Annotated in this window: 52 protein-coding genes, 3 tRNA genes and 1 other RNA gene (1 of these 56 running past the window's edge); 44 read left to right on the top strand and 12 right to left on the bottom strand. The window is 44.5% G+C overall.

Annotated elements, in window-relative coordinates:
- The 5 genes from tkt to mscS all read left to right on the top strand — a co-directional run.
- Window positions 1-1,009, top strand: partial view of a transketolase gene (gene tkt / locus BCU75_RS14685; RefSeq protein WP_102474299.1) — the 3' portion only. Its footprint begins 986 nt before the window's first position; the window shows 1,009 of its 1,995 coding nt (coding positions 987-1,995); its start codon lies beyond the left edge, outside the window; it ends in the stop codon at window positions 1,007-1,009.
- A 215-nt stretch (window positions 1,010-1,224) separates the two neighbouring features.
- Window positions 1,225-2,274, top strand: coding sequence for an erythrose-4-phosphate dehydrogenase (gene epd, locus BCU75_RS14680; protein ID WP_076678833.1), 1,050 nt, complete (start codon window positions 1,225-1,227; stop codon window positions 2,272-2,274).
- A gap of 166 nt (window positions 2,275-2,440) precedes the next feature.
- Window positions 2,441-3,604: a phosphoglycerate kinase gene (locus BCU75_RS14675; protein ID WP_004735491.1), complete on the top strand. Its 1,164-nt coding sequence runs from the start codon at window positions 2,441-2,443 to the stop codon at window positions 3,602-3,604.
- Window positions 3,605-3,759: 155 nt separating this feature from the next.
- Window positions 3,760-4,836 carry a class II fructose-bisphosphate aldolase gene (gene fbaA / locus BCU75_RS14670; RefSeq protein ID WP_004735492.1) on the top strand — a complete coding sequence of 359 codons (1,077 nt, stop codon included), beginning with the start codon at window positions 3,760-3,762 and terminating at the stop codon, window positions 4,834-4,836.
- Window positions 4,837-5,214: 378 nt separating this feature from the next.
- Window positions 5,215-6,081: a small-conductance mechanosensitive channel MscS gene (gene mscS / locus BCU75_RS14665; protein WP_076678813.1), complete on the top strand. Its 867-nt coding sequence runs from the start codon at window positions 5,215-5,217 to the stop codon at window positions 6,079-6,081.
- A 112-nt stretch (window positions 6,082-6,193) separates the two neighbouring features.
- Here the strand turns inward: mscS and BCU75_RS14660 are convergent, their stop codons facing one another.
- The gene (locus BCU75_RS14660; RefSeq protein WP_102474298.1) at window positions 6,194-6,823 is read right to left on the bottom strand and encodes a LysE/ArgO family amino acid transporter; all 630 of its coding nucleotides are present in this window, start codon (window positions 6,821-6,823) and stop codon (window positions 6,194-6,196) included.
- Window positions 6,824-6,965: 142 nt separating this feature from the next.
- On the opposite strand from BCU75_RS14660, the gene BCU75_RS14655 reads away from it, so the two are divergent.
- Window positions 6,966-7,862 (top strand): LysR family transcriptional regulator ArgP, encoded by an 897-nt coding sequence (locus tag BCU75_RS14655; protein ID WP_102466635.1) that lies wholly within the window; start codon window positions 6,966-6,968, stop codon window positions 7,860-7,862.
- A 110-nt stretch (window positions 7,863-7,972) separates the two neighbouring features.
- Window positions 7,973-8,686 carry an oxidative stress defense protein gene (locus BCU75_RS14650; RefSeq protein WP_076678810.1) on the top strand — a complete coding sequence of 238 codons (714 nt, stop codon included), beginning with the start codon at window positions 7,973-7,975 and terminating at the stop codon, window positions 8,684-8,686.
- Window positions 8,687-8,806: 120 nt separating this feature from the next.
- Here BCU75_RS14650 and serA read toward each other — a convergent pair whose 3' ends face one another.
- The 5 genes from serA to zapA all read right to left on the bottom strand — a co-directional run bounded on the left by serA (window position 8,807) and on the right by zapA (window position 12,188).
- Window positions 8,807-10,036, bottom strand: a complete 1,230-nt coding sequence (gene serA / locus BCU75_RS14645) for a phosphoglycerate dehydrogenase (RefSeq protein WP_017077788.1) — start codon at window positions 10,034-10,036, stop codon at window positions 8,807-8,809.
- Window positions 10,037-10,298: 262 nt separating this feature from the next.
- Window positions 10,299-10,955, bottom strand: coding sequence for a ribose-5-phosphate isomerase RpiA (rpiA, locus tag BCU75_RS14640; RefSeq protein ID WP_054547459.1), 657 nt, complete (start codon window positions 10,953-10,955; stop codon window positions 10,299-10,301).
- Window positions 10,956-11,079: 124 nt separating this feature from the next.
- Complete coding sequence (locus BCU75_RS14635) at window positions 11,080-11,679, bottom strand: 5-formyltetrahydrofolate cyclo-ligase (protein WP_102474297.1); 600 nt, start codon at window positions 11,677-11,679, stop codon at window positions 11,080-11,082.
- A 6-nt stretch (window positions 11,680-11,685) separates the two neighbouring features.
- Window positions 11,686-11,868: non-coding RNA, 6S RNA (ssrS, locus tag BCU75_RS14630), on the bottom strand.
- A gap of 11 nt (window positions 11,869-11,879) precedes the next feature.
- Window positions 11,880-12,188 (bottom strand): cell division protein ZapA, encoded by a 309-nt coding sequence (zapA, locus tag BCU75_RS14625; protein WP_004735366.1) that lies wholly within the window; start codon window positions 12,186-12,188, stop codon window positions 11,880-11,882.
- Between the two features lie 307 nt (window positions 12,189-12,495).
- Between zapA and BCU75_RS14620 the strand changes: the two genes are divergently transcribed.
- Genes BCU75_RS14620 through BCU75_RS14610 form a run of 3 tightly spaced genes read left to right on the top strand, consistent with a single transcriptional unit; the run spans window position 12,496 to window position 15,510 of the window.
- Window positions 12,496-13,071: a YecA family protein gene (locus tag BCU75_RS14620; RefSeq protein WP_017075399.1), complete on the top strand. Its 576-nt coding sequence runs from the start codon at window positions 12,496-12,498 to the stop codon at window positions 13,069-13,071.
- Between the two features lie 24 nt (window positions 13,072-13,095).
- Entirely contained in the window at window positions 13,096-14,274 is a 1,179-nt protein-coding gene (gene ubiH, locus BCU75_RS14615; protein ID WP_102474296.1) for a 2-octaprenyl-6-methoxyphenyl hydroxylase, read from the top strand.
- 12 nt (window positions 14,275-14,286) lie between these two features.
- Window positions 14,287-15,510: an FAD-dependent 2-octaprenylphenol hydroxylase gene (locus BCU75_RS14610; RefSeq protein WP_102474295.1), complete on the top strand. Its 1,224-nt coding sequence runs from the start codon at window positions 14,287-14,289 to the stop codon at window positions 15,508-15,510.
- A gap of 135 nt (window positions 15,511-15,645) precedes the next feature.
- Here BCU75_RS14610 and BCU75_RS14605 read toward each other — a convergent pair whose 3' ends face one another.
- The 3 genes from BCU75_RS14605 to ygfZ all read right to left on the bottom strand — a co-directional run bounded on the left by BCU75_RS14605 (window position 15,646) and on the right by ygfZ (window position 17,851).
- Complete coding sequence (locus BCU75_RS14605; protein ID WP_076678804.1) at window positions 15,646-15,852, bottom strand: DUF1107 domain-containing protein; 207 nt, start codon at window positions 15,850-15,852, stop codon at window positions 15,646-15,648.
- A gap of 561 nt (window positions 15,853-16,413) precedes the next feature.
- Window positions 16,414-16,875, bottom strand: a complete 462-nt coding sequence (locus tag BCU75_RS14600; RefSeq protein ID WP_102474294.1) for an aminoacyl-tRNA deacylase — start codon at window positions 16,873-16,875, stop codon at window positions 16,414-16,416.
- Between the two features lie 4 nt (window positions 16,876-16,879).
- Window positions 16,880-17,851 (bottom strand): tRNA-modifying protein YgfZ, encoded by a 972-nt coding sequence (gene ygfZ, locus BCU75_RS14595; RefSeq protein ID WP_102474293.1) that lies wholly within the window; start codon window positions 17,849-17,851, stop codon window positions 16,880-16,882.
- A 166-nt stretch (window positions 17,852-18,017) separates the two neighbouring features.
- On the opposite strand from ygfZ, the gene BCU75_RS14590 reads away from it, so the two are divergent.
- Together BCU75_RS14590 and BCU75_RS24770 are read left to right on the top strand one after the other, a co-directional pair.
- Window positions 18,018-18,278 (top strand): succinate dehydrogenase assembly factor 2, encoded by a 261-nt coding sequence (locus tag BCU75_RS14590; RefSeq protein WP_004735374.1) that lies wholly within the window; start codon window positions 18,018-18,020, stop codon window positions 18,276-18,278.
- The gene (locus BCU75_RS24770) at window positions 18,226-18,666 is read left to right on the top strand and encodes a protein YgfX (protein WP_339385708.1); all 441 of its coding nucleotides are present in this window, start codon (window positions 18,226-18,228) and stop codon (window positions 18,664-18,666) included. Before BCU75_RS14590 ends, BCU75_RS24770 begins: the two co-directional genes overlap by 53 nt.
- A gap of 73 nt (window positions 18,667-18,739) precedes the next feature.
- Here BCU75_RS24770 and nadB read toward each other — a convergent pair whose 3' ends face one another.
- Window positions 18,740-20,356: an L-aspartate oxidase gene (nadB, locus tag BCU75_RS14580; protein ID WP_102474291.1), complete on the bottom strand. Its 1,617-nt coding sequence runs from the start codon at window positions 20,354-20,356 to the stop codon at window positions 18,740-18,742.
- A gap of 387 nt (window positions 20,357-20,743) precedes the next feature.
- Between nadB and rpoE the strand changes: the two genes are divergently transcribed.
- The 11 genes from rpoE (at window position 20,744) to acpS (ending at window position 30,032) form a co-directional block, all read left to right on the top strand.
- Window positions 20,744-21,322, top strand: coding sequence for an RNA polymerase sigma factor RpoE (gene rpoE / locus BCU75_RS14575; RefSeq protein ID WP_102474290.1), 579 nt, complete (start codon window positions 20,744-20,746; stop codon window positions 21,320-21,322).
- 26 nt (window positions 21,323-21,348) lie between these two features.
- Window positions 21,349-21,972, top strand: coding sequence for a sigma-E factor negative regulatory protein (locus BCU75_RS14570; protein WP_076678801.1), 624 nt, complete (start codon window positions 21,349-21,351; stop codon window positions 21,970-21,972).
- A complete protein-coding gene (gene rseB, locus BCU75_RS14565) occupies window positions 21,969-22,931 on the top strand; it encodes a sigma-E factor regulatory protein RseB (RefSeq protein ID WP_076678800.1) in 963 nt (320 codons plus the stop codon). Before BCU75_RS14570 ends, rseB begins: the two co-directional genes overlap by 4 nt.
- Complete coding sequence (locus tag BCU75_RS14560) at window positions 22,928-23,398, top strand: SoxR reducing system RseC family protein (RefSeq protein ID WP_017084321.1); 471 nt, start codon at window positions 22,928-22,930, stop codon at window positions 23,396-23,398. The genes rseB and BCU75_RS14560 overlap by 4 nt, the downstream gene beginning before the upstream one ends.
- Window positions 23,399-23,535: 137 nt before the next feature.
- Window positions 23,536-25,329 (top strand): translation elongation factor 4, encoded by a 1,794-nt coding sequence (gene lepA / locus BCU75_RS14555; protein WP_076678799.1) that lies wholly within the window; start codon window positions 23,536-23,538, stop codon window positions 25,327-25,329.
- A gap of 97 nt (window positions 25,330-25,426) precedes the next feature.
- Window positions 25,427-26,323, top strand: coding sequence for a signal peptidase I (gene lepB, locus BCU75_RS14550; protein ID WP_065110781.1), 897 nt, complete (start codon window positions 25,427-25,429; stop codon window positions 26,321-26,323).
- 26 nt (window positions 26,324-26,349) lie between these two features.
- Window positions 26,350-27,027 carry a ribonuclease III gene (rnc, locus tag BCU75_RS14545; RefSeq protein ID WP_004735383.1) on the top strand — a complete coding sequence of 226 codons (678 nt, stop codon included), beginning with the start codon at window positions 26,350-26,352 and terminating at the stop codon, window positions 27,025-27,027.
- A complete protein-coding gene (gene era / locus BCU75_RS14540) occupies window positions 27,020-27,991 on the top strand; it encodes a GTPase Era (RefSeq protein WP_004735384.1) in 972 nt (323 codons plus the stop codon). Before rnc ends, era begins: the two co-directional genes overlap by 8 nt.
- 102 nt (window positions 27,992-28,093) lie before the next feature.
- Entirely contained in the window at window positions 28,094-28,822 is a 729-nt protein-coding gene (recO, locus tag BCU75_RS14535) for a DNA repair protein RecO (RefSeq protein WP_102474289.1), read from the top strand.
- Complete coding sequence (pdxJ, locus tag BCU75_RS14530) at window positions 28,819-29,556, top strand: pyridoxine 5'-phosphate synthase (RefSeq protein ID WP_009847651.1); 738 nt, start codon at window positions 28,819-28,821, stop codon at window positions 29,554-29,556. The genes recO and pdxJ overlap by 4 nt, the downstream gene beginning before the upstream one ends.
- 95 nt (window positions 29,557-29,651) lie before the next feature.
- A complete protein-coding gene (gene acpS / locus BCU75_RS14525) occupies window positions 29,652-30,032 on the top strand; it encodes a holo-ACP synthase (RefSeq protein ID WP_102474288.1) in 381 nt (126 codons plus the stop codon).
- Window positions 30,033-30,316: 284 nt separating this feature from the next.
- Here acpS and barA read toward each other — a convergent pair whose 3' ends face one another.
- A complete protein-coding gene (gene barA, locus BCU75_RS14520) occupies window positions 30,317-33,130 on the bottom strand; it encodes a two-component sensor histidine kinase BarA (RefSeq protein ID WP_102474287.1) in 2,814 nt (937 codons plus the stop codon).
- A gap of 165 nt (window positions 33,131-33,295) precedes the next feature.
- Here barA and rlmD point away from each other — a divergent pair, with 165 nt between their 5' ends.
- From rlmD to rpoS, 13 genes are all read left to right on the top strand, one after another.
- Complete coding sequence (gene rlmD / locus BCU75_RS14510) at window positions 33,296-34,615, top strand: 23S rRNA (uracil(1939)-C(5))-methyltransferase RlmD (protein WP_102474286.1); 1,320 nt, start codon at window positions 33,296-33,298, stop codon at window positions 34,613-34,615.
- 136 nt (window positions 34,616-34,751) lie between these two features.
- Complete coding sequence (gene relA / locus BCU75_RS14505) at window positions 34,752-36,977, top strand: GTP diphosphokinase (RefSeq protein ID WP_029223233.1); 2,226 nt, start codon at window positions 34,752-34,754, stop codon at window positions 36,975-36,977.
- A gap of 262 nt (window positions 36,978-37,239) precedes the next feature.
- Entirely contained in the window at window positions 37,240-38,055 is an 816-nt protein-coding gene (mazG, locus tag BCU75_RS14500) for a nucleoside triphosphate pyrophosphohydrolase (protein ID WP_102474285.1), read from the top strand.
- Between the two features lie 132 nt (window positions 38,056-38,187).
- Window positions 38,188-39,828, top strand: coding sequence for a CTP synthase (locus tag BCU75_RS14495; protein ID WP_017095250.1), 1,641 nt, complete (start codon window positions 38,188-38,190; stop codon window positions 39,826-39,828).
- Window positions 39,829-39,909: 81 nt separating this feature from the next.
- On the top strand, window positions 39,910-41,208 hold the full coding sequence (eno, locus tag BCU75_RS14490) for a phosphopyruvate hydratase (RefSeq protein WP_004735393.1): 1,299 nt from the start codon (window positions 39,910-39,912) through the stop codon (window positions 41,206-41,208).
- Between the two features lie 411 nt (window positions 41,209-41,619).
- Window positions 41,620-41,901 (top strand): cell division protein FtsB, encoded by a 282-nt coding sequence (ftsB, locus tag BCU75_RS14485; protein ID WP_004735394.1) that lies wholly within the window; start codon window positions 41,620-41,622, stop codon window positions 41,899-41,901.
- Window positions 41,901-42,602: a 2-C-methyl-D-erythritol 4-phosphate cytidylyltransferase gene (gene ispD / locus BCU75_RS14480; protein ID WP_102474284.1), complete on the top strand. Its 702-nt coding sequence runs from the start codon at window positions 41,901-41,903 to the stop codon at window positions 42,600-42,602. The genes ftsB and ispD overlap by 1 nt, the downstream gene beginning before the upstream one ends.
- 2 nt (window positions 42,603-42,604) lie before the next feature.
- Window positions 42,605-43,084: a 2-C-methyl-D-erythritol 2,4-cyclodiphosphate synthase gene (gene ispF / locus BCU75_RS14475; protein WP_004735397.1), complete on the top strand. Its 480-nt coding sequence runs from the start codon at window positions 42,605-42,607 to the stop codon at window positions 43,082-43,084.
- A gap of 22 nt (window positions 43,085-43,106) precedes the next feature.
- Window positions 43,107-44,153 (top strand): tRNA pseudouridine(13) synthase TruD, encoded by a 1,047-nt coding sequence (gene truD / locus BCU75_RS14470; protein ID WP_029405000.1) that lies wholly within the window; start codon window positions 43,107-43,109, stop codon window positions 44,151-44,153.
- Between the two features lie 76 nt (window positions 44,154-44,229).
- The gene (gene surE / locus BCU75_RS14465) at window positions 44,230-44,973 is read left to right on the top strand and encodes a 5'/3'-nucleotidase SurE (protein ID WP_102474283.1); all 744 of its coding nucleotides are present in this window, start codon (window positions 44,230-44,232) and stop codon (window positions 44,971-44,973) included.
- Complete coding sequence (locus BCU75_RS14460) at window positions 44,974-45,600, top strand: protein-L-isoaspartate(D-aspartate) O-methyltransferase (protein ID WP_017059029.1); 627 nt, start codon at window positions 44,974-44,976, stop codon at window positions 45,598-45,600.
- Between the two features lie 34 nt (window positions 45,601-45,634).
- Window positions 45,635-46,549 carry a murein hydrolase activator NlpD gene (nlpD, locus tag BCU75_RS14455; protein WP_102474282.1) on the top strand — a complete coding sequence of 305 codons (915 nt, stop codon included), beginning with the start codon at window positions 45,635-45,637 and terminating at the stop codon, window positions 46,547-46,549.
- Window positions 46,550-46,647: 98 nt separating this feature from the next.
- Window positions 46,648-47,628: an RNA polymerase sigma factor RpoS gene (rpoS, locus tag BCU75_RS14450; RefSeq protein ID WP_102474281.1), complete on the top strand. Its 981-nt coding sequence runs from the start codon at window positions 46,648-46,650 to the stop codon at window positions 47,626-47,628.
- Between the two features lie 146 nt (window positions 47,629-47,774).
- On the opposite strand, the gene mutS is transcribed toward rpoS, so the two are convergent.
- Window positions 47,775-50,336, bottom strand: a complete 2,562-nt coding sequence (gene mutS, locus BCU75_RS14445) for a DNA mismatch repair protein MutS (RefSeq protein ID WP_102474280.1) — start codon at window positions 50,334-50,336, stop codon at window positions 47,775-47,777.
- A gap of 124 nt (window positions 50,337-50,460) precedes the next feature.
- On the opposite strand from mutS, the gene pncC reads away from it, so the two are divergent.
- The 8 genes from pncC to BCU75_RS14405 all read left to right on the top strand — a co-directional run bounded on the left by pncC (window position 50,461) and on the right by BCU75_RS14405 (window position 57,568).
- Window positions 50,461-50,955, top strand: a complete 495-nt coding sequence (gene pncC, locus BCU75_RS14440; RefSeq protein ID WP_076678786.1) for a nicotinamide-nucleotide amidase — start codon at window positions 50,461-50,463, stop codon at window positions 50,953-50,955.
- Between the two features lie 139 nt (window positions 50,956-51,094).
- On the top strand, window positions 51,095-52,135 hold the full coding sequence (gene recA / locus BCU75_RS14435; RefSeq protein ID WP_004735435.1) for a recombinase RecA: 1,041 nt from the start codon (window positions 51,095-51,097) through the stop codon (window positions 52,133-52,135).
- A gap of 324 nt (window positions 52,136-52,459) precedes the next feature.
- Complete coding sequence (gene alaS / locus BCU75_RS14430) at window positions 52,460-55,042, top strand: alanine--tRNA ligase (RefSeq protein WP_102474279.1); 2,583 nt, start codon at window positions 52,460-52,462, stop codon at window positions 55,040-55,042.
- A 220-nt stretch (window positions 55,043-55,262) separates the two neighbouring features.
- On the top strand, window positions 55,263-56,444 hold the full coding sequence (locus BCU75_RS14425) for an aspartate kinase (RefSeq protein WP_102474278.1): 1,182 nt from the start codon (window positions 55,263-55,265) through the stop codon (window positions 56,442-56,444).
- A gap of 92 nt (window positions 56,445-56,536) precedes the next feature.
- Complete coding sequence (gene csrA, locus BCU75_RS14420; RefSeq protein WP_004415691.1) at window positions 56,537-56,734, top strand: carbon storage regulator CsrA; 198 nt, start codon at window positions 56,537-56,539, stop codon at window positions 56,732-56,734.
- 481 nt (window positions 56,735-57,215) lie between these two features.
- Window positions 57,216-57,308 (top strand) — tRNA-Ser (locus BCU75_RS14415).
- A 46-nt stretch (window positions 57,309-57,354) separates the two neighbouring features.
- A tRNA-Arg gene (locus BCU75_RS14410) sits at window positions 57,355-57,431 on the top strand.
- A gap of 44 nt (window positions 57,432-57,475) precedes the next feature.
- A tRNA-Ser gene (locus tag BCU75_RS14405) sits at window positions 57,476-57,568 on the top strand.
- Window positions 57,569-57,671: the final 103 nt, after the last annotated feature.

Raw genomic sequence — 57,671 nt, 5'->3', positions numbered from 1 at the left:
CGGCGAGCTTCCAGCTGAGTGGGAAGAGAAAGCAAACGCAATCATTGCTGATCTTCAAGCTAACCCAGCAAACATCGCATCACGTAAAGCCTCTCAAAATGCGCTAGAAGCGTTCGGTGCTATGCTGCCTGAATTCATGGGCGGCTCTGCTGACCTTGCGCCTTCTAACCTAACTATGTGGTCTGGTTCTAAGTCGCTTGAAGCAAATGACTTCTCTGGTAACTACATCCACTACGGTGTACGTGAGTTCGGTATGACGGCTATCATGAACGGTATCGCTCTGCACGGTGGTTTCGTACCATACGGCGCAACGTTCCTAATGTTCATGGAATACGCACGTAACGCAATGCGTATGGCTGCTCTGATGAAAATTCAGAATATCCAAGTTTACACGCATGACTCTATCGGTCTTGGCGAAGATGGCCCTACTCACCAACCGGTTGAGCAGATCGCTTCTCTACGTCTGACTCCAAACATGAGCACATGGCGTCCATGTGATCAAGTTGAGTCTGCAGTTGCTTGGAAACTGGCAATCGAACGTAAAGATGGTCCTTCTGCGCTTATCTTCTCTCGCCAAAACCTAGCGCAACAACCACGTGACGCTGAGCAAGTGGCTAACATCGCTAAGGGTGGCTACATCCTGAAAGATTGTGAAGGCAAGCCTGAGCTTATCCTTATCGCGACGGGTTCTGAAGTTGAGCTAGCGGTTAGCGCTGCTGCTGAACTAACAGCTGAAGGCAAAAAAGTACGCGTAGTCTCTATGCCTGCAACTGACGCTTTCGATAAGCAAGACGCGCAGTACCGTGAGTCTGTACTTCCAGCTGACGTCACAGCACGTATCGCAGTAGAAGCTGGCATCGCTGATTTCTGGTACAAGTACGTTGGCTTCGGTGGCAAGATCATCGGTATGACAACGTTCGGCGAATCTGCACCAGCAGGCGAGCTATTCAAGATGTTCGGTTTCACTACTGAAAACGTAGTAAACACAGCAAAAGAGCTTCTTGCTTAATCATTGATTGTTAGCCTTGTGCGAACAATGAAATGAATGAAAAAACCGAGCTTTAAGCTCGGTTTTTTTGTATCTGGGGGTTGTTATCACTTAGACTAAGGCTTACAAGCAACAGATCAATCTGTCATAAGTAAGCTGAGTTATTCAAGTAATGCCTTTTAGGTAGGATTCAGTTATCATCTGTTGCACGAAATTTTGGTTAGATGTACGGAACTATGCTAAAAGTCGCGATAAATGGATTTGGACGAATAGGGCGCAATGTATTGCGCGCTGTCTATGAAAGTGGCAAAAGCCAACAAATCAAAGTAGTAGCGGTCAATGAGCTTGCTCAGCCTGACGCTATGGCTCACCTATTGCAGTACGACACCAGTCACGGCCGCTTCGGCAAGAAAATCTCAAACGATCAAGAGCACATCTATGTTCATCATGGCATTGGTGCTGAAGATAAAGGAGAGTTTGATACCATTCGTATCTTACACCTGGCTGATATTGAACTGTTGCCTTGGCGTGACCTTGAAGTCGATATTGTTCTCGATTGTACCGGTGTCTACGGTTGCCGAGATGACGGCCTAGCACACATCGCAGCTGGAGCTAAAAAGGTGCTGTTCTCGCATCCTGGTGCTAATGACCTTGATAACACCATTATCTATGGTGTGAATCACGAGACTATCGAAGCCGATCATCGAATCGTTTCCAATGGTTCATGTACCACCAACTGTATTGTCCCTATCATTAAGGTGCTTGATGATGCCTTTGGTATTGAGTCTGGTACCATCACAACCATTCACTCTTCAATGAATGATCAGCAAGTTATTGATGCATACCATAGCGATTTGCGTCGTACTCGAGCTGCAAGCCAATCTATCATTCCTGTCGATACCAAACTGCATAAAGGTATTGAAAGAATCTTCCCGAAATTTTCTAACAAATTTGAAGCTATATCTGTGCGTGTGCCGACGGTAAACGTCACTGCGATGGATTTAAGTGTCACAATTAATGCAAATGTGAAAGTTAATGACGTAAATCAAACCATTGTTAATGCATCCCAGTGTACATTACACAATATAGTTGACTATACTGAAGCGCCGCTCGTTTCCATCGACTTTAATCACGATCCCCATAGCGCAATCGTTGATGGTTCACAAACTCGAGTGAGCAATGGCACCTTAGTGAAAATGCTAGTGTGGTGTGACAATGAATGGGGCTTTGCGAACCGGATGCTGGATACGGTTCTTGCAATGCAAGCTTCTGAAGGCAAGAAGTAAGACCTAGAAGCAAATGTGCGGATTATTTATTTTCTAGCTTGAAATAAATACTAAGTGTCCACATATTATGAGTAACTAAAGAATTACCAGTTGAATAATTTATAGGCTTAGCAAGGTTGCTGAGTTTCCAAAACTTTATTTTTATTTAAATTTGAGAGGACAAATCATGTCTGTGATCAAGATGACTGACCTGGAACTTGCAGGTAAACGCGTATTCATCCGTGCTGACCTAAACGTACCAGTAAAAGACGGTAAAGTAACTTCAGATGCACGTATCCTTGCATCTCTACCAACTATTAAACTTTGCCTAGAAGCTGGCGCAAAAGTTATGGTTACTTCTCACCTTGGTCGTCCTACTGAAGGCGAATACAACGAAGAATTCTCTCTAGCTCCTGTAGTTAACTACCTAAATGACGCACTAGACTGCGACGTTAAACTAGCGAAAGATTACGTAAATGGTCTTGAGCTAAACGCTGGTGAACTAACTGTTCTTGAAAACGTTCGCTTTAACAAAGGCGAGAAGAAGAACGAAGAAGCACTTTCTAAGCAGTACGCTGCACTATGTGACATCTTCGTAATGGATGCATTCGGTACGGCTCACCGTGCTCAAGCGTCTACACACGGTGTTGGCACTTACGCTCCTGTAGCGTGTGCTGGTCCTCTTCTAGCTGCTGAGCTTGAAGCTCTTGGTAAAGCAATGGACAACCCAGCTCGCCCACTAGTGGCTATCGTTGGTGGTTCTAAAGTTTCTACTAAGCTAACGGTTCTAGAATCTCTTTCTAAAATCGCTGACCAACTTGTTGTTGGTGGTGGTATCGCGAACACGTTCATCGCTGCTGAAGGCCACAACGTAGGTAAGTCTCTATACGAAGCTGACCTAGTTGAAACGGCTAAGAAGCTAATGAAAGAGTGTGCTATCCCAGTAGCAACTGACGTTGCATGTGCTAAAGCATTCGACGAAAACGCAGAAGCTGAAATCAAGCACGTTTCTGAAGTTCAAGACGACGACATGATCTTCGACCTTGGCCCAGATTCAACTGCAGCTCTAGCTGAAATCATCGGTAACGCAAAAACTATCCTTTGGAACGGCCCTGTAGGCGTATTCGAATTCAAAAACTTCGAAGCGGGTACTGCGGGTATTTCTAAAGCAATCGCTGATTCTGAAGGTTTCTCAGTAGCAGGCGGTGGTGACACACTAGCAGCTATCGACAAGTTCGGTATCAAAGCAGATGTTTCTTACATCTCTACTGGCGGCGGCGCTTTCCTTGAGTTTGTTGAAGGTAAAGTACTTCCTGCAGTAGCAATGCTTGAAGAGCGTGCTAAAGCGTAATTGATTTAGAAAGGCGAGATGTGAATCTCGCCTTTTAACGTTTGCTGCATATCACACTTTTTTGCTAGAATGGCATAAGTTGTGAGCAAACGATTGCAAATTTTTAAACTTAAGTTTTTTAATCTTAAAACGATAGAATAAATAGGACTATTTCCATGTCTAAGATCTTCGATTTTGTAAAACCTGGTGTGATTTCTGGCGATGACGTACAGAAAGTATTTGAAGTAGCAAAAGCAAACAAATTTGCTCTTCCTGCAGTAAACGTAATCAACACTGATACTATCAACGCTGTTCTTGAAGCTGCTGCTAAAGCTAAAGCTCCAGTTGTTGTTCAGTTCTCTAACGGTGGCGCAGGTTTCTTCGCTGGTAAAGGCGTTAAACTTGAAGGTCAAGGCGCACAAATTCTTGGCGCTGTAGCTGGTGCAAAATACGTTCACGCAGTAGCAGAATCTTACGGTGTTCCAGTTATTCTTCATACTGACCACGCTGCTAAGAAACTTCTTCCATGGATCGACGGTCTACTAGACGCTGGTGAAGAGTTCTTCGCACAAACTGGTAAGCCACTATTCTCTTCTCACATGCTAGACCTTTCTGAAGAGTCTCTAGAAGAGAACATCGAAACATGTGCAGCTTACTTAGCTCGCATGGCTAAACTAAACATGACAATCGAGATTGAACTTGGTTGTACTGGTGGTGAAGAAGACGGCGTTGATAACTCTGATATGGACGCATCTGAGCTTTACACTTCTCCTGAAGATGTTGCATACGCATACGAGAAACTAAACGCTGTTAGCCCACGTTTCACTATCGCAGCTTCTTTCGGTAACGTACACGGTGTTTACCAAGCTGGTAACGTTGTACTTACTCCAACTATCCTGCGTGACTCTCAAGCATACTGTGCTGAGAAGTTTGGCATTGCAGCTGACGCTCTTAACTTTGTATTCCACGGTGGTTCTGGTTCTTCTGAAGCAGAAATCCAAGAGTCTATCGGTTACGGCGTTATCAAAATGAACATCGATACTGATACTCAGTGGGCTTCATGGGATGGCGTTCGTACTTACGAAGCTGAGAACCGTGATTTCCTACAAGGTCAAATCGGTAACCCAACTGGCGAAGCTGCTCCAAACAAGAAGTTCTATGATCCACGCGTATGGCTACGTGCTGGTCAGTCTTCAATGGTTACTCGTCTTGAGAAAGCATTCGCTGACCTTAACGCTGTAGACGTACTGTAATTCTTTGAATTAAGTACTCTTTAAGTTTTAAAAACCCGCTCATTGAGCGGGTTTTTTTATGTCTGATAAAAACTTGTACTAAATATGTAAAAAACCTAGCGTGCGGTGAATAAATTTCGTAGTCTTTTAGTTATCGGTATTTGTGTTTATTGGTAAGTTTTATTAATTCAAAAGCTTACATAAATATGACTTTGCAATCTGTCAAAGATAGGATATCGTGCCGAAAAATTGAACTTGGTTCAGTTTATAAAAAAGGACTTGGCTTTAATTTACTTTCGACACAACGACTTAACATGAGTTGTACGGTTTATTTTGTTGTTGGGTAAGTTTGGCTTAAGGCAGTTTAGCTCATAGCATATTATATAGAGGATGCACATTATGGCTGATAGTTCGACAGCGCTTGAGACTCCAATTGTGGATGGTTTGTCTCACGCAGAGCAGTGGTTAACAAATAACTCAGATCTGTTTATTCAATACGGTGTAAACATTATCTCAGCACTGATAATTCTATTTATTGGTAACCTTATTGTTAAAGCAGTAGCGAATAGCGTGTCTAAGGTTCTTCAGAAGAAGAAAATGGACCGAGCAGTTGTGGAATTCGTCCATGGTTTAGTTCGTTACTTGTTGTTTGTTATTGTTTTAATTGCTGCACTTGGTCGTTTAGGCGTTCAAACTGCATCTGTAGTCGCTGTTATTGGTGCGGCTGGTTTGGCTGTTGGTCTTGCACTACAAGGCTCACTATCTAACTTTGCTGCGGGTGTACTTATCGTTGCATTCCGTCCATTCAAGTCTGGTGACTACGTGGAAATTGGTGGTGTAGCGGGTTCAGTAGATTCAATTCAGATCTTCCAAACCGTTCTAACAACACCAGACAATAAAATGGTTGTAGTACCGAACGGCAGCGTTATTGGTAGCCCAATTACTAACTACTCTCGTCATGATACGCGTCGTATTGATCTAATGATTGGTGTTTCTTACAACGCCGATCTTCAAAAGACAAAAGCGCTACTGACTAAGATCTGTGAATCTGATGAGCGTGTACTGAAAGAGCCTGGTGTTCAAGTTGGTGTTCACACGCTAGCGGATTCTTCAGTTAACTTTGTCGTTCGTCCATGGGTTAATACTGCTGACTATTGGAATGTTTACTTCGACCTGATGCAAGCAATCAAAGAAGGCTTGGACAATGAAGGTATCGAAATCCCATTCCCGCAAATGGATGTACACATGAATAAAGTAGAAGCTTAGTTTCTAGTTAGTTTTTATAGCGATAAGCTTTTATAAGAAAGGCGGATAACTTAGGTTATCCGCCTTTTTTTTTGGATGAGTAACGTTTGTTTGAAGACTAAAAAGAACAGATTTACCCGTACTGCTCAACGAGTCCGTTGGTAAGCACAGCAGCAATAGCAAACATCATGGTCGCGACTGCGATATCGATGCCCATTTTAACCTTCGGTTTAGATAGCGTTGGGCCTAATTTTGCTGCGCCTAATGACAAAGAGTAAAACCACACGAATGAAGCTAAGACAGTCCCTATAGCAAAAGCAATTCTGTCGTTACCTTCAAACTGCCCGCCAATGGATCCAAGAATCACCACGGTATCTAAATAAAGATGCGGGTTTAATACTGTTACTGCTAATGCCCCCAAAATAACGGTGCGCTTACCTCGAGCCAATACCTCACCCTTTGATTCATCACTGGTACGCGTTCTGAACGCACTGCGCAATGACAACAAACCATAAACGGTTAAAAAGGCGATACCACCCAGTGTCACTGAGGTTAGCAGTAATTCATTTTGCGATAGGATCGCTCCGCCACCAAAGATACCCAATGAGATGAACAAGGTATCGAGTAGGCTACAAATCGTCGCTGTGGTTAGGTGGTGATTGCGTTTTATCCCTTGATTCAAGACGTACGCATTTTGAGCGCCAATAGGGATGATCATGCTCGCCCCTAGACCAAAACCTTGTAATAAAACCCAAAAATTCATTTTAACCTCCACTTCATTAACTATATTTACGTGCTATATGGCGAAGATACTCCGACCCTTTAAATAAGTATAATTAATGATTTTAATCTAATATTAGAGTTGCTAATGTGGGCGGTAATCAGGTCAAAAAGGAAGCAAGTTGATGCGTGGATTGGATTATAAATGGATAGAAGCACTGGATGCTGTGGTGAAACAACGCAGTTTTGAAAGGGCTGCCGAGCAGTTATACATCTCGCAATCTGCGGTATCCCAGCGCATAAAACAGCTGGAAAAATGGTTAGCGCAGCCTGCTTTGGTAAGAGAGAGCCCACCAAGACCAACACCAGCAGGTAAAAAGCTGTTGGGTTTGTATCGTCGTGTTCGCTTGTTAGAGCACGAGCTTGTCCCAGAGTTGATGAATGAAGAGGGAACTCAACCTCTTTCTCTGTCTATTGCGACCAATGCAGATAGCTTGGCGACATGGTTACTTCCTGCGTTATCTGATGTTATGAATTCACGTCAAGTTGAGTTGAACCTTGCGATTCATGGTGAATCAAGAACCATTGAGAAGATTAAAAGTGGTGAGGTTGCAGGGGCAATCAGCCTAGAACCTCAACCTATTCCGGGTTGCAGTGCGGACTATCTCGGAAGAATGGATTACGTGTGTGTGGCTAACCCTAACTTCCACCAACGCTACTTCTCTGAGGGAGTGAACTATTCGACATTAACAAAAGCTCCAGCGGTTTCGTACGACCAATACGATGATCTGCATAAGAAATTCTTGCATGATCATTTTAACGTCCCGAGAGATAGTGTGATCAATCATACTGTCGGCAGCTCAGAAGCATTTGTTCGCTTGGCATTGTCGGGCGTTGCCTACTGTCTGATTCCTCGATTGCAGATTATCGAGGAGCTAGAGTCGGGCGCTTTAATTGATATAACGCCCGGTTTTTTGTTGTCTTACCGAATCTATTGGCACCATTGGCAATTAGAGAGCGGGGTATTAAAAGAGATATCTCAAGCGATATTAAATTATGCCCACAATCACTTACCTCAGTAAGCTGGTGTTTTTTACAGCGTCAAAGTTGTGTTAGAAGTCCTTTAGCGGGATTGGTTATGTGACAAATTGCTCTATGATAAAAGAACATTTGTTCAGCATAGGTCTACCTAATGAAGTTTGTACCAAAGATGTTAGCAACGTCTCTTACTCTTACTGCAGCATTGAGTGCTGTGAGTTTTCCATCATTGGCTGACTCGCCATCTTTTCCGCATATTTCAACGACAGGCTATGGTGAAGTGATCGCGACACCAGATATGGCGACATTTTCTGTTAGAGTTGTGGAATCGACGATGACGGCTGAGCAGGCTAAAAATACTGTTGATAAAGTAGTGACGAGCTTTCTAAATAAGCTACATCAAGCGGGTGTTGATGAGGCGAGCGTACACAGCTCTAACCTGTATTTATCTCCTCAATATCATTACCCGAAAAATGGTAAACCTGAACTGGTTGGTTACCGAGCTTCACGTAATGTGACCGTTCAAGTGAATGAGCTAGCCAATCTAAATGACTACATGGATATTGCCATCGGGGAGGGTATCAACCAGATCGATAATATCCAACTTCAAGTTCGTGACCAAGCTAAGTATCAGGAACAAGCACGCTTAGAAGCAATTAAAGATGCGACATCGAAAGCTAAATCATTAGCGAGCGGTTTTGAGCGTGAGCTTGGCGATGTCTGGCGCGTAGATTACAACGCACAATCCTCTCAGCCAGTGCTTATGCGTTCAATGGCGATGGATGCGAGAACAGAGTCGAATTCTTATGAAGATTCAACGATCACCATTCGTGATAGAGTGAATGTGATCTACCAACTAGAAGAGTAGTGAACACACTTCAGAGAGGGATTAGATCATCATGATCTATTTACCTACAGTAGGCCAAACACTAAAAAGGCTCTCATTACGAGAGCCTTTTCTATTTTTACTTATGATCTAATTCGATGATTAGTGAAGTAGACGAGCACGAATTGTGCCTTCGATCTCTTTCAGTTTAAGCAATGCTTCTTCTGAACGATTTGCTTCTACATCAATAACCACATAACCCATATCTGCTGCAGTCTGTAAGTACTGACCTGCAATGTTAATCCCTTCTTCTGCGAAGATGGTGTTAATTTGAGTTAGGATACCCGGACGGTTTTCGTGAATGTGCAGCAGGCGAGAAGCACCTGTATGCAGTGGCAATGATACTTCTGGGAAGTTAACACTTGATAGCGTTGAGCCATTATCAGAGTATTTTGCAAGCTTACCTGCTACTTCAACACCGATGTTTTCTTGTGCTTCCTGAGTTGAACCACCCACGTGAGGCGTTAGGATCACGTTATCGAACTGCATCAATGGTGACTCAAATGGGTCAGCATTGGTTTTTGGTTCCGTTGGGAATACATCGATTGCTGCACCTGAAAGGTGACCAGAATCTAGAGCGCCGCACAGAGCTGGGATATCGACTACCGTGCCACGTGCTGCATTGATAAAGATAGAACCAGGCTTCATGCGCTCGAACTCTTCTTTACCCATCATGTTCTTCGTTTCATTGGTTTCAGGTACGTGCAAAGAGATCACGTCACACTTGTTCAGCAAGTCAGTCATAGTGTGAACTTGAGTTGCGTTACCCAAAGACAGTTTGTTTTCGATATCGTAAAAGTAAACACGCATACCAAGGTTTTCAGCAATAATACCCAGCTGAGTACCAATGTGACCGTAACCGATGATACCTAAACGCTTACCACGAGCTTCGTAAGAGTTGTCAGCACTCTTTTTCCAGATACCACGGTGAGCAAGAGCATTCTTCTCTGGGATACCGCGTAGTAGCAATAGAACTTGACCAAGAACCAGCTCAGCAACGCTTCGAGTATTTGAGAACGGTGCATTGAAAACAGGGATACCGCGCTTTGCTGCCGCTTGAAGGTTAACTTGGTTAGTACCAATACAGAAACAACCGACTGCAACTAGCTTTTCTGCTGCATCAATAACTTCTTGGGAGATGTTGGTGCGAGAACGGATACCAATGAAATGAGCATCTTTCACTGCTTCAAGAAGTTCATCTTCAGGTAGTGAGCCTTTATGGTACTCAATATTGGTGTAACCAGCGGCTTGCAGTACTTCTACAGAAGAAGGGTGAAGACCCTCTAGAAGTAGAATTTTAATTTTTTCTTTTTCCAGTGAAACTTTGGCCATTGTTCTCGTCCTTAAAATGGAAAGGTTGGGCAAATGCGGCGCACGTGCTACAAAACGGCTAAAAGAGGAACTTATTCACCATTTTGTCAGGAGACAAACGTTTTCCCTGTGCGTCTTCTGAACAATAAAGTAACAAAAAAAAAATGTTTTGGGTAAGAAAATTACGGAATAAGACATAATTTTACAGGCGAAAAGCAAAAAAAAACGGCGCCCTTGGGCACCGTATGTAATGAAGTAACAGAAAAACTCAATCTTCTATTATTTATTCTTCAATTTTTGCACCTTCAGGTGTGCCTGTGATAACCACATCAGCACCACGGTGAGCAAATAGGCCAACCGTAACTACGCCAGCAATACCGTTGATGATATCTTCTAGTTGTTTCGGATTTTCGATTGCCATGCCGTACACATCTAGGATTACGTTGCCGTTATCGGTTGTGCAACCTTCGCGGTAAACTGGGTCACCACCAAGCTTTACTAGTTCACGTGCAACATATGAACGTGCCATTGGGATAACTTCAACAGGCAGTGGGAATTTACCCAACACATCAACTGCTTTAGTACCGTCAACAATACAAATAAACTTATCAGAGATAGCCGCTACGATTTTTTCACGAGTCAAAGCAGCACCGCCGCCTTTGATCATGTCGCGCGAACCGTTGATCTCATCTGCGCCATCAACATAGATGTCTAACTTGAATACGTCATTACACTCAAATACTTTGATTTCCAGCGCTTCTAGTTTTTCAGTAGAGGCTACAGAACTTGAAACCGCACCTTTGATTTTTTCTTTCATTGTGCCTAGTGCGTCGATGAAGTGATTTACTGTAGAGCCTGTACCTACACCTACAATGCTGCCTTCTTCAACATATTGAAGTGCTGCCCAGCCAGCTGCTTTTTTCATTTCATCTTGAGTCATGCCATTCTCCTGAATAAGGTCTTGTACTTTGAATTAATCGTTTGCGTAATGATGAAGTTAACGTTTAGATATTGGGTTAGCGTTTGCATATCGAGGTTAACGTTTGCGGCGGGATTATAGCGCTTTAATGGTTGTTTTCCCATTGCCAAGTCTTACTCGGAGTCACGATTTTAGGTAACGGAATGTCCCATTCTTCAATTGGCAGTGTATCGACATGCTGGCAATCATGAGCCAAACCAATTGGCGTTGCGCCTTCACCAGTCTCAAACCATCGAGCCAAGGTACGATCGTAATATCCGCCGCCCATGCCTAAGCGATGCCCTTGAGAGTCAAAGCCTACAAGGGGAGTCAGAATGAGATCGAGTTGCTGACAAGGTTTGACCAGCATCTGATTGAGCTGAGGTTCGACAATGCCGTACTTATTCAAAACAGTGGGTGTGGTTGGTGAGTAATGTAGAAACAGCAGATGTCCGGCAGAGAAGGGGTGTAATACTGGTAAATAAGTTTGCTTGCCTTGCCCCCATAACCATTCAATTAAAGGCTGGGTATCGAGTTCGCCATCAATGGAAATATAGAGGGCGATATGTTGAGCTGACTGAATCTCATCAAGCTGAGAGCACTGCTTAACTAAGTTTATACCGGATTGGGTTTGTTGGTCGCCAGATAAGGTATTGCGTTTGATACGGATCTGTTTGCGAAATTCGCTGCGTGTGAGCGTCTTCATAAGAAGGGATACCCCAAAGTGCCGTTGAGAATAGATGGCCCTTGAACCAGCGAGTTCAAGGCGGATCAGCAATGATTACCGTAGGCTTCTCGGCGGGCCGAGCATGCTCAATAGCACTCAAGTACTAACCCTTAGGGATTGCTTATCGGCTCGGGGACGTGAATCCTCTGACAAACACTCCAGGGTAAATTTTGTGTACGCTATTGCTGTCCGTGCTTAACTTTACTGAGGACATCTGAAAGTGATGTCGTGAGCTGTTCCATTCGCTCGGTCAGTGCGTTTTGTTCATCATTTGCTTCAAACTTCTTGGTTTGTAATTCATAGCAAATGTTCAGAGCTGCGATCGTTAGCAGCTTCACTTCATTGGTTACCTTAGTACGTTCAGCCATCTCTTTCAATCGATTATCAAGATCGGCCGCCGCTGCAATCAATGACTCTTCTTGCCCTGGGGGACAATTAACTCGAGTCAGTTTTCCTAATATTTCAACGTCTACCGCTTGATTACTCATGATGGATGAACTCTTTAACGCACTATTTAAGGCTATTGCTCTTTATCATTTTGTTACAAAGAAAAAGTGCAAGTACCGATGAGGAAGCAATCTCCTCTGAGGGAGAAACTATAGGTAAACCGCTATTAAGATTCAAGCTTTTCAGAGTGACTGTTTGTAAATGAGAGCTTGAGCACACAGTAATTCAGCAAATTGAACAATTGGTAGTCAGTCATCCTTCAATTGCTCAGGATCGATGCTTATCAGAATTGGGGTGAAGTGGTACGATTATACTATCGATATAAAGAATAACTGAGCGAGCTATCTGATGAGCGAAACGACTTTACCTGACTACCTAACGGTTGCGACTGAACTTCAATCGGCAAGCCTAGCCGTAAACCCTGCTGAGATGCATGGTTTATTAACGGGTATGTTGAGCGGAGGCTTAAACCTGGCAGATAAAAGCTGGCAACCACTGATCTTTGATTACACCAATGAAGGTATGGGCTGGCCAGATCGCGCATTAACGCTTGCGGAAGCAACGCTAAAAGTAACGACCAGCGAAATCACAGGTTCAGGCATGGAGCTGTCTATGTTGTTGCCGGACGAAGACGCAAGCGCAAGCTTGTTTGATCTTGCGGACGGCGTGTCTGATTGGATTAACCACTTTATTTCTGGCTTAGGCTTGGTTGGCGCTCAATTGAATAAAGCGTCTGACGGTACCAAAGAAGCTTTGGCTGATCTTGAAGAGATGGCAAAACTGGGTATCGATGAAGAAGATGATATGGAAGAGCAAGCGCAGCTTCTAGAGCACGTTATTGAACACGTAAAAGCGTGTGCACTAACCATTCATGCTGAATTCGGTGCACGCCCATCTGAAGATGCGGCTCCAACCATTCATTAATCCGCTTGTCGGTTTGAGGTTATAATGGCTCAGTATGATGTTGTAATTGCTGGTGGCGCAATGGCAGGGGCGACCTTAGCCCTTGCTCTGAATCACCTCAGTCAAGGTTCACTATCGATCGCGGTAGTAGAGCCTTATCAGGTTGATCATCAAGCTCACCCTGGTTTTGATTCTCGTTCGATTGCTTTGTCTTATGGCACTGTGCAGATCCTCGATTCTTTGCACCTTTGGCAATCTATCGCTCCAGTCGCGACCCCAATTAAAGATATCCATGTTTCGGATAGAGGGCATGCCGGAATGACGGACATCTACAGCGAAGAGCTTGCTGTTGATGCGCTTGGCTATGTGGTCGAGTTGGCGGATGTGGGGCGAATCTATCAGCAGAAGCTTGAATCAGAAGCTGCAATTACGATGCTTTGCCCTGAGTCAGTCAGTAAAGTCGAACGTGAAGAGTTGCAAACGACGATTGAACTGACAAGTGGGCAAACAGTAACAACTAAGTTATTGGTTGCAGCTGACGGTGCTATCTCAACCTGTTGTCAGCAACTCAATATCTCATTGAGTGAGCATGACTTTGAACAAGTTGCTGTGATTACCAATATCGTGGCGAGTGAACTCCATCAAGGTCGAGCATTTGAGCGTTTTACTCATCATGGGCCAGTCGCTCTATTACCGATGAGTGATAACCGTTTGTCGCTGGTTTGGTGTTTGTCACCGGATCAAGCGCAAAAAGTGATGACGCTAAACGACAATGAATTTCTTGAGCAGTTGCAGAATGACTTTGGTTGGCGACTTGGCCGATTAGCAAAAGTCGGCAAACGTGCGAGTTACCCACTGATCCTTCGTCATCGCAAGCAGAATATATCTCATAGATTTGCCATTGTTGGTAATGCTGCTCAAACGCTTCACCCTATTGCGGGGCAAGGCTTTAATCTTGGTATCCGTGATGTGGCTTCCTTGGCGGAAGAGTTGTGTACCCAGCTAGATGATGTGGGACGTTACAATGGTCTTGTCAATTTTAGAAAGCGTAGAGAACAAGATAGAGACACGACGATTACGCTGACATCAAGCCTAGTCCATCTGTTCTCAAATGATTTTTTGACCGCTCGCATTGGGCGAAACCTTGGGTTAGCCGTAATTGATAACCTTCCACCACTTAAAGGTCCACTTTTGCGTCATACGCTTGGCCTAGTAGAAAGATAAGGTAGAAAAATAATGATGCAAAGTGTTGATATCGCGATTGTTGGTGGAGGCATGGTTGGCCTAGCGCTTGCTGCTGCGTTGAAAGACAGTGACTTAAGAATTGCCGTCATTGAAGGCAGGGCACCCAGTGAAGGGCTTAGCGAATTGCCTGATGTGCGTGTGTCGGCATTGAGCCGCTCTAGTGAAGTGATTCTTCGTAACCTAGGCGCATGGCAAGGCATTGAACAAAGACGTGCAGCACCTTATCAAGCGATGGAGGTGTGGGAACAAGATAGCTTTGCTCGTATTGAGTTTGACTCGACACGTTTGGCTCAGCCGAATCTCGGTCATATTGTTGAGAACCGTGTGATTCAACTCGCGCTGCTTGATCAGGTGAAGAAGCAAGATAATGTCAGCCTGTACATGCCCGCGACGTGCAAAACGATGGCGATTGGTGAAAGCGAAGCATGGCTAACGCTAGATAATGGCCAAGCATTGACCGCTAAGTTGGTTGTTGGAGCGGACGGCGCAAACTCTTGGGTTCGCAAACAACAAGATATTCCATTAACACATTGGGATTACGGACACAGCGCGATTGTCGCGAATATTAAGACCACAGAGCAACACCACAGCGTTGCTCGTCAGATATTCACACCACAAGGGCCATTGGCATTCCTACCAATGCAGCCAAGCCACATGAGCTCGATCGTTTGGTCTACGGAGCCTAATCGTGCCGAGAAGCTTGTATCAATGTCGGATGCTGATTTTAATAAGCAGCTAACGGCTGAGTTCGACTCAAAACTTGGTTTATGTGAAGTGGTTGGTGAGCGTTTTGCCTTCCCACTGCGCATGCGTTATGCACGTGACTTTGCTGTAGAGCGTGTCGCTTTGGTTGGTGATGCTGCTCATACGATTCACCCGTTAGCAGGGCAAGGCGTGAACCTTGGCCTATTAGACGCAGCAAGCTTAGCGCAAGAACTGTTAACGCTATGGGCTGCTGGCGAGGACATTGGTACTAAACGTAATCTTCGTGGTTATGAACGCTGGAGAAAAGCTGAGGCGGCGAAGATGATTGCTTCAATGCAGGGCTTTAAAGATCTGTTTGAAGGCGATAACCCAGCCAAGAAGCTGATTCGCGGTATTGGTATGAAACTCGCTGGTCAATTACCGGGTGCGAAAGATGAGATCATGAAGCGAGCTCTGGGTTTGTCAGGCAATCTTCCTGATCTAGCCAAGCGTCCAGTTACGCATCGATAGTCGAGAGTGATGCGCTGCTGTTGACAGCCATTAACTGGTATCTGATAACTAACCGTAATTTACTGCATCACGAATACGAAAAAAGGGTTGGCATTATGCCAACCCTTTTTGTTTTTAATTCTGTAGGTAATCAAGTCATGCGTATGCGCAGCGTAGTTTCATGATTTCACTATTTATTTCTTTTACTGTCTTAAAGTGTCGTTTTTCTGCTCGGTCTGGCAGTACGAGTTTACCGTTATCAAACTCAAATTTTCCTACACCGTAAATGTAGATTCGTCCTTTGAAAAGTCGACTTACATGCTTAGCAATCATACTCGGTGTATAGCGCTTAAACAGTCTCATTTTAATTATCCTTATATTTACCTAGCCTGCATATTATAGAAAAACTCCGAGATGATAATTGTGATACGCATGGAGTAATATGCAGTAGAGTTGACGTTAATTAGATATTTGTGCTGTTCTAAGCACTTTCTTCAGTAAATATCTATTTTTACGTGAGCTCCTCCCCAAAATAATACTGAGTAGTGAACTGCTGTGAACTTTCCTGTCTGGTATTAAGCAGTGATAATGTTACAAGTATAAGAATAGGCGGGATTTTTTTGTTTGTGTAATCAAATTGTAAATTTTTGATAAAAAAAAGCCCGTCTAAAACGGGCGAATAGTCACAGATGCATTACACAAAAGTGGATACTGATGTTACTCAGTGGATTCACTTGTACTGATTTGCTTAAAAGCTAGTCAGTAAATTTACAATAACGTAAATCCACCCCTGTGACTACTTATGCTTTTATTTTGAGTAACTATTTACTGCTGGCATGTTCTTCTTATGACGAACTTCACACTAAAAATGTATTCAATGAGAAGTTGTACTGAAGTTTGCGGACGATGACGCGATCGAAAAGATCATCGACTGATGTCAGCAACGATTGGTGCGCAAAGGGCCATAAGATCATTGGGATCCAGCGCAACACCAGCCATTCGATCACCCGAGCTAATAGTAACCGTCGAGTTTTTTTGAATTGAAGGATCAAAAATGATCGGCATGTATCTCTTTAGAGCAAGAGGGCCAACACACCCAGCCTTAAACCCTGTGACCGTTTCAACATCAGCGAGTGATACACAGGTCATTCGACGGCAATTCAGTACCGAGCGTACTTTCTTGGGGTCGACAGAGCGATCACCAGCAGTACAGGCCAATGCATATTGGTTGCCCATATCTTTGAGCAGGATGCACTTCACCATTTGAGAGGCATCGATGCCTCGCTCTTGTGCGGTTTCTTCAATGCTGGTGGTTGGTTTACTTTGCATCAGCAGGCGATAGTTCACCTGCTGTTGATCCAACCATTGTGTAATCAGTGTTTCCACGTGGTTACTCTTCGTCAAGGCTGTATGGCAGTGGCCGAATGTTCCACACTTGGTCAGGTTGTGCTGTCAATCGAAGCTGAACATCGTCATCAAGGTTGTTTGGTAGCACCATCAAACCAATCGCGTGGTTATCAGCAAATTGATACACGTTTAATAGTCGGCCTGCCCCACGCCAGTTTTCACCCACGCTACGTTCTAGTTCAATCGTATTCTCTAGACACAGTACATCTGAAGTTGTTCCAGAAACAATGCGCATCTCACGCTTGTTCATGCCACGGTACTTAGCGCGAGCAACCGTTTCTTGACCTGTGTAGCAGCCTTTTGAAAAGCTGATACCGCCAATCGCTTGCAGGTTAAGCGCTTGAGGGATGTGCTCGTTTTGCTCTGCTTTCGATAGGTTCGGCTGAGCATCAAGAATTTCATGATACTGCCAAAGCGCTTCCGATACTTTTTCTGCAGTGCTGCTTGATACCAAGGCTTCTGCTGCTTCTTGCGTAACAAGTAGAGCCCAACGGTTGTCAGAGACTTGAACCGCTGTGCCACCAGAGATAACACGCACTTTACCTTGACCCTTGGCAATCGAATCAACGTATTGGTCCGCTGAAGTGCCCATGATTCCGATAACAACGTCAGACGTCTGCTCGATATCAATTTTAGAGAACACGGCGTATTTTTTGATTTCAACTAACTCGACTTCAATTGCCGATTTAGGCTGCATAAGTGCGTAGCCACCATTGTGGTGGAACAAACGAAAGATACTCCAAACCTTTCCTTTCGCATCACAATGCGCGCCTAATGTAGATTCATCATTAGGAAGAGTGACGACATCGCACGTTACTTGACCTTGTAGGTACGACTTTTTGTCGTCGCCTATCATGGTGATTGCGCTCCAGTCTGACACGTGTGTGATCATCAGTTCTGGAAGCGATTCATTTTGCGTATGAGCGAGCGGCTGAAATGTGTTTTTCCAATCCATTTTATCTTTCCTAAGAATTTTATTTGGCTCTATGTTAATCCGGTTCTGTTTCTTTGTCAGCCTAGGTTTTTTGTGAGCTTAGATAGGGACTGTGACTCACATAGTAGTTGCAGAGCGTATGACTTGTTACACTCCGAGAAAGAAAAATTATAGGTGAGGATAGCCAATGTACACTGCAGAGCAGAAAGCACGAATTAAATGGGGTTGCCGTCGTGGCATGTTAGAACTTGATGTAGTCATCATGCCATTTTTTGAAGAGTGTTTTGATTCATTGCAAGAGCAGGAACAGCGCGAGTTTGTTTCTCTACTTGAGTGTGATGATCCAGATTTGTTTACTTGGGTTATGGGACATGGGCGCAGTGAAAATCTAGGCCATGCTTCAATGGTTGATAAAATTGTCGCGCATAACCTCAGCAAGGTTCGTTAAGCTTCAGCTTAAACCTTCATATTCCGCATTATTTGCAAAAGGCACTGTTTCTGGGTGCCTTTTGTTTTTCATCGTCTTTTCTTCTATCCCGCTCGTTGTTGCCCTCTATTGTTTAGCTTTAATGTTCTGTTTGTTTAAAGCCAATCATGTAATCTTGAATACAGCACATGGATGCTTTGACTATAAAGAAGATGGCGAGATTCGACTCAATGACCAATCCTATAGACTTAAGTCCGTTGATAAAATTTGGGCACAGTTTTTCGTCAAATTAAAATTCGAATGTGGGCATTCGGTAATGCTTTGGCGAGATAGTTGTCGTGAGCGTGAATATCGCCACTTTCTGGCGAACTTACAACGAGCGCACGAAGCAAATGAGAACGCGAGATAAAAGAAAAAGGAGCACTAGGCTCCTTTTCGTTTGATTGCGTTTAGTTGATTAGCTAATAGCTTTCAAATAATGATTACGACTGGTTTCTCTCTGGCGTCAGAATCGTTGGGCCACTGTCTTTTGCAAGTTCTAGGTAATCCAACGTGTAGTGTAAGCCGCGGCTCTCTTTACGTTGCATCGCACAGCGAACCATTAACTCAGCTACTTGTAGCAAGTTACGCAGTTCTAATAGGTTATTCGAAACCTTAAAGTAGCTGTAGTACTCATGAGTTTCTTGCTGCAGCATCTGAATACGACGCATTGCACGCTCTAGACGTTTATCCGTACGAACAATACCCATGTAATCCCACATGAATAATCTTAGCTCGTGCCAGTTATGCTGAATGATCACTTCTTCATCACTGTTGGTGACTTGGCTTTCGTCCCATGCAGGCAGTTCAGCACACAGTTGAGATTGGTCGATGTTTTCAACGATATCTTTTGCTGCTGCCCATGCGTATACCACACATTCAAGTAATGAGTTTGAAGCCATACGGTTTGCACCGTGTAAGCCTGTATAACTCACTTCACCAATCGCATATAGATTCGTTAGGTCGGTTTGACCTTGTTTATTCACCATGACACCACCACAAGTGTAGTGAGCGGCTGGCACGATAGGGATTGGCTCTTTGGTCATATCAATCCCCAAATCCATCAAACGAGTATGGATCATTGGGAAATGCGTTGTGATGAATTCTTCAGGCTTGTGGCTGATATCAACATACATGCAGTCAGCACCTAGGCGCTTCATTTCGAAGTCAATTGCACGAGCAACCACATCACGCGGAGCCAGTTCACCGCGTTCATCGAAGTCTTTCATGAAGCGAGAACCGTCTGGACGACGCAGGTAGGCACCTTCACCACGCAATGCTTCCGTCAGTAGGAAGTTACGTGCTTCTGGGTGGAACAAGCAAGTCGGGTGGAACTGGTTGAACTCAAGATTTGCTACACGGCAACCCGCACGCCAAGCGATAGCAATACCATCACCTGAAGAAACATCTGGGTTAGAGGTGTATTGGTAAACCTTTGAGGCGCCGCCAGTTGCTAGTACAACAAATTTAGCGCGCACGGTTTCAACGTGTTCTTGGTTACGGTTCCAAATGTAGGCACCGATAACCTTGTCTTTCGAACCACCAACCTTATCTTCTGTGATCAAATCTAGCGCATTGTGACGCTCGAAAATCTCGATATTTGGGTGATTGTTGACGTTATCTTGCAGTGAGGTTTGCATCGCCATGCCAGTTGCATCGGCAGCGTGCAGAATTCGGCGGTGACTGTGGCCACCCTCACGAGTGAGGTGATATTTGGGTTGGCCTTCGGTGCTGTTCTCATCTTTATCAAATGGAACACCACCATCAATGAGCCATTGCACACACTCTTTAGCATTTTCAGCAATGAATTGAACGGTATCTTCTTCGCATAACCCAGCCCCTGCAATTTGAGTATCTTCAACATGAGACTCAATACTGTCCGACTCATCGAACACTGCAGCTATACCACCTTGTGCGTAATACGTCGATCCTTCGCTGCGTGGTCCTTTGCTCAATACAATTACTTTTGCATGTTCTGCTACACGTAAGGCTAATGACAAGCCTGCCGCACCACTTCCTACCACTAATACATCACACTGATGTTCACGGTTTGCGTTCATAAAACTTATTCAATCCCGGGCTATAGTCGAGTTGCCCACTCTCAATTGACCTTGTCTTGTTTTAGGAGTTGCGGTAAGACTGTTATAATCTCCCAAGTCGTCCTAAAACGTTACGCAGAATCAAGATATAGACAGCTATCTAGAAATATTTAATTGCTCAATACCATTGCTTTTGCTCAAGTTTCCCTAAATTGATAGGGATAACTATTTTTATTACATCACATTGTGAAACAATAATGGCAAATAATTTTAAGAAAGTTGGAACTTTCAGTATTTGGCTTAGTCACAATAGTGCTCTTGTAGACGGTGGTGTCAATACTACATTTCGCATAATTAGTACCCATATCTGTGAAGGTAAGGGCTATAACAATAGGAGTACCCGCTCGAATGAACGAGCAGCTAACCGATCAAGTGTTGATTGAGCGAGTTCAGAGTGGAGATAAGCAGGCATTTAACTTATTGGTAGTTAAGTATCAAAACAAAGTCTGTAATCTTATCTCTCGATACGTGAATAATTCCGGTGATGTACCAGATGTAGCACAAGAAGCTTTTATTAAAGCTTACCGCGCGATACCTAACTTTCGTGGCGAGAGTGCCTTCTATACATGGTTGTACCGAATTGCCGTGAACACCGCTAAAAATCATATCGTTGCCCAGACCCGTAGGCCGCCAGCAACAGATGTAGATGCAGAAGATGCAGAATATTATGAAACAGGCAGCGCGTTAAAAGAAATATCGAACCCTGAGAACTTAACGCTGTCAAACGAATTGAAACAAGTCGTTTTTGGAGCGATTGAAGCGCTACCAGAAGACTTAAAAACTGCAATGACGTTGCGTGAGCTCGAAGGTTTGAGCTACGAAGAGATTGCAGAAGTAATGGATTGCCCTGTAGGAACCGTACGTTCGCGTATTTTCCGAGCTCGTGAAGCGGTGGAAAAGAAAATTAAGCCTCTTTTGCAACGCTAGAACTTGTAATAATTATGGTGAAAATAATGGCTGATAAAGAAAAGCTTTCGGCACTCATGGATGGTGAAACGATCGATAAAGCTCTCATTGTAGATCTCGAATCTGATCAAGAAAGCATGGATACCTGGCAGAGTTACCATCTAATTGGTGATGTTATGCGTGGGGATTCGCCAGAAACTCCAGAGTGGAACATTGCTAACAGTGTTGCGGCAGCGCTTGATAATGAGCCTGCACATAGTGCAATGCCGAACCTGCACCAAGTGCATGGTGAACCTACTGTTGCTCCTATTGAAGAGCAGCCTAAACCTCAGCAAGCGAAGCGTCAGCTTCCAGCATGGTTACAACAGTTTGGACAAGTTGCCGTGGCAGCGTGTGTTTCATTAGCCGTTGTTTTAGGTGTTCAACAATATGGTGGCAGCGACCCTGCAGCTCCAGAGCAGTTGCCTGTACTCCAGACGATACCATTTGCGGGTTCTGCGGAACCAGTAAGCTTGACGCGTGATTCTGTTGAAAAGCCTGCATCTGAGGCTAACTTGCAAGAACAACGTAAACGTGTTCATGCAATGTTAGAAGATTATGAACTGCAGCTAAGATTAAACAGTGATGCATCGCCAATGGATAATGCACCTCTAGAATCGGACATTGAATGAAGAAAATCCTGGTCAGTGCACTGACACTGTTCAGCTTGATGTCTCCAGCAGCCTTTGCAGAGGAACCTACTGCAAAGGCGTTGTTGCATCAGATGAACGAGGCCAGTCAGCATCTAAATTACGAACTCTCCTACATATTGATAAAGAAGAGCAGTATTGAACCTCTGCTTTATCGTCATGCAGTTAACGACGACCAGCAACTCGCACATCTGGTTTACTTGAGCGGGCCTATCCGTGAAGTTATTCGACGTGGTGATGAAGTTAGTTATATTGAACCCGGTACCGAACCGTTTACCATTCAATCTGGCAGTATGGTGGCGCCTGTTATTCCGATGATCAATCGAGATATCGACTCTCTCAACCAGTACTACGACTTTGTAAAAGTTGGGCGTGCTCGCGAAGCGGGTAGCACAACTCAAGTATTGCGCGTGGTGCCGAAAGATGGCCTTCGTTACTCTTATGTCGTTTGGGTTGACGAAAAAACGAGTCTACCTTTGCGTGCCGATCTGTTGGATCGTGATGGCGAAGTGCTTGAACAGTACCGCACCATTTCTTATGTGGTGAACGATAAGATTGCTGAGGCAATGGGTGGCTTGAATCAAGCTCAATTGCCGAAAGTCTTATCACTGCCGGAAGGCCTAGTGAGTGAAACTAATTGGCAAGCCTCTTGGATACCGGAAGGGTTTAAGTCAAAAGAGCTTAGCCGTTATCAAATGGCAGCGACCGATAAAATGGTTGAAAGCCAACTTTTCAGTGATGGATTGTTTAGCTTTTCGGTTTATATCGCCGATAAAGACGAACATTCATTAAAAGGGCAGTTGGTACGCCAAGGACGCAGAACCTTACACAGCTTAGTGATTGGCGACAAAGAAATCTCTGTGGTTGGTGATATTCCGCCAGCAACCGCCAAACGTATTGCTCAATCAGTTACGTTCAATAAACCGGTATCAGCGCAATGATGACTGCGCTGGCAACGGTTAGTTCAGTTGAACAAAGCGGTCAACAATACTTTGTTCAACTGAGCTGCGAACAACAAACCAGTTGCAGCAGCTGTTCCTCTCAAAAAAGCTGCGGAACGGGTATTGTTACCAAGGCTGTTGGCAATAAATCCTTGTTTTGGCAGCTTAAAACCAAAAGCTTAGTCAAAGCAGGACAAATCGTAGAAATTGGCTTTCCAGAAAAAAGCCTACTTCAGTCGGCTGCGATCGTTTATCTCATCCCACTTTTCATGTTGATGATTGGTGCTGGTTTTGGACAACTCTTGTTACAACCCTTACTCCAAGGGGGCGAGGGGATAGTCATACTCAGTGCAGCGCTGTTCACTGCTGGTGGGATTGCCTTAGCGAAGCGCTTAGCCAAACCAATGGAAGACAAATCCAAGCAAGAAGTCGTCTTGATTCGAATCCTAGGTGAGCCTCTCGTCTAATTTATGATGCTTCTTGCCCTTAAATTGGGTAGAATCTGCCAACTTGATTGAAATGCCGCCACCAATGCTGAATCTAGATTGGACGTGTCGCGGCTTTCTTATTATCCCTATTCAAAGAGTTTAGTCACACCAAGCCTATGAAGCACATTCGTAATTTTTCGATTATCGCCCACATCGACCACGGTAAGTCGACCCTTTCTGACCGCTTAATCCAAGTTTGTGGAGGATTAAGTGAACGTGAGATGGCAGCTCAAGTCCTCGATTCTATGGATATAGAACGCGAGCGTGGTATTACAATTAAAGCGCAGAGTGTGACTTTAGATTACAAAGCGAAAGATGGTGAAACTTACCAACTTAACTTTATCGACACTCCAGGACACGTAGATTTCTCTTACGAAGTATCTCGTTCTCTAGCTGCTTGTGAAGGCGCGCTATTGGTTGTGGATGCTGGTCAAGGTGTTGAAGCACAAACTCTAGCAAACTGTTACACCGCGATCGAAATGGAACTGGAAGTAGTGCCAATCTTGAACAAGATTGACTTACCTGCAGCTGAACCTGAGCGTGTTGCTGAAGAAATCGAAGAGATCGTTGGTATCGATGCGATGGAAGCGACGCGTTGTTCTGCAAAAACCGGTATCGGTGTTGACGACGTTCTTGAAAACATCGTAACGGCTATCCCACCACCAGAAGGTGATCCAGAAGCGCCGCTACAAGCGCTGATCATCGACTCTTGGTTCGATAACTACTTAGGTGTTGTTTCTTTGGTTCGTATCAAGAACGGTAAGCTGAAGAAGAACGACAAGATTAAAGTGATGTCGACAGACCAAGTTTGGGGTGTTGACCGTCTAGGTATCTTCACACCTAAGCAAATCGACACAACTGAGCTAAATACTGGTGAAGTTGGTTGGGTTGTTTGTGGTATTAAAGACATCCTTGGCGCACCTGTTGGTGATACGTTGACGCTTGCAAAAGGCGGCAGCACTGAACGTCTACCTGGTTTCCAAAAAGTGAAGCCTCAGGTATATGCAGGTCTATTCCCAGTATCGTCTGATGATTACGAAAACTTCCGTGACGCACTAGGCAAATTAAGCCTGAACGATGCATCACTGTTCTACGAACCAGAAAGTTCAGCAGCACTTGGCTTTGGTTTCCGTTGTGGCTTCTTAGGAATGCTTCACATGGAGATCATCCAAGAGCGTTTAGAGCGTGAATACGACCTAGATCTAATCACTACGGCACCAACCGTAGTGTACGAAGTTGTAAAAACGGATGGCAGCGTTCTTTACGTTGATAGCCCAGCTAAACTGCCTGCGACTAATGATGTAGAAGAAATTCGTGAGCCTATCGCTCGTTGTAATATCCTTGTGCCGTCTGACTACCTAGGTAACGTCATTACCTTGTGTGTAGAAAAACGTGGTGTTCAAGTTGATATGGTTTATCACGGTAAGCAAGTTGCTGTGACTTACGACCTGCCAATGGCAGAAGTAGTTCTAGACTTCTTCGACCGTTTGAAATCGACATCTCGTGGCTATGCGTCACTGGATTACAACTTCCAACGTTTTGAAATGTCGAACATGGTTCGTGTAGACGTATTGCTTAACGGCGAAACAGTTGATGCACTGGCTATCATTACGCACAAAGATATTGCACAGTCTCGTGGTCGTCTATTGGTTGAGAAGATGAAAGAGTTCATCCCTCGTCAAATGTTCGATATCGCGATTCAAGCAGCGATTGGTAACCACATCATTGCTCGTTCTACAGTGAAACAACTGCGTAAGAACGTAATCGCAAAATGTTACGGTGGTGATATCAGTCGTAAGAAGAAACTTCTTAAGAAACAAAAAGAAGGTAAGAAGCGTATGAAGCAGATCGGTAACGTTGAACTGCCTCAAGAAGCTTTCCTTGCAATCCTTCATGTTGGCAAAGATTAACTTTATCCAGCATTAAACGAATAATTGAAAGTGAAAGAGTAGCTCGCTACTCTTTCACTTTCGTTATTTTTAAAGAAATGAAATTTAAGGGATATCAATGGCTAATACATTTTCGCTTATCTTAGTGATCGTAACTCTAGTGACCGGCATTGTATGGGCGTTGGAAAAGTTTGTGTGGGCGAAGAAGCGTCAACAAAAACTGGCTAACGTTGAAGCACAATCGAATGGCCTAGACGCTGAAACCAGCGCAAAAGTTACGGCTCAGCCTTGGTGGGTTGAGAACAGTGTGTCCATTTTCCCGGTAATTGCATTTGTTTTGATCTTGCGTTCATTCATCTATGAACCGTTTCAAATCCCATCTGGTTCGATGATGCCAACCCTTTTGGTTGGTGATTTCATCTTAGTAGAGAAGTACGCGTACGGTCTAAAAGACCCAGTATGGCGCACTCAGTTGGTAGAAACAGGCAAGCCAGAACGCGGTGACTCAATCGTATTTAAGTACCCACCTCAGCCGAATATCGACTACATCAAACGTGTTGTTGGTATGCCTGGCGACACAATTCGCTACAGCAGTCGCAAAGAGGTCTGCATTCAAGCTAAGGGTACAAGTAGCTGTGAACCAGTGAAACTAAGTCACGTTGAAGAAAGCCAGTTTATTCAAGACGGTGTGCCTCTGATTCAGCTGAATGAACAGCTGGGTGACGTGGAGCACCAAATCTTAGTTAACCCATTACGCCGTGATCGTGTGCAAGCATATCAACCTCGCAATGGTGTTAACGAGTGGATCGTTCCAGAAGGCCAATACTTTGTTATGGGTGATAACCGTGACAACAGTGCTGACAGCCGTTACTGGGGCTTTGTCCCTGAAGCAAACCTTGTTGGTAAGGCCGTTGCTATTTGGATCAGCTTCGAATTCGAACGCGGTTCAGACAGTGTACTTCCAACATGGATTCCTACTGGTGTGCGTTTTAATCGCATCGGTGGGATTCACTAATCGATCACATAACACATCGAGAGAGCATGAATTCTCCAATTGATAAACTAGAGAGAAAGATTGGCTATCAGTTTAATGATGCCGATCTTATCCATTTGGCGCTGACTCACCGTAGCGCCGCAGGTAAACATAACGAACGTCTTGAGTTTCTGGGCGATTCAATTTTAAGTTTTGTTATCGCTGATGATCTTTACCACCGTTTTCCTAAGGTAAACGAAGGTGATATGAGCCGCATGCGCGCAACATTAGTACGTGGTCATACATTGGCAGAACTAGGTCGTGAATTCGAACTAGGAGATTACTTAAAATTAGGTCCAGGTGAGTTGAAGAGTGGCGGTTTCCGTCGTGATTCTATTCTAGCGGATGCGGTTGAAGCGATCATCGGTGCTGTCTATTTAGATAGTGATACCGAGGTTGTTCGCCGCATTATTTTAAGCTGGTACCAATCTCGCCTAGAGTCTATTCAGCCTGGTGTATCTCAAAAAGATCCGAAAACTCGCCTACAAGAGTTTTTACAAGGTCGAAGAAATCCCCTACCTGTCTACACAGTGACTAATATTAAAGGTGAAGCACACAACCAAGAGTTTACGGTTGAGTGTGAAGTGGCAGGTGTGGATAAACCTGTTATCGGTAAAGGCACTAGCCGCCGCAAGGCAGAACAAGCGGCTGCTGAAACAGCATTAGAGCAACTAAGCAATGTCTGATAACAATCAAGATTTCGATATCGATGCATTCTTTTCATCTGATAGCAAAAAAACGGGCCTACCGGAAAACCAACACTGTGGCTTCATCGCTATCGTGGGTCGACCAAACGTAGGTAAATCGACGCTTCTGAACCATATTTTGGGTCAGAAAATCTCGATCACATCACGTAAACCTCAGACAACACGCCACCGTATTATGGGTGTAGAAACTGAAGGTGATTACCAAGCGATCTACGTTGATACTCCTGGACTTCACATCGAAGAAAAGCGTGCAATAAACCGTTTGATGAACCGTGCGGCGAACAGCTCACTGAGCGATGTGAACCTAGTATTTTTCCTTGTTGACGGTACTCACTGGACTGACGACGATGAAATGGTACTGAACAAGCTGAGAAAAACAGATTTCCCAGTAGTCCTTTGTATTAACAAGGTAGACAACGTTCAAGACCGTACCGACGTGATGCAACACATGATGGAAGTGTCTAAGAAGATGGACTTCCTTGATGTTGTGCCAATCTCGGCGAAGCAAGGTAAGAATATCGATGTACTGCGTAAGCACGTTCGTAACTCTTTACCAAAAGCGACGCACCACTTCCCTGAAGAGTACGTAACGGATCGCTCACAGCGCTTTATGGCCTCTGAAATCATCCGTGAAAAACTGATGCGATTCACAGGCGAAGAGCTACCTTACTCAGTAACGGTTGAAATCGAGCGTTTTGATTACAACCCTGATAACGATGGTTTCCACATCAATGCTTTGATTCTTGTTGAACGTACTGGTCAGAAGAAGATGGTGATTGGTAAAGCGGGCGAGAAGATCAAAACGATTGGTCGTGAAGCTCGTATCGACATGGAAGAACTGTTCGGTCGTAAGGTTTACCTAGAGACTTGGGTTAAAGTTAAGTCTGGTTGGGCTGACGATGAGCGTGCACTTCGCTCGTTAGGCTACATCGACGATCTATAATATATTGAACGTCACTTTCTGATATTAAGAAAGTTGAATTGAATATAAATACAAGAGAGAGTGCGAACTCTCTCTTTTTGTATCTGTAAGAAGGGTAAGTTATTGAGCGAAGGGTTACAGCGATGCTTTGTGTTGCACCGTCGACCATACAGTGAGTCGAGCCTGATTCTGGACGTCTTCAGCGAAGAGTACGGTCGGGTGACGTTGATGTCTAAAGGTGCGCGGAGTAAGCGTTCTAATTTGAAAGGCGCATTGCAACCTTTTACGCCTCTACTGCTTAAGTGGTCTGGCAATGGTTCAATGAAAACGTTGCGCCAAGCTGAACCGATCAGCTTGGGGCTTCCTCTTGCCGGTATTAATCTGTATTCCGCTATGTATGTCAATGAGCTAGTTGGCCGAGTGTTGATGGCCGAAGTGGCTATGCCTGCATTTTTTCATGACTATCTTCATGCCTTAACAGAACTCGCTCATAATGAGAACCCTGAGCCGGCGCTACGTCGTTTTGAATTGGCTCTACTTTCTGCTATGGGATATGGCGTCGACTTTTTGCATTGTGCTGGTACTGGTGAAGCGATCGATCCAAGCATGACTTATCGCTATCGAGAGCAGAAAGGTTTCATCGCTTCTGTACGTCGAGATAACCTGACATTTATGGGCGATGAACTTATCGCAATCAGTGAACGTAGGTTTATCACTAAAGAGCAGTTAAAAGCAGCAAAACGCTTTACACGCATAGCCTTAAAGCCGTATCTTGGCGGCAAACCATTAAAAAGTAGAGAGCTATTTATGCCAACAATAGCCCTCTCTAGAGCACGGAGTATTGAAAAATGAGCTCAATCCTTTTAGGCGTTAATATCGACCATATTGCTACACTACGTAATGCACGTGGTACTAAATACCCAGATCCAGTACACGCAGCTGAAATTGCTGAACGTGCGGGTGCTGACGGCATTACCATTCACCTGCGTGAAGATCGCCGTCATATTGTTGATCGTGATGTACGTATTCTTGCTGAGACAATCCAGACTCGCATGAACTTAGAGATGGCTGTGACGGACGAGATGGTTCAAATTGCACTCGATACTAATCCTGAGTTCGTTTGTCTGGTTCCAGAAAAGCGTGAAGAGCTGACGACGGAAGGCGGCTTGGACGTGGTTGGTCAACTTGAAAAGATCAAAGCAGCGACGGAAAAACTGTCGGCTGCGGGTATCAAAGTATCTCTGTTTATCGATGCAGATCGTGAGCAAATCGATGCAGCAAAAGCATGTGGCGCGCCGTTTATTGAGCTTCATACTGGTCATTACGCTGATGCGAAAACAGAAGAAGATCAGCAAGATGAGCTTAAAAAGATTGCTGCAGGCGCAAGCTACGCAGATGATTTGGGTATCACAGTGAATGCGGGTCATGGTCTGACTTATCACAACGTAGCGCCGATTGCGGCACTTCCTGAGATTTACGAGCTGAACATCGGTCACTCGATCATGGGACGCGCAGTCTTTGATGGTTTGAATAAAGCCGTTGCAGATATGAAAGCCGTGATGGAAACAGCACGCAACAACGCTTAGTTCTTTAACTCGTCATTAGTTTAGTAGTAAGCGTTAAGCGGTTAATCAGTAGAATCGATAAAGTGAATCGATAGAAGTTTGGTAGTAGGGGACACATGGCTGTTGTTGGGTTAGGTACAGATATCGCAGAAATAGAACGTGTAGAAAAAGCACTGTCACGAAGTGGTGCGGCTTTCGCTCAACGTATTTTGACGGATTCTGAATTTGAAGTATTCCAGCAACTTAAACAAAAAGGGCGTTACCTTGCAAAACGCTTTGCTGCAAAAGAAGCGGCATCTAAGGCGTTGGGCACGGGTATCGCGCTTGGTGTGACCTTTCACGATTTTGAAATATCGAACGATGAGCATGGCAAGCCAGTTCTAAGCCTACATAAAAAGGCACGTGAAATCGCAGAAGCGAGTGGTACAAAGTCGATTCATCTGACTATCTCAGATGAGCGCCATTATGCGGTGGCGACGGTACTACTCGAGTCGTAAATCGATTACCGTTACTTTATACCAATCGTAGTAAATAACTGGTCACCCTAGCTTGTTAAAACGCTCGATAACTGCGTTATAATTTTTTATCGTAGAATAACTACTTATCAAAAAATCACGCCTTGTTCTCAAGCCTTTTTCCTGCGCTATTTCTGAACACTTACTTACTGTGATTGGTATTATATCTAGCACCCTAGGTTCTAGACAAAAAAAGCAGAGCTTATGAGCCTGCTTTTTTTTGCTGGTAAACCTTCTTACGAATATTGGTTGGTAACAGGTAATCGCTAGGTCTTAGCTGGTTTTAAGTAATGGATCGCAGTTGCTTGAACCTTGTCCAATTCATCCTGAAGTTCGAAAAGTTCCGGTTCAATATCTTCAACTGAAGTGCCGGAACGCAGTTCTTTCTCTATCGTCGCACATACCGACTTCAGCCTTGGTACACCGCTGTATGAGCTGCTGCCATGCATCTTGTGAATGATGTGTGTCAGCTCTTCAACTGGGTAGTCACTGTCTTCTATCGCTTTGTCTGCTGCTTCATAAACTTCTGGAATAAAGTCGACTAGCATTTGCAACATATCGCGTGCGAGGTCTTCTTTGTTGGCAGCTTGCTTCATAGCTGCTTGCCAATCAATGATGATATTCTTATGCACGTTAGCCTCAGAATCTGAAACTACGCTATTGTCTACTTCAGCAGAGACTGCAGGGTGGGTTGGGTCTATTTTTTCAATATGCTCAACCTCAGAAGTAGGGCTCCAATGAATCAGAACTTGCTGTAACACGTGCTCTTCAATCGGCTTGGTTAGGTAGTCATCCATGCCAGCTTCAAGTAGACGGTCACGCTCGCCAACCATCGCGTGTGCAGTGACTGCAATGACGGGGGTATTCGCATTATTTGCTAGTTTCTTTATATTCTTACAGGCTGTCACACCATCCATTTGCGGCATCTGGATATCCATGAAAATGATATCAAACGGGGTCTCCTTCGCCTTGTCTATGGCCTTCTGTCCGCTGGTGCAACTGATGACTGTCTCTACTCGCTCTTTTAGTAGCGCGGTAATCAATTTAAGGTTTGCTGGGTTGTCGTCGACCGCCATTACAGTGAGCGGCAGCTTCTCTTCTGAGTGCGTTTCAATGGCTGGTGCAATCAAGGTTGGCGCTTGGTTAGATATGAGAGTTTGCAGCAGTTTTTTGCGAGAGAGAGGTTTTGTGATGCATTGAACATCAACCTCTTTCATCAACTGCTCACCCAGAGCAAGCTCTGTACTCGGCGTACCAATAATTACGTTTTGAGCGATCTCTTTTGCGCCAATCGCCCAACCACTCACGGTATCAAATTGATACTCTTGGTTCGCGGCTAGGTTGAGTAGAACGTAGTCATACGAAGTCGACTCATCAGGCATCACCGAACGATACGTTACCACTAAACCTTCTTGGGTTAAGATTTGTTGAGTAATCGATGCCGCTTGCATGTTTGGTTCGATAAGCAGCAGCTGCTTGTCTTGCAGGCACTGAGTTTCAATCAACTCAGTCATCGGCATATCTGTAGTCGATAGTCTCAAAGTAAACCAGAAGGTTGAGCCTTGATGCAGACGGCTGGTTAAGCTGATCTCACCGCCCATTTGGCTGACCAGTTTTTGGGTGATGACCAGGCCTAAGCCCGTACCGCCATAACGACGAGAGATGCTTGCATCTGCTTGGCTGAAGGCTTGGAAAAGCTGAGCTTGCTGGCGCTCAGAGATGCCAATACCGGTATCTCGAACCATGAATTGCAACTCGATGCTGTCTTCGCTTTGTGAACGAAGCTCGACGCTGATATCAATGTTGCCACGCTCCGTAAACTTGATTGAGTTACCAACAAGGTTGGTTAGGATCTGCTGAATACGCAGCGGGTCACCAACAACGCCTGGTGGCACTTTCGGGTCTATCTTAAGTGTTAGCTCTAGGCCTTTCTCATGGGCGTTGGTCGCTTGAAGGTTCACAACCTCTTCAAGGCTGGCTTGGAACTCGAATGGGATGTTCTCGAGCGCTAATTTACCAGCTTCCAGTTTCGAGAAATCAAGAATATCGTTGATGATACTGAGTAGGTTATTTGCTGAACGTTCAATGGTTTGCAAGTAATCTGTTTGACTGGTCGATAGATGGGTTTTAAGCATTTGACGAGTAAAGCCAATCACACCGTTAAGCGGTGTTCTCAATTCGTGAGACATGTTAGCCAAGAACTCAGATTTAACACGAGCCGCTTCTTGAGCGCGTTTTTTCGCAATGTCTAACTCAACGTTTTGAATCTCTAATTGCTCTAGGGTTTCACGCAGATCAGACGTAGCCTGGTCGATACTGTGCTGCATCTCGACGTGATATTCTGATAGCGATACCGCCATCGCGTTGATACCGTTTTTCAGTGAGTCTAGCTCACCGTGCATTTTGCCTTCGATACGCACATCGAGATGACCACGACGAATTCGGTCGACCATGTTTTTCATGTGTGTGATCGGTTGGGTGACGTCATGCATCAAGCGAAAAGCAAATACACCAGAAAGTCCCAGCCCTAAAATCAACACCAAGAAGGCAGAGAACACTTCTTGATACTGCTGCAATCGAAGTGACGATAAGTCTAACTCTATCGCAATATAGCCGATCGCTTGGTTAGCTTGAGACTGACCGTTAGCTGAGTTGATGTATTGGCCTTCGGCGATGATGGGTGTCCGAAGAATCAGCGTATTATCGAGCAGGTTCGATGAGCTTAAATGCGGGATGGGTTTATCTTTCGGATAGGTTAGGCTTTCAAAGTCAGGGTGGAAGTTTGAAGTCACAAACAACTCATGACGTTCATCAAACACCGCGATACTGCGAACCAACTTAGAATTTTTTCGATGCGCATAGCTAATAAGTTGACGAACAGATTCTCGACTTTCGAGCTTCATGCCTGACTCACTAGCAATTGCCAGCGGTTCAATGATGCTAGTACCAGTATTAACCACTTGCCCCTCAAGGTCTTGATAGCGGTTAAATGAGAAAAATGCACTCAATAGCAACCCAATAATTAAGGTTGGAGCTAGAGTTAAGGTAATTACACGGGCTCTTAAGCCATATCTGGTCATGTTCTTTAATTACATCGAGGTCTGGATATGGGAAAATAACGCACACAATGGCGGTTAAGTGAACGGTAAGCTTAATCAAAGCCGTGACGTTCGACAATGATTCCAAGACATAATAGTGAGTCCTGGATACCAATTACTTATTAAAAGATACATTAGGCACAAGCAATGGCACGTTTTTTCCAACCAAAAAAGAAAACTCAACTCGAGACCAAGCATCAATCGGTTTTGGTTGAACGAATGGATCACAATGGCGCTGGCATCGCTTATCAGAAGAATAAACCTGTTTTCATTGATGGCTCATTGCCCGGTGAGCAGGTAGTTATTCAACTTACTGAGAGCAAAAGTAAGTTTTCGCGAGCAAAACTCATCAAATTACTTAAACCGAGTGAGCTGCGTTTAAAGCCATTCTGTAAGCACTTTAATCAGTGTGGTGGCTGTCACCTTCAACATCTTGGTTACGCTTCTCAGGTTGAGCATAAATCGCAATCTTTGACGCACCTGATGAGCCAATACCAAACGGCTAACACTGAAGTTGTTGAACCGATTGTAGGTGATGAAACCGGTTATCGACGTCGCGCGCGTATCAGCCTATTTGTTGATAAGAAGACACAGCTGCTTCAGTTCGGTTTCCGTAAGAAACAAAGTAAGCAGATTGAAAACATCACCGACTGTGCCGTACTGGATCCTCGCCTTAATGTATTGCTGCCAAAACTGAAAAATTTACTCAATACTTTCAGCAACCTTACGTCTTTAGGACACGTTGAATTGGTATTGGGCGATACTGGCCCTGTGATAGTTCTGCGTCACCTTAAGCCTTTGGTTGAGAAAGATGAGCAAGCATTGATTGCACTCGCTAAAGCTGAAGGCGCCACGTTGTATACTATGCCTGAAACAGACAAGCTCATTCGTTTAATTGGTGATGCGCCAGCTTACAGTGAAACAGGCGTGACATTGCCTTTTGAGCCAAACCACTTTATCCAAGTTAACCAGAAAGTGAACCAGCAAATGGTTGCTCAAGCGATTGAGTGGCTAGAGCCTCAAGCCGATGAGCGAGTGCTTGACCTGTTTTGTGGCTTAGGAAACTTCAGTTTGCCTATTGCACAGCAATCTGCGTTTGTAGTGGGTGTTGAAGGTGTCGATGAAATGGTTCAACAGGCAACGTCTAACGCGACTTTGAATCAATTGAGCAATACAGAATTCTACCAAGCGAACCTTGAAGAAGAGCTGTCTTCACAGCCTTGGGCAAAAGAAAGATTTGATAAAATCTTACTTGATCCAGCACGTGCTGGAGCGAGTGGGATCGTTGATCAAATTTCAGGGTTAGGAGCGAAGCGCGTGGTTTATGTTTCGTGTAATCCTGCTACTCTAGCTAGAGATTCTGAGAGCTTAGAAAAACAAGGCTATCAATTAGCCAAGCTAGGTATGTTGGACATGTTCCCACATACCAGTCATCTAGAATCGATGGCTCTCTTTATCAAGGCTTAGAGGCCCTTAAACAAGGCTTAAAAATGAATCACAAAGGTGCAGGGAAGCCTGCGCTGATATCAATATGAGTCGAACTAACTTGGAATCAGTTAGTCATATTGAATTGGGTATAAAACATAATAACTAGGAAGGCATGATGGTTGCGGTACGAAGCGCACATTTAAACCCAAGCGAACAGTTTGAGCTAGATAATTGGATTGCGTCATTGAATCAAGACGCAAAAACCTCGAATAAACTGACCAAAGTTTATCGTCACTGTGAAGAGCTATTAAAAGATCACGAGCAAGGCGAGCTTTTGCTTTGGCGTGGGCGCGAGATGATCGAGATCTTGGTCACCTTGTCTATGGATCGCGCTACTTTAGTGGCAGCGCAACTCTTCCCTGTCGTATCAAGCGGTGTTTTTGAGCGTGAAGCGTTTGAAGAAAGTTACGGAAAGGAAACCGTAAAGCTGATTGATGGCGTGGAAGAAATGGCGGCTTTGGGCCAGCTAAATGTCACCCTTGAAGGCAGTGCTGCTTCGGGGCAAGTCGATAATGTTCGACGAATGCTACTGGCAATGGTGGATGATTTCCGCTGCGTCGTCATCAAACTAGCAGAGCGAATTTGTAACCTCATAGAAGTGAAAAAAGCCCCTGATGCTGTGCGCCGTGCGGCGGCAAAAGAGTGTGCCAACATCTATGCGCCTCTTGCAAACCGTTTGGGTATTGGTCAGCTAAAGTGGGAAATTGAAGATTACGCTTTCCGCTACCAACAACCAGATACCTATAAGCAGATTGCTAAACAGCTGTCTGAGCGCCGTATCGTGCGCGAACAATACATCACTGACTTTGTTGACGATCTCACGTCAGAAATGAACCGCTCAAGCATCAATGCTGAAGTCAGTGGTCGACCAAAACACATCTACAGTATCTGGCGTAAAATGCAGAAAAAAGGCTTAGAGTTTGATGAGCTTTTTGATGTACGTGCGGTGCGTATTATCGCAGACCAACTGCAAGACTGTTATGCCGGTTTAGGTGTGGTTCACACCAAATATAAGCACCTCCCAAGTGAGTTTGACGACTATGTGGCGAACCCTAAGCCAAATGGTTATCAATCGATTCATACCGTAGTTCTTGGCCCAGAAGGCAAGACCATCGAAATTCAGATCCGTACCAAGCAGATGCATGAAGACTCTGAATTAGGCGTTGCTGCGCACTGGAAATACAAAGAAGGTGCATCTAGCGGTGTACGCAGTGGCTACGATGAGAAAATTACTTGGCTTCGTAAGCTTATCGACTGGCAAGAAGAGATGTCGGATTCTGGTGAAATGCTGGATGAAGTACGTAGCCAAGTCTTTGATGACCGTGTCTACGCCTTTACACCACGTGGTGATGTGGTCGATTTACCAATGGGTGCAACACCGTTGGACTTTGCTTACCACATCCACTCGATGGTTGGGCACCGTTGTATCGGTGCCAAAGTCGCAGGTCGAATCGTCCCGTTTACTCATAAGCTAGCGATGGGCGATCAAGTTGAGATCATCACTCAAAAAGAACCGAACCCATCACGTGATTGGTTAAACCCGACTACAGGCTTTGTTCACTCAAGTCGAGCTCGTGCAAAAATTAACGCATGGTTCCGTGCTCAAAGTCGTGAGAAAAATCTTGAAGCCGGACGAGACATCCTAGAAGTCGAGCTAGGTAGAGTCGGCGCAACATTGAAAGATGCTGAGCAATATGCGCTCAAACGATTCAACGTCAACACTCCAGATGAGTTGTATGCGGGTATTGGTAGCGGCGACTTGCGTATCAACCAAGTTGTTAACCATATCAATGCTTTGGTCAACAAACCGACGGCGGAAGAAGAAGACAAAAAAGCGCTCGAGAAGTTGCTTGAGTCTGACAATAAGCCGGCGCATCAGAGCCGTCCGAAAAAGGATGCTGTCGTTGTTGAAGGTGTCGATAACCTAATGACCCACTTGGCTCGTTGTTGTCAGCCTATCCCGGGCGATGTGATCAAAGGTTACATTACTCAAGGGCGTGGTATTTCAGTACACCGCAGCGATTGTGAACAGTTAAGTGAGCTTAACCTGCATGCTCCCGAACGTATCATTGACACTGTGTGGGGCGATGGTTTTGTAGGCTCGTATATCTTAACGTTGCGTGTAGAGGCCCTTGAGCGTACAGGCTTGTTGAAAGATATAACGTCACTGTTCTTAAACGAAAAAGTCAGTGTGACGACAATGAAGAGCCGTATTGACTATAAACGCCAACTGTCGGTGATGGATTTTGATTTGGAAGTGACCAACATTGAAATTCTGAGTCGAGTAACGAGCCGAGTAGAACAAATCAAAGATGTCATGTCGGTTAAACGCCTAGGCTAACTTTCACGTTGCATTAGTCACTTTTACTGCGTTAACTGCGCTTTCTTGTTCCATCACATAGGCGAGCTATGCTCAGGAATCGCGAAAGCTTGTTGCCTTGTTAAAGTAACAACTGCTTAGTGAAAGATGCGCAATTTAGAGAATTAGACAGTATCAACAAAGGTGAGTGGTTTTGGCTGCTCACCTTTTTTAGTTCTAGTACCTTTTAGTTTTAGTGAAGCTTTAAATTTAAAAATCAAAGACAGTGAATAGGAAGAAAACGATGAATCACCCGATTGAACAACTTGAACAGATTATGGCTAAGCTGCGCGATCCTGAAGGTGGCTGTCCTTGGGATTTGAAACAAAATTTTGAAACAATTGTGCCGCATACTATCGAAGAGACCTACGAGGTGGTGGACGCGATTCACAACAAAGATTGGCCGAACCTACAAGAAGAGTTGGGCGACCTGTTGTTTCAGGTGATTTTCTACAGTCAGTTAGCAAAAGAGCAGGGCTTGTTTGAGTTCTCTGATGTGGTCGACGGTATCAATGAAAAGCTGACACGCCGTCATCCACACGTATTTTCTGATAAAGAGTTTGCGAGCGATGAAGAAATTAATGCTAACTGGGAAGCTGAAAAAGCCAAAGAAAAAGTACAAGCAGGAAAAACTCAAGAAAGTATTCTAGACTCAATACCAAACTCTCTACCTGCACTTTCGCGTGCTACAAAAATTCAAAAGCAAGTCGCGAAATTTGGCTTTGATTGGGACTCTATTGGCCCCGTCGCTGATAAGGTTTTAGAGGAAGTTGATGAGGTGCTAGAAGAAGCACTTCAAGTAACGCCAAACGAAGATTTAGTTGAAGAAGAACTGGGTGATTTGTTGTTTGCTACCGTCAATTTAGTGCGACATTTGGGTAAAAATCCAGAAACGGCTCTCAGTAAAGCTAATCTGAAATTTTCACGTCGCTTTAAAGGTGTGGAAAAAAAAGTTCGTCAGCAAGATAAAATTTTGACCGACTTTTCTCTACAACAGCTTGATTCTATGTGGGATGAAGTCAAAGTGGCGGAGAAAAGATCATCAAAGCTTTTATCATGAATTGATTTGAAGCAAAAAATAAAAAATTGCAGTGTGATAGATTTCACGTTGTGGCGATAAGGGGCTTCTGGTATATTTTCATCCCGTCCAGAAGTAATCCATTTCCCTCATTCAACCAATTTCAGGTTAAACATGACGACAAATTACATTTTTGTTACTGGCGGGGTTGTATCCTCTCTAGGTAAAGGTATTGCAGCAGCATCTCTTGCGGCTATTTTAGAAGCTCGTGGTCTTAAAGTGACTATGATGAAGCTTGACCCTTACATCAACGTTGATCCAGGCACTATGAGCCCGACTCAGCACGGTGAAGTGTTCGTTACGGAAGATGGCGCTGAAACAGACCTTGACCTTGGTCACTATGAGCGATTCATTCGCACCAAGATGACTAAGCGTAACAACTTCACAGCAGGTCGTGTTTATGCTGACGTTCTACGTAATGAACGTCGTGGTGACTACCTAGGTGCAACAATCCAGGTTATCCCTCACATCACTAACTCTATCAAAGAACGCGTAATCTCTGGTGCTAAAGGCCACGATATCGCGCTTGTTGAAGTTGGTGGTACTGTAGGTGATATTGAATCTTTGCCATTCATGGAAGCGATTCGTCAGTTAGCAGTAGAATTAGGCCGTGAACGCGCAATGTTCATGCACCTTACTCTAGTTCCTTATTTAGGTGCAGCGGGTGAGCTTAAAACTAAGCCAACGCAACACTCTGTAAAAGAGCTACTGTCTATCGGTATCCAACCTGACATTCTAGTTTGTCGTTCAGATCGTGTTATCCCAGCAAACGAACGTAAGAAAATTGCTCTTTTCTGTAATGTACAAGAAAAAGCAGTTATCTCTATGAAAGACGTAGATTCAATCTACAAGATTCCACAGTTAATCCGTGCACAGGGTACTGATGATCTTGTATGTAAGCGTTTCGGTATCGATGCTCCAGAAGCTGATCTGTCTGAATGGGAACAAGTAATTTACGAAGAAGCTAACCCAACGGGTGAAGTAACGATTGGTATGGTTGGTAAGTACATTGAACTGCCAGATGCATACAAATCAGTAAATGAAGCACTGAAGCACGCAGGCTTGAAAAACCGCCTAAGTGTCACAATTAAATATGTAGATTCACAAGATGTTGAATCTAAAGGCACAGAAATTCTACAAGGCCTAGATGCAATCCTAGTTCCTGGTGGCTTTGGCGATCGTGGTGTTGAAGGTAAGATTCTTGCTGCACAATACGCTCGTGAAAACAAAGTACCTTACTTAGGTATCTGTCTAGGTATGCAAGTTGCTCTTATTGAGTACGCTCGTAACGTTGCGAAGATGGAAGGGGCACACTCTTCTGAATTCTGCAAAGAAACTAAATACCCAGTTGTTGGCCTAATCACTGAGTGGATTGACGGCGAAGGTAAAGTTGAAGAGCGTACTGAAAAATCTGACCTAGGCGGCACAATGCGTCTTGGTTCACAGCTTTGTCACCTAGCGAAAGGGACGAAAGCTTACGAATTATACGGTAGCGCGACGATCCATGAACGTCACCGTCACCGTTACGAAGTGAATAACAATCTTCGTCCACAAATTGAAAAAGCGGGCCTAAAAGTATCGGGTCTGTCTGCGGACAAGAAACTGGTTGAAGTTATTGAGAACCCGAACCACCCATGGTTTGTTGCTGCTCAGTTCCACCCAGAGTTCACTTCAACACCTCGCGATGGTCACCCATTGTTTGCAGGTTTCGTTAAAGCGGCTGGCGAATTCCAGCGCGGCGAATTAGAAAAGTAAAAAGGAATCCAGGTAGCTGCGTAAGTTGTGCTGCTACCTTTAAATTTGACATTTATATATTCAACGAGAAGGAAACATTCAATGTCTAAGATCGTTAAAGTTCTAGGTCGTGAAATCATCGATTCACGTGGTAACCCAACTGTAGAAGCTGAAGTACACCTAGAAGGCGGTTTCGTAGGTATGGCTGCTGCTCCATCTGGCGCATCTACTGGTTCTCGCGAAGCTCTTGAGCTACGTGACGGCGACAAATCCCGTTTCCTAGGTAAAGGTGTTCTTAAAGCAATTGAAGCTGTAAACGGCCCAATCGCTGACGCTCTAGTTGGTAAAGACGCTAAAGCACAAGCTGACGTTGACCAAGTTATGCTTGATCTAGACGGTACTGAGAACAAGTCTAAGTTTGGCGCTAACGCTATCCTTGCTGTTTCTCTAGCTAACGCAAAAGCTGCTGCTGCTGCGAAAGGCATGCCTCTATACGAGCACATTGCTGAGCTAAACGGTACTGCTGGTCAGTTCTCTATGCCTCTACCAATGATGAACATCATCAACGGTGGCGAGCACGCTGATAACAACGTTGACATCCAAGAGTTCATGATCCAACCAGTTGGCGCTAAAACTCTTAAAGAAGGTCTGCGTATCGGCGCTGAAGTATTCCACAACCTAGCTAAAGTTCTTAAGTCTAAAGGCTACAGCACTGCAGTTGGTGATGAAGGTGGTTTCGCTCCTAACCTTAAATCTAACGCTGAAGCTCTAGAAGTTATCGCAGAAGCTGTTGCAGCTGCTGGTTACGAACTAGGTAAAGACGTTACTCTTGCTATGGACTGTGCAGCATCTGAGTTCTTCGACAAAGAAGCTGGTATCTACAACATGAAGGGCGAAGGTAAAACTTTCACTTCTGAAGAGTTCAACCACTACCTAGCTGAACTAGCGAACAACTTCCCAATCGTTTCTATCGAAGACGGTCTTGACGAGTCAGATTGGGATGGCTTCAAGCACCAAACTGAACTTCTAGGCGACAAGCTTCAAATCGTTGGTGACGATCTGTTCGTTACAAACACTAAGATTCTTGCTGAAGGTATCGAGAAAGGCGTAGCTAACTCTATCCTTATCAAGTTCAACCAAATCGGTTCTCTAACAGAGACTCTAGCTGCTATCAAGATGGCTAAAGACGCTGGCTACACTGCAGTAATCTCTCACCGTTCTGGCGAAACTGAAGATGCAACTATCGCTGATCTAGCGGTAGGTACAGCTGCAGGTCAAATCAAAACTGGTTCTATGAGCCGTTCTGACCGTGTTGCTAAGTACAACCAACTTATCCGTATCGAAGAAGCTCTAGGTTCTAAAGCACCTTTCAACGGTCTTAAAGAAGTTAAAGGTCAATAATTCACTCTGAATTATTAGCTTAAAGCTTTTGAAAACGCTCTACTTCGGTAGGGCGTTTTTTTTGCCTAAAATACGTCATTCCCTAGACTGACGAAGGAAGGCATAGGGAATCTCTTGTTTACGTTAAGCGTGATAGATTCCCAACTCAGTCGTTCCTCCTTCTTGGGAATGACGTGGTTAGATGTCGTTGGGCAATGTGTGTTGTTTTCTCTTTTGCAGGTATGGGTTTACCTAATACGTGACTCCCTAGGGTGACGGAGGCGGGAGGCGGGACTCTCATTACAGGTTTTGAACAACAATAATTCCCCGACTTATTGATTCCCTGACACCACATATCTCGCACCAATAAGCTCATTATGGTATATATGTGCCTTATTCTAGTTCCTTCTTTTTCAACCGGCGAAAGGTGTTATGCGAATTTTTGCTTTAGTACTGCTCATAGTGTTTGGCTGGCTACAACACACACTGTGGCTCGGTAAAAATGGTATTTCTGATTACTACGGTGTGAACAACGAAATCCAAGTTCAACAGCAAGTAAATGAAAAGCTTCATCTTCGTAATGCTGAGATGTTTGCGGAAATCGACGATTTACGCCAAGGCTTAGACGCGATAGAAGAGCGCGCACGTCATGAGCTTGGAATGGTGAAAGAAGGCGAAACGTTTTATCGTATTATTGGTGAGGAATCTCATTAATGTCGAACCAACTTCAAAGCGTTATTGCAGTGGTCCCCGCTGCGGGCGTCGGCAGCCGAATGAAGGCAGACCGTCCCAAGCAATATCTTCAAATTCATGGTAAAACGATTTTAGAGCACACCGTTGAGAAACTGTTGTCTCACCCTCAGGTGTCTAAAATCGTGGTAGCGGTCAGTGATGATGATCCTTATTACCCTGAATTACCGCTTAACCTTAATCCACAGGTGATCAGAGTGTCCGGCGGAACGGAAAGAGCCGACTCGGTGCTTTCTGCTCTGGACTATACTGCCCAACAGCAACTCAGTGACTGGGTGATGGTGCATGATGCCGCTAGGCCTTGTATCCAATTGAGCGATATCGACAAACTGATCTCTGGTGCTATGACCCATGATGTTGGCGCGATTTTAGCGGCGCCTGTTCGCGATACAATGAAACGCGGTGCTCAAGGACAAATTGAACACACGGTCGATCGCGTCGATCTCTGGCATGCGCTTACCCCTCAGATGTTTCGATCTAAGCCTTTACGGAAAGTCTTGAGTGAAGCCTTGCAACAAGGTGTTTCAATTACCGATGAAGCGTCTGCGTTTGAGTGGAAAGGTTTATCGCCAGCACTGATTGCTGGGCGTTCAGATAATTTTAAGATTACTCAGCCTGAAGATTTGGCTTTGGCTGAGTTCTATTTAAGTCAGAATAAGGAATAATGATGATTCGTATTGGCCATGGCTTTGATGTACACAAATTTGGTGGTGAAGGCCCGGTAATTATTGGTGGCGTGAGCGTCCCTTATGAACAGGGTCTTATCGCACACTCAGACGGTGATGTTGCCCTGCACGCATTATGCGATGCTTTACTGGGTTCAATTGCAGCGGGTGATATTGGTCGTCATTTCCCTGATACGGATGATGAATGGAAAGGCGCAGATAGCCGCGAATTACTTAAAGATGTTTATCGTCGAGTAAAAGAGCAAGGTTATGTGATTGGTAATGCGGATATTACTATCATGGCGCAAGCTCCAAAGATGGCTCCTCATATAGACTCTATGTGCCAAGCCATTGCTCAAGATTTAGAAACAAGCATTAGCAATGTGAATGTAAAAGCCACGACTACTGAGCGTTTAGGTTTTACAGGTCGCAAAGAGGGCATCGCATGTGAAGCGGTGGTCCTAATTACTAAAAGTGCGTAAGCACCAACACGAAAAGAACAGCATGTCAGATATTTTATCTTCATTGGCTTACCTAAACGGTAAACCAACTGCGAAAGCAAAACTAAAAGCAAAAGCCGAACACTTTGTCGTTAATGAAGACTTGGGTTTTGAGTTTACTGGTGAAGGCGAGCACCTAATGGTGCGTATTCGTAAAACTGGTGAGAACACGAGCTTCGTAGCAAACGAGTTGGCTAAAGCGTGTGGTGTTAAGTCGAAAGACGTGAGCTGGGCTGGTTTGAAAGACCGTCATGCTGTGACAGAGCAGTGGTTAAGCGTGCACCTACCAAAAGGTGAACCTGACTTTTCTGCTTTTCTAGCGCAATACCCAAGCATTGAGATCTTGGCGACAGCACGTCACAACAAAAAGTTACGTCCAGGTGATTTAGTTGGCAACCAATTCGAGCTGACTTTGTCTGAAGTAACGGACTGTGATGATGTGGTAAAGCGTTTAGAAAAAGTTGCTCAAGTCGGTGTACCAAATTACTTCGGTGCTCAGCGCTTTGGTAACGAAGGTAACAACTTATCTGAAGCTCGTCGTTGGGGGCGTGAAAACGTTCGTACGCGTAATCAGAATAAGCGCAGCTTGTATCTTTCTGCGGCTCGTTCTTGGATTTACAACTTAATTCTTTCTGACCGTATTGAGCAAGATGCGTTTGCGTCGGCATTGGTTGGCGATATTGTCGTGAAAGACGGCGCTCAATTAGCGGTAACAGCGGATAACATCGAAGCGGTAAACCAAGACATCGCGAACGGTTCTGCGTTTATTACCGTTGCTTTGGCTGGAGATAATGCGTTACCGACGACGGATGCCTCTCAAGCTCTAGAGCAGAAACACCTTGATGCTGAACCGGATCTAATGGCTCTTATTTGTGGCAACCGTATGCGCCATGATCGCCGTGAAGCTTCGTTGAAGCCGATGGGTCTAGCTTGGGAAGTGAACGAAGATAATGTCACTCTTAAGTTCTCTCTCGATGCAGGTTGTTTCGCAACCGCTATTGTTCGTGAATTGGTTGAAGAAGTTCACGTAGAGAGAAGCTACGAGCAATAACGATTCTGCTTGGAGCGAAGTCACTTGATATCGGAAATTAAGTGACTTGGCATTGGAACAAAAGAAAGGATACAAGATGAAGATTTTACTCAGCAACGATGATGGTGTGCACGCTCAAGGTATTCATGAGTTGGCCAATGAATTACGTGATCTTGCTGAAATTATCATTGTTGCACCTGACCGTAATCGCTCGGGTGCTTCAAATTCATTAACTTTAGAACAGCCTTTACGTGTTCAAGAAATTACCGAAAATACATATTCGGTACAAGGGACACCGACCGACTGTGTACATTTTGCGTTAAATGAATTGCTAAAGAATGATATGCCTGATCTGGTATTAACGGGTATTAATCACGGTGCTAATCTGGGTGATGATGTGCTTTATTCAGGCACAGTGGCAGCAGCCATGGAAGGGCATTTTTTAGGTGTTCAATCGGTGGCGTTTTCTCTGGTGGGTAAAAAACATTTTAAGACAGCGGCGGCCATTGCTCGTCGTATCGTCGAACAACATTTAGTAAACCCAATCCCAACCAATCGCCTGTTAAACGTCAATATTCCTGATTTAGTTTTAGAGCAGTTGTCTGGCACTCAGGTGACTCGCCTAGGTGCTCGTCATCATGCTGAAGATATGATTAAGCAAAAAGATCCACGTGGTCATGATATTTATTGGCTTGGTCCTCCAGGTAAAGAACAAGATGCCGGTGAAGGCACCGACTTTTACGCTATCGAGCATGGCTTTGTATCAGTAACACCGTTACAAGTTGACCTGACAGCGCATGAGTCGCTAGGTGCGATGACAACATGGTTAGGGGAGAAGTAAGTGAGTAATCCTCAAGCAGAGCGCTTAATTACTTTTCTGATTGAAAATGGTATTCAGGATCAAAAGGTTCTTGATGCTATTTATCAACTGCCGAGAGAGAGCTTTTTATCACAGGCGATGTATCATCAAGCTTATGATAACAATGCGTTGCCTATCGGACAGGGCCAGACAATTTCCCAGCCATACATTGTTGCTAAAATGACAGAGCTACTTGAGTTACAACAAGATAGCCGTGTTTTGGAGATTGGAACTGGATCTGGTTATCAAACCGCTGTATTGGCTCAACTTGTTGATCATGTTTATTCGGTAGAAAGAATAAAGTCGCTACAATGGGATGCGAAACGTAGGTTGAAGCAACTCGATTTCTACAACATCTCAACCAAGCACGGTGATGGCTGGCAAGGGTGGTCTTCAAAAGCCCCTTTTGATGCGATTATTGTCACAGCAGCTGCAGAGTCGATTCCTCAAGCGCTTCTGCAACAGCTGAAAGATGGCGGCCGTTTATTAATTCCAGTCGGTGATGACGAACAGCAACTATTGAAGATTGTTCGCCACGGTGACGAGTTTTTATCGAGTGTTATCGAGATGGTGAGATTTGTACCTCTCGTACCTGGTGAGCTAGCTTAATAAAAGACTAATGGTGTAGGTGGATAGAGAGTCGATGCGTTCGAAGTTGTTAAAAGGAAGTACTTTACTGCTTAGCTGTGCACTTGTTGGGTGTGCGGCGAATTCGCCTGCGCCCGTTTCAAATCTAAACAAGAATTACTCATCAATTGATCGCGGTAGTTATCGCGGCAGTTATTATGAAGTGAAAAAAGGCGATACCCTCTATTTCATTGCTTATGTCACCAATAAAGACGTTAAAGACCTTGTGAGTTATAACAAGCTGTCTGCTCCTTACACTATCCACCCAGGGCAGAAGCTTAAGTTGTGGCGTCCGAGTTACAACGCGCCAGCGTATGGTAAATCAACAGTCGCGGTTGCAGCCGTTGCTGCGCCTGTTGCGGCATCCACAACCTCATCGACAGCAAGTAAACCGAAAACCTCGCCACAGAAGAGTAAAAACTCTAAATCTGCGCCAACTCAAACTACGACTAAAGTGGTTAAAAAAGATCCACCAAAGAAGGTTGAACAATCCAAATCAAAGGAGTATGTTGGGTCTAAAGGTAAACAGAATGTTACACCGTCCACCAAACCAACAAGCGATAAAGTATCCAAATGGTTATGGCCAACTAAAGGGAGAGTAATCAAGAATTTCTCTGTAGGCGAACAAGGAAATAAAGGCATAGACATAGCAGGACAGCGAGGTCAGCCAATAGTATCTACTGCAGGGGGAACGGTTGTTTATTCGGGTAATGCACTACGAGGCTACGGCAATCTAGTGATTGTGAAGCACAATGATAATTACTTAAGTGCATACGCGCATAACGACCGACTATTAGTATCTGAAGGGCAAAGTGTGAAACCAGGGCAGAAGATTGCAACAATGGGAAGCTCTGGAGCCAGCAGTGTTAGGCTGCACTTTGAGATTCGTTACCAAGGTAAATCGGTTAATCCAAAGCGATATTTACCTTAAATACAATATGCAAAAATTACGTATTGTATGGAGTGACATAGTCATTTAGCGACATATCAAGTTGTGATGTCATGCTAATTTCGCCAGGGGGAGGCGTTATGAGTATAAGCAATGCAGTAACCAAAGAAGAGTTCGATCTTAACCAAGCAACCACGGAACCGGAAGCTCTTGGAAAAGCAAAACGAACAATCAAAAAGAAAATCGAAGCGAAAGAAGAAGTTGAAGTTACGTCTAAAAGTTTAGATGCTACTCAGCTTTATCTAGGCGAAATCGGTTTCTCACCACTGTTAACCGCTGAAGAAGAAGTGCTTTATGCACGTCGAGCTCTACGCGGTGATGAAGCAGCACGTAAACGCATGATCGAAAGTAATCTGCGTTTAGTGGTAAAAATTTCACGTCGTTATAGCAACCGTGGTCTTGCACTTCTTGATCTTATTGAAGAAGGCAACCTAGGTTTGATTCGCGCCGTAGAGAAGTTTGATCCAGAACGTGGCTTCCGCTTCTCAACCTACGCGACATGGTGGATTCGTCAAACCATTGAACGTGCTTTAATGAATCAGACTCGCACTATCCGTTTGCCAATCCATGTTGTGAAAGAGCTGAACATCTACCTACGTACTGCAAGAGAGCTATCACAAAAACTTGACCATGAACCAACGGCAGAAGAAATTGCTTCTAAGCTAGATAAACCTGTTGGTGATGTGAGTAAGATGCTTCGTCTAAACGAAAGAGTGAGCTCTGTTGATACACCAATTGGTGGTGATGGCGAAAAAGCACTGTTGGATATTATTCCAGACATCAACAACTCAGATCCTGAGGTTTCAACTCAAGATAGCGATATCAAGAACTCGTTGATTTTCTGGCTTGATGAGCTAAATCCCAAGCAAAAAGAGGTGCTTGCACGTCGCTTTGGACTACTGGGTTACGAACCGTCAACACTAGAAGAAGTAGGCCGTGAAATTAGCCTGACTCGTGAACGTGTTCGCCAAATCCAAGTTGAAGGCCTTCGTCGTTTACGTGAAATCCTAATCAAGCAAGGCTTGAACATGGAAAATCTGTTCAACGTAGAAAATGACTAAATGAACTGATGATGTTTCTTTGAATAGAAGACAAATAAAAACGCTGACTTTTTAAGTCAGCGTTTTTTTGTTTGTGGTTTTTGTATTTCATACTGCTGACTTAAGCGACAGTACAAAACGACAATAACAACCTGCTTGGAAAGAGACTAAAGCAACTTCTTCAAACGGTAGAGCTCTTCTAATGCTTGGCGAGGTGTCAGATCATCTGGATCAACATTCGCCAGTGCTTGTTCTACTTCACTTGGTTCAGGTATCAGGCTCAGTTGGTTCGCGATATCAACGCCACTTGGCTTTGATGTCGGAGAGTCGATACTCAATGCTTCTAGTTGAGTCAGCTTCGCACGTGCGTTCTTGATCACTGCTTTAGGCACGCCAGCCAATCCAGCAACCGCTAGGCCGTAAGATTTACTTGCTGCACCTTCTTGAACTGCGTGCATAAAGGCAATGCTGTCACCATGCTCAACCGCATCTAGGTGTACGTTCGCTAAGGTTGGAATTTGGTTAGGTAGCTCAGTTAGCTCAAAGTAATGTGTTGCAAACAGCGTCATTGCGTTGATTTGATTGGCTAACCATTCTGCACTTGCCCAAGCTAATGACAAGCCATCGTAAGTACTGGTACCACGACCGATTTCATCCATTAACACAAGGCTATTTGGTGTTGCGTTGTGCAGAATATTCGCGGTTTCTGTCATCTCAACCATGAAGGTTGAACGACCCGAAGCTAGATCATCCGATGCGCCAATACGCGTAAAGATACGGTCGATAGAACCAATCGTCGCGCTTTCTGCTGGAACATAACAACCAATATGAGCCATCAGCGCAATGAGTGCGGTCTGACGCATGTAGGTCGACTTACCACCCATGTTTGGACCTGTGATGATCAGCATCTTACGTTGATCGTTGAGGTCGATAGGGTTAGCAATAAAGGGTTCGTCCATCACTTGTTCAACAACGGGGTGACGACCCGCCTGAATTTGTACACCAGCAGACTCTGTCATTGTTGGACGACAGTAATCAAGGGTGTCTGCACGTTCAGCTAAGTTTTGTAGAACATCCAGTTGAGACACTGAAGAAGCAATGTTTTGTAGTCGCTCTAGATAAGGCAGTAACAAATCAAACAACTCATCCCACAACTTTTTCTCGATAGCTAGGGCTTTCGATTTAGAGCTGAGCACTTTGTCTTCGTGCTCTTTCAGCTCAGGAATAATATAGCGTTCTGCATTTTTCAACGTTTGGCGGCGAACATAGTGTGGTGGTACAAGATGGCTTTGTCCGCGGCTTACCTGAATGAAGAAACCGTGTACGTTGTTGTAGCCAACTTTAAGCGTGTCGATACCGTGACGTTCACGTTCTTCTTGTTCAAGCTTATCCAGAAACTCGGTTGCACCCGCGGCAAGGTCGCGCCATTCATCTAGCTCGGCGTTGTAGCCTTCAGCTATCACACCACCATCGCGGATAACTACGGGTGGATTCTCTTTGATCGCACGCTCAAGCAGTTCAGATACTTCATCCACAGGCGCAGCATACTGAGCAAGCTGAGTTAGGTATGGGTGTTTAAGTTGCGTTAGCGTTTCAGCAAGCTCTGGTAGGTATTCCATCGCTTGGCGAAGTCGTGCCATATCACGAGGGCGAGCAGAACGAAGTGCAAGACGAGCAAGAATGCGCTCTATATCACCGATCTGTTTCAGCGTTGGTTGTAACTCAGTAAACAGAGCCAGATCTTTCATCTCACCAATCGCATCTAGGCGTTGATCAAGAGCTGAAATATTACGCATGGGTTGATGTAACCAACGCTTAAGCATACGGCTACCCATAGCAGTCGCAGTATGATCGAGTACTTCAGCTAAGGTGTTGTCTGTGCCGCCACTAAGATTTTGGGTGATCTCCAAATTACGACGAGTAGCCGCATCAAGGATCACCGAATGATCTTGCTTATCCATTGTGAGTGAACGGATGTGTGGAAGAGCGGTACGTTGCGTGTCTTTTACATATTGAATCAAACAGCCCGCAGCGCATAAACCTAGTTTTGCGCTTTCAACACCAAAACCAACTAGGTCACGAGTACCAAATTGTTGATTGAGTTGTTGCTTCGCTGTATCTAATTCAAATTCCCATACCGGGCGACGGCGATTGCCATTACGGCTTGCCATCAAATTTACGGGTTCGAAATCTTCAGGGAATAGCAGCTCACGTGGTGATGTTCTTTGTAGCTCTGCCGCCATCGCTTCTTCGGTTTCCGGCTCACATAGCTGGAATCGGCCAGAAGTAATATCAAGCGTCGCGTAGCCGAATTTACCATTGTGGTGGTAAATGGATGCAATCAGGTTATCAACACGCTCAGAAAGCAATGCTTCATCCGTTACAGTTCCCGGTGTCACAATTCTCACGACAGCGCGATCAACCGGGCCCTTTGAAGTTGCTGGATTACCAATCTGCTCACAAATCGCTACGGACTCGCCTAACTGCACTAACTTCGCCAGGTAACCTTCAACGGCGTGGTATGGAACGCCAGCCATAGGAATAGGCTCACCGTTTGAAGAGCCGCGCTTAGTTAGTGAAATATCGAGGAGTTGAGAGGCTTTTTTAGCATCATCGTAGAAAAGCTCGTAGAAATCTCCCATGCGGTAGAACAGCAAAATTTCTGGATTTTCTGCTTTTAGTTTTAGGTACTGCTGCATCATCGGAGTATGTTTTTGATCGGCTTTCACAGTTAACTTCTTTCGTTTATTTCTATTGCGGCTTAGGATACGTGAAAGCGTTTCGTGCGAAAAGCGACACATGCGAAAAGATGCAAATCCAAATGATATACATCTAGATTAAGGGAAGCCAAAGATGCAGACGACACAAGCTCTTAGTGAAAAACTCGGACACTTATTAGCTAAACATAAACATGTATTAGTGACGGCTGAATCTTGCACTGGTGGCGGTGTTGCTAGCGCGGTAACCGATATCGCAGGGAGCTCCGCATGGTTTGACCGTGCTTTTGTGACCTACAGTAATGAAGCGAAACAAGAGATGATCGGTGTTCAACTTGAAACCTTAGTTGAGTTTGGTGCTGTGAGTGAGCAGGTGGTTATAGAAATGGCTCACGGGGCACTACAACATTCAAACGGCACTATTTCTGTGTCTATCAGCGGTATTGCTGGCCCAGGCGGCGGCACGGAAGGTAAGCCCGTAGGGACTGTGTGTTTTGCTTGGAAGGCAGTAAATGGATGGAACAAAGTAGGAACGCATGTATTTACAGGTGATAGATCACAAGTACGCCAACAAGCTACGCACCATGCCCTGCAAGTTATTTATGATTACCTATCAATGGAAGACAAGTAACATTTGTACAAATTATTTTCATACAGGTGTAGACACTGTATGAATCAACAGTATAATAAAAACCAATTAGTCACCCCTTCGTGGGTTAGAAATAGATTCTAAGTCGCTTGTTAAGACAACCGATTATGTGGAGATAGAAATGGACGAGAATAAACAAAAAGCGTTAGCCGCAGCCCTTGGTCAGATTGAAAAGCAATTTGGTAAAGGTTCGATCATGCGTCTTGGTGATAACCGTACAATGGACGTAGAAACTATTTCTACAGGTTCTCTATCTCTAGATATCGCACTAGGTGCTGGTGGCCTACCGATGGGACGTATCGTTGAAGTTTACGGTCCAGAATCATCAGGTAAAACAACGCTGACGCTTGAGCTTATTGCAGCAGCGCAGAGAGTGGGCAAAACGTGTGCATTCGTAGATGCGGAACACGCACTTGATCCTATCTACGCTCAAAAGCTTGGTGTTGATATCGACGCTTTGCTTGTATCTCAACCTGATACCGGTGAACAAGCTCTAGAAATCTGTGATGCACTGGCTCGTTCAGGTGCTATCGATGTTCTTGTTATTGACTCGGTTGCTGCACTAACACCTAAAGCTGAGATCGAAGGCGAAATGGGCGATAGCCACATGGGCCTTCAAGCGCGTATGCTTTCTCAAGCAATGCGTAAGCTGACAGGTAACCTTAAACAGTCTAACTGTATGGCTATCTTCATTAACCAAATTCGTATGAAAATTGGTGTGATGTTCGGTAACCCAGAAACAACAACAGGTGGTAATGCACTTAAGTTCTACGCCTCTGTTCGTCTTGATATTCGCCGCACTGGTGCAATCAAAGACGGTGATGAAGTTGTTGGTAACGAGACTCGTATCAAGGTTGTTAAGAACAAGATTGCTGCACCATTCAAACAAGCTGAAACTCAAATCCTTTACGGAAAAGGCTTCAACCGCGAAGGTGAGCTTATCGATTTAGGTGTTAAGAATAAGTTAGTAGAGAAAGCGGGCGCTTGGTACAGCTACAAAGGCGACAAGATCGGCCAAGGTAAATCAAACTCTTGTAAGCACCTACGTGAAAACCCAGAGATCGCTCTGGAACTTGACACTAAGCTTCGTGAACTGCTACTGACTCCTGCTGTTCTTGAAGAGAAAGGCGCAGAGAAAGAAGAAGAAAACGAAGAGCTATAAGCTAACGTTTAATAGATCGGATGTTTGAAAGGAACATCCGCTTTGAAAGAATAGAAAGCCTCGTATATTTTATGCGGGGCTTTTTTTGTCAAAGTATCTGTCCCCATCCTTACAGCGCCTTGCTCGATCTATTTGGTTGTTTTAGGTGGCTTGCCAATTTTTTTGTTTGTTCCCTATCTGAGCTAGTGGAATATTCTTCATTTTATCGATTTCCAACTAAAATCCTGCCCAAGGGTGTCTTTTCTACAAGAAAACTAGTCGAAGCCTTAACCATGATCTACAATACGGCAAAATTCTAACTCGACTATTTTCAGGAAGAGCTGCATGTACATGAGCACTGATGAGGTTCGCAACGCGTTCCTTAAGTTCTTTGAGAGCAAAGAACACCAAATCGTAGACAGTTCATCGTTAGTTCCACATAACGATCCAACCCTGCTATTTACTAATGCAGGTATGAACCAATTCAAAGATTGCTTCTTAGGCGCCGAAAAACGTGCCTACACTCGAGCAACTACGGCTCAGCGTTGTGTACGTGCGGGTGGTAAACACAACGACCTTGAAAACGTAGGTTTCACGGCTCGTCACCATACATTCTTCGAAATGCTAGGTAACTTCAGCTTTGGTGATTACTTCAAAGAAGAAGCGATTGGGTTTGCTTGGGAATTCCTGACTGAAACACTAGGTCTGCCAAAAGATCGTCTGTTAGTAACGGTTTACGAGACAGATGACGAAGCGTTCGATATTTGGAACAAGAAAGTAGGTATTCCTGCTGACAAGATTGTTCGCATCGGCGACAAAGAAGGCGGCAAGAAGTTTGAATCTGATAACTTCTGGACGATGGGTGACACTGGTCCTTGTGGTCCATGTACTGAAATCTTCTATGATCACGGTGAGCACATTTGGGGCGGCCGCCCTGGTACACCTGAAGAAGATGGTGACCGTTTCATCGAGATCTGGAACAACGTATTCATGCAGTTCAACCGTCACGCTGACGGCACAATGGAACCGCTACCTAAACCAGCTGTAGATACTGGTATGGGTATTGAGCGTATCTCTGCAATCATGCAGGGCGTTCACTCTAACTACGAAATTGATGTATTCCAAAAGCTAATCAAAGCGACAGCAGAAGTGGTAGGTCACGACGACCTATCTAACCAATCGCTGCGCGTTATTGCTGACCACATCCGTTCTTGTTCATTCCTAATCGCTGATGGTGTAATGCCTTCAAACGAAGGTCGTGGCTACGTTCTACGTCGTATTATTCGTCGTGCAGTTCGTCACGGTAACAAGATTGGTGCACAAGGCGTGTTCTTCCACAAACTTGTGGGTGTACTGGCTGAAGTGATGGGTTCTGCGGCTGAAGAGCTTAAAAAACAGCAAGAGCTTGTTGAAAAAGTTCTTCGCATCGAAGAAGAGAACTTTGGTCGCACGCTCGAGCGCGGCATGGTTATCCTTAACGACGCATTAGACGCACTTGAAGGCAAAGAGCTTGATGGTGAAACAGTATTCAAGCTTTACGATACATACGGCTTCCCTGCTGACCTTACGAATGATGTAGCTCGTGAACGCGACTTTACTATCGATGAAGAAGGCTTTGAGAAGGCGATGGAAGCACAGCGTAAGCGTGCACGTGAAGCGGGTCAGTTCGGTACTGATTACAACGCAACGATCAAAGTAGACACGAACACTGAGTTCTGTGGTTACACAGGTACTGAAGGTGTTGGTGAAATTTCTGCGTTATTCGTTGACGGCGAAGAAGTATCTTCACTATCGGCTGGCGACAAAGCAATTATCATCCTTGAAGAGACACCATTCTACGCTGAGTCAGGCGGTCAATGTGGTGATGCTGGTACGCTAAGCACAGCGTCGGGTCTGTTCAAAGTACAAGACACTCAGAAGCTAGGTAGTGCATTTGCACACCACGGCGAGCTGGTTGAAGGCGTATTTGCTCAAGGCGATAAAGTAGAAGCGCGTGTTGATGCTGAGCGTCGTGCTGCTATCTCACTAAACCACTCTGCAACTCACTTACTTCACTCTGCATTGCGCGAAGTGCTAGGTGAGCACGTTGCTCAGAAAGGTTCTTTAGTTAAGCCAGACAACCTACGTTTTGACTTCTCTAACCTTGAAGCGGTAACACCTGCACAGATTAAAGAAGTAGAGCGTCTAGTTAACGCACAAGTTCGTAAGAATCATGTGATTGAAACGAACATCATGGACATCGAGTCAGCGAAAGAAAAAGGTGCAATGGCACTGTTTGGCGAGAAGTACGATGATGAAGTTCGCGTTCTGTCGATGGGCGATTTCTCTACTGAGCTTTGTGGTGGTATCCATGCGAGCAACACAGGTGATATCGGTCTATTCAAGATCACTTCTGAAGGTGGCATTGCTGCTGGTATTCGTCGTATTGAAGCGGTTACCGGTGAAGCGGCTCTAGATGCAGTTGATGCACAGAATAACGCTTACGAAGAGAAATTGGCTGAATCGGCTAAGAAAGCGAAATCGCTAGAGAAAGAAATCCAACTACTGAAAGAAAAGATGGCTGCAGCTGAAGGCGCAAACATCATGGGTAAAGTGGAAGACATTTCTGGTACCAAAGTTCTGGTTGCTGCAATTGAAGGCGCAGACAACAAGAACCTACGTACTATGGTTGATAATGCTAAAAACCAAGTGGGTAGCGGTATCATCCTGATTGCGAACGTAGCAGACGGTAAAGTTGGCTTAATTGCTGGCGTAACCAAAGACCTGATCGGCAAAGTAAAAGCAGGTGACCTCGTTAAGATGGTTGCTGAGCAAGTTGGCGGTAAAGGGGGCGGTCGTCCAGACATGGCTCAAGCGGGTGGTACAGACGTTGAAGCACTACCTGAAGCGCTTAAGTCAGTACGTGTTTGGCTAGAAGAGCGTCTTTAAGCTTAAATAATTAATACAAAGATGCCCAATCCGTTGATTGGGCATCTTTTATTTTGCCTACTGGAAGAGCGTTTAAACAAGGTTTGATTGAGATTAACCAAGAAGTCTAATGGTAACGTTAGACTCCTTGGTTAATTTTTTATTGCTTCGCCATGACGCGAAGTATGTATTTTTTTGTCATATATAGACATTGGTCTTGGGAAGGTGAGGAAGGGTGAAAATGCCTCTTATCGTGCAGAAATTTGGTGGAACGTCGGTGGGTTCAATAGAACGAATTCACCATGTAGCAGAAAAAATCATTGAAGCGAAAAATGAAGGGAATCAGATCTTGGTTGTCGTTTCTGCTATGTCAGGTGAAACAAATCGGTTAGTTAACTTAGCTTCACAAGTTGATAGTGTTCCAAACGCTAGAGAACTGGATGTGCTATTAACGGCTGGAGAACAAGTTTCTATGGCTTTGTTGGCGATGACGTTGCACAAGTTGGGTTATGAAGCGACATCGATGACTGGCTATCAGGCCAAGATACACACCGATTCTAATCATAATAATGCGACGATTGAGCGTATTGATACCACTCCTATTAAAGCGCTGTTAGATGATAACCAGATTGTCATTGTTGCAGGTTTTCAAGGCGTTAATGCGAAAGGTGATATCACAACCTTAGGGCGAGGTGGTTCAGACACCACGGCCGTTGCATTAGCGAGCGCGCTGCAAGCGAAAGAGTGCCAGATCTATACCGACGTTGATGGTGTATATTCTTGCGACCCTAGAGTGGTTAAACAATCTAAGAAATTAGATACCTTAGATTTTCCCTCTATGGAAGAAATGGCTCGCAGAGGCGCTAAGGTTTTGCATCTTCCATGTGTACAGCATGCGTGGCGACACAATGTACCATTGAGAGTACTTTCGAGCTTTGAAGAAGGCGAGGGAACTCTCATCGCGGGTAATGACTGTTTGAATGATATTGCTGGAATAGCCATTCAAAGAGATATGGTTCGTATCGAGTGTTTGAATCAAGATTTACCGTCTCTCATGTCGCATTGCCAGTTGTTAGGGATCGAAGTCTGTAGTGTGATCGAGGATACAGAACGGGCAGCGCTCATTATCAAACCGGACATAAGTGCTAAATTAAAACTAGTTTTTGCTGAAAAAATCCGTAATAGTGAATATGTTAGTTTGTTAACTGTGGTAGGAAGCCGAACACAAGAAATTGTGGTCAGTTCACATGGATTGTTGTCTGAAGGCGAAATTGATGTACAACATCACTTATTGCAGCAGCAGTCTTTAACTTTGGTGATATCACCAACGCAAGTCGATATGGCTGCTAACATATTACACAATGCATACATCGTAGCGCGTGAAACACAGGGTTATCTTAAAAAAGAAGTGCATTTTGGTTAAATAAACTCAATCGATAGTTTACGAAAATATAACTTTTGTTGGATAATGCTCGCGTAGCTAGATAAATTTAGAGATTACTCAAGGAGCAAAGAATGCTAATTTTGACTCGCCGTGTTGGCGAAACACTGATGATTGGTGATGAAGTAACAGTTACTGTACTTGGCGTTAAAGGTAACCAAGTACGTATTGGTGTTAATGCACCTAAAGAAGTATCTGTTCACCGTGAAGAGATCTACATGCGCATTCAAGCTGAAAAAGGTAATGGTAACGTTGCATCAGGCAACTACTAATACTTCTGCGTAGAAGAGGGGCTAGCATTGTTGCTAGCCTTTTTTGATCTTGGGGGAAAGCACATATAATCACAACTTAGTGATTGGCTAGTTCAATAACTGGCTGAGTTCTAGATACTGGTCTGAATGCTTGGTAGAGAAAAGCCGTGCATCTGAGTTAAATCTTATTGAGGTATCGTGAGATTTGTTTGCCATAGTTCAAGTTTTGCTGACTTACCCTATGGCGGAATTAAGCATCACGTAGTATTGTGCCATCAGCAGTCGCACTTACTGCGAGATAAATTAGATAATTGTTTTCCACTGTTAATCATTGCCAATCTTTCACCTTAATTTTTAAGGGAAAAAGCGCCAATTGAATGTTATAAGTTCAATTTGCAAGCGCTTTGATTAAATTGCAAACGGTTGGATGTTTTTGTCCGATTTTTTTCAATAAAGTGTTTGACATATTTTCGGTAAAACGTAATATGTGCCTCCGCAAGACGGTGAGGTGGCCGAGAGGCCGAAGGCGCTCCCCTGCTAAGGGAGTATGTGGTTTGTAGCCGCATCGAGGGTTCGAATCCCTCCCTCACCGCCATTTCTTGCACGTTTGAATTTGCACGCAAACACAGAAGTAACAATGTGCGCCCTTAGCTCAGCTGGATAGAGTACCTGGCTACGAACCAGGCGGTCGGAGGTTCGAATCCTCCAGGGCGCACCATTCTCTTTACTCTTACTTGTAAGTGTTTCGAGAATAATGAATTAGGTGAGGTGGCCGAGTGGCCGAAGGCGCTCCCCTGCTAAGGGAGTATGTGGTTTGTAGCCGCATCGAGGGTTCGAATCCCTCCCTCACCGCCATTCATTACAGGCCTATGGCCTTTTTTTTGTTTCGTAGAAACATAATGTGATATATTTCACAACTTCTTCACTTGAAGATACCGTGCGCCCTTAGCTCAGCTGG

This window comes from Vibrio splendidus, from assembly GCF_002873455.1.
Taxonomy (GTDB): domain Bacteria; phylum Pseudomonadota; class Gammaproteobacteria; order Enterobacterales; family Vibrionaceae; genus Vibrio; species Vibrio splendidus_J.
This window is presented reverse-complemented; position numbering and strand designations above follow the sequence as displayed.

Excerpts from the sequence above, each read along its gene's own strand:
- BCU75_RS14590 (WP_004735374.1), top strand. The coding sequence starts at position 18,018 with ATGTACACTGCAGAGCAGAAAGCACGAATTAAATGGGGTTGCCGTCGT.
- BCU75_RS14495 (WP_017095250.1), top strand. The coding sequence starts at position 38,188 with ATGACGACAAATTACATTTTTGTTACTGGCGGGGTTGTATCCTCTCTA.
- barA (WP_102474287.1), bottom strand. The coding sequence starts at position 33,130 with ATGACCAGATATGGCTTAAGAGCCCGTGTAATTACCTTAACTCTAGCT.
- mazG (WP_102474285.1), top strand. The coding sequence starts at position 37,240 with ATGAATCACCCGATTGAACAACTTGAACAGATTATGGCTAAGCTGCGC.
- BCU75_RS14605 (WP_076678804.1), bottom strand. The coding sequence starts at position 15,852 with ATGAGACTGTTTAAGCGCTATACACCGAGTATGATTGCTAAGCATGTA.
- BCU75_RS14650 (WP_076678810.1), top strand. The coding sequence starts at position 7,973 with ATGAAGTTTGTACCAAAGATGTTAGCAACGTCTCTTACTCTTACTGCA.
- relA (WP_029223233.1), top strand. The coding sequence starts at position 34,752 with ATGGTTGCGGTACGAAGCGCACATTTAAACCCAAGCGAACAGTTTGAG.
- BCU75_RS14425 (WP_102474278.1), top strand. The coding sequence starts at position 55,263 with ATGCCTCTTATCGTGCAGAAATTTGGTGGAACGTCGGTGGGTTCAATA.
- BCU75_RS14560 (WP_017084321.1), top strand. The coding sequence starts at position 22,928 with ATGATGACTGCGCTGGCAACGGTTAGTTCAGTTGAACAAAGCGGTCAA.
- zapA (WP_004735366.1), bottom strand. The coding sequence starts at position 12,188 with ATGAGTAATCAAGCGGTAGACGTTGAAATATTAGGAAAACTGACTCGA.
- BCU75_RS14635 (WP_102474297.1), bottom strand. The coding sequence starts at position 11,679 with ATGAAGACGCTCACACGCAGCGAATTTCGCAAACAGATCCGTATCAAA.
- serA (WP_017077788.1), bottom strand. The coding sequence starts at position 10,036 with ATGGCCAAAGTTTCACTGGAAAAAGAAAAAATTAAAATTCTACTTCTA.
- pncC (WP_076678786.1), top strand. The coding sequence starts at position 50,461 with ATGCAGACGACACAAGCTCTTAGTGAAAAACTCGGACACTTATTAGCT.
- BCU75_RS14675 (WP_004735491.1), top strand. The coding sequence starts at position 2,441 with ATGTCTGTGATCAAGATGACTGACCTGGAACTTGCAGGTAAACGCGTA.
- nlpD (WP_102474282.1), top strand. The coding sequence starts at position 45,635 with ATGCGTTCGAAGTTGTTAAAAGGAAGTACTTTACTGCTTAGCTGTGCA.
- rpoE (WP_102474290.1), top strand. The coding sequence starts at position 20,744 with ATGAACGAGCAGCTAACCGATCAAGTGTTGATTGAGCGAGTTCAGAGT.
- BCU75_RS14655 (WP_102466635.1), top strand. The coding sequence starts at position 6,966 with ATGCGTGGATTGGATTATAAATGGATAGAAGCACTGGATGCTGTGGTG.
- acpS (WP_102474288.1), top strand. The coding sequence starts at position 29,652 with ATGGCTGTTGTTGGGTTAGGTACAGATATCGCAGAAATAGAACGTGTA.
- ispD (WP_102474284.1), top strand. The coding sequence starts at position 41,901 with ATGTCGAACCAACTTCAAAGCGTTATTGCAGTGGTCCCCGCTGCGGGC.
- era (WP_004735384.1), top strand. The coding sequence starts at position 27,020 with ATGTCTGATAACAATCAAGATTTCGATATCGATGCATTCTTTTCATCT.
- lepB (WP_065110781.1), top strand. The coding sequence starts at position 25,427 with ATGGCTAATACATTTTCGCTTATCTTAGTGATCGTAACTCTAGTGACC.
- rseB (WP_076678800.1), top strand. The coding sequence starts at position 21,969 with ATGAAGAAAATCCTGGTCAGTGCACTGACACTGTTCAGCTTGATGTCT.
- eno (WP_004735393.1), top strand. The coding sequence starts at position 39,910 with ATGTCTAAGATCGTTAAAGTTCTAGGTCGTGAAATCATCGATTCACGT.
- pdxJ (WP_009847651.1), top strand. The coding sequence starts at position 28,819 with ATGAGCTCAATCCTTTTAGGCGTTAATATCGACCATATTGCTACACTA.
- ygfZ (WP_102474293.1), bottom strand. The coding sequence starts at position 17,851 with ATGGATTGGAAAAACACATTTCAGCCGCTCGCTCATACGCAAAATGAA.
- ftsB (WP_004735394.1), top strand. The coding sequence starts at position 41,620 with ATGCGAATTTTTGCTTTAGTACTGCTCATAGTGTTTGGCTGGCTACAA.
- epd (WP_076678833.1), top strand. The coding sequence starts at position 1,225 with ATGCTAAAAGTCGCGATAAATGGATTTGGACGAATAGGGCGCAATGTA.
- BCU75_RS14660 (WP_102474298.1), bottom strand. The coding sequence starts at position 6,823 with ATGAATTTTTGGGTTTTATTACAAGGTTTTGGTCTAGGGGCGAGCATG.
- csrA (WP_004415691.1), top strand. The coding sequence starts at position 56,537 with ATGCTAATTTTGACTCGCCGTGTTGGCGAAACACTGATGATTGGTGAT.
- ubiH (WP_102474296.1), top strand. The coding sequence starts at position 13,096 with ATGGCTCAGTATGATGTTGTAATTGCTGGTGGCGCAATGGCAGGGGCG.
- mscS (WP_076678813.1), top strand. The coding sequence starts at position 5,215 with ATGGCTGATAGTTCGACAGCGCTTGAGACTCCAATTGTGGATGGTTTG.
- BCU75_RS24770 (WP_339385708.1), top strand. The coding sequence starts at position 18,226 with ATGCTTCAATGGTTGATAAAATTGTCGCGCATAACCTCAGCAAGGTTC.
- BCU75_RS14620 (WP_017075399.1), top strand. The coding sequence starts at position 12,496 with ATGAGCGAAACGACTTTACCTGACTACCTAACGGTTGCGACTGAACTT.
- fbaA (WP_004735492.1), top strand. The coding sequence starts at position 3,760 with ATGTCTAAGATCTTCGATTTTGTAAAACCTGGTGTGATTTCTGGCGAT.
- rpoS (WP_102474281.1), top strand. The coding sequence starts at position 46,648 with ATGAGTATAAGCAATGCAGTAACCAAAGAAGAGTTCGATCTTAACCAA.
- truD (WP_029405000.1), top strand. The coding sequence starts at position 43,107 with ATGTCAGATATTTTATCTTCATTGGCTTACCTAAACGGTAAACCAACT.
- nadB (WP_102474291.1), bottom strand. The coding sequence starts at position 20,356 with ATGAACGCAAACCGTGAACATCAGTGTGATGTATTAGTGGTAGGAAGT.
- lepA (WP_076678799.1), top strand. The coding sequence starts at position 23,536 with ATGAAGCACATTCGTAATTTTTCGATTATCGCCCACATCGACCACGGT.
- rpiA (WP_054547459.1), bottom strand. The coding sequence starts at position 10,955 with ATGACTCAAGATGAAATGAAAAAAGCAGCTGGCTGGGCAGCACTTCAA.
- surE (WP_102474283.1), top strand. The coding sequence starts at position 44,230 with ATGAAGATTTTACTCAGCAACGATGATGGTGTGCACGCTCAAGGTATT.
- ispF (WP_004735397.1), top strand. The coding sequence starts at position 42,605 with ATGATTCGTATTGGCCATGGCTTTGATGTACACAAATTTGGTGGTGAA.
- alaS (WP_102474279.1), top strand. The coding sequence starts at position 52,460 with ATGTACATGAGCACTGATGAGGTTCGCAACGCGTTCCTTAAGTTCTTT.
- rlmD (WP_102474286.1), top strand. The coding sequence starts at position 33,296 with ATGGCACGTTTTTTCCAACCAAAAAAGAAAACTCAACTCGAGACCAAG.
- BCU75_RS14570 (WP_076678801.1), top strand. The coding sequence starts at position 21,349 with ATGGCTGATAAAGAAAAGCTTTCGGCACTCATGGATGGTGAAACGATC.
- BCU75_RS14610 (WP_102474295.1), top strand. The coding sequence starts at position 14,287 with ATGATGCAAAGTGTTGATATCGCGATTGTTGGTGGAGGCATGGTTGGC.
- recA (WP_004735435.1), top strand. The coding sequence starts at position 51,095 with ATGGACGAGAATAAACAAAAAGCGTTAGCCGCAGCCCTTGGTCAGATT.
- rnc (WP_004735383.1), top strand. The coding sequence starts at position 26,350 with ATGAATTCTCCAATTGATAAACTAGAGAGAAAGATTGGCTATCAGTTT.